The organism is Streptomyces parvus (assembly GCF_032121415.1).
Classification (GTDB): domain Bacteria; phylum Actinomycetota; class Actinomycetes; order Streptomycetales; family Streptomycetaceae; genus Streptomyces; species Streptomyces globisporus_A.
Genome location: NZ_CP135079.1, coordinates 2,899,268 through 2,956,743 on the forward strand (window position 1 = coordinate 2,899,268; position 57,476 = coordinate 2,956,743).

General features: G+C 70.0%; 50 protein-coding genes and 3 rRNA genes (2 of these 53 running past the window's edge). 18 read left to right on the plus strand and 35 right to left on the minus strand.

Annotated elements, in window-relative coordinates:
* A protein-coding gene (locus tag RNL97_RS13870; RefSeq protein ID WP_030588616.1) for a menaquinone biosynthesis decarboxylase crosses the window boundary here: on the minus strand, positions 1-793 show its 5' portion. It extends 665 nt beyond the left edge of the window; 793 of the gene's 1,458 nt are visible here — the first part of the coding sequence; its start codon is at positions 791-793; the stop codon falls past the left edge of the window.
* 154 nt (positions 794-947) lie between these two features.
* Between RNL97_RS13870 and RNL97_RS13875 the strand changes: the two genes are divergently transcribed.
* Positions 948-1,310, plus strand: coding sequence for a PLD nuclease N-terminal domain-containing protein (locus RNL97_RS13875; RefSeq protein ID WP_030588613.1), 363 nt, complete (start codon positions 948-950; stop codon positions 1,308-1,310).
* Between the two features lie 79 nt (positions 1,311-1,389).
* Here RNL97_RS13875 and ccsB read toward each other — a convergent pair whose 3' ends face one another.
* The 7 genes from ccsB to hemL all read right to left on the minus strand — a co-directional run bounded on the left by ccsB (position 1,390) and on the right by hemL (position 9,340).
* Positions 1,390-2,472 (minus strand): c-type cytochrome biogenesis protein CcsB, encoded by a 1,083-nt coding sequence (gene ccsB, locus RNL97_RS13880; protein ID WP_030588610.1) that lies wholly within the window; start codon positions 2,470-2,472, stop codon positions 1,390-1,392.
* Positions 2,469-4,256, minus strand: a complete 1,788-nt coding sequence (gene resB / locus RNL97_RS13885; protein ID WP_313750747.1) for a cytochrome c biogenesis protein ResB — start codon at positions 4,254-4,256, stop codon at positions 2,469-2,471. The genes ccsB and resB overlap by 4 nt, the downstream gene beginning before the upstream one ends.
* A gap of 5 nt (positions 4,257-4,261) precedes the next feature.
* A complete protein-coding gene (locus tag RNL97_RS13890; RefSeq protein WP_243314255.1) occupies positions 4,262-5,044 on the minus strand; it encodes a cytochrome c biogenesis CcdA family protein in 783 nt (260 codons plus the stop codon).
* A 4-nt stretch (positions 5,045-5,048) separates the two neighbouring features.
* Positions 5,049-5,651 carry a TlpA family protein disulfide reductase gene (locus tag RNL97_RS13895; protein ID WP_030588602.1) on the minus strand — a complete coding sequence of 201 codons (603 nt, stop codon included), beginning with the start codon at positions 5,649-5,651 and terminating at the stop codon, positions 5,049-5,051.
* Between the two features lie 67 nt (positions 5,652-5,718).
* Positions 5,719-6,975: a polysaccharide deacetylase family protein gene (locus tag RNL97_RS13900; RefSeq protein WP_030588599.1), complete on the minus strand. Its 1,257-nt coding sequence runs from the start codon at positions 6,973-6,975 to the stop codon at positions 5,719-5,721.
* Between the two features lie 338 nt (positions 6,976-7,313).
* Positions 7,314-8,072, minus strand: coding sequence for a histidine phosphatase family protein (locus RNL97_RS13905; RefSeq protein WP_234313471.1), 759 nt, complete (start codon positions 8,070-8,072; stop codon positions 7,314-7,316).
* Positions 8,069-9,340, minus strand: a complete 1,272-nt coding sequence (hemL, locus tag RNL97_RS13910; protein WP_078652132.1) for a glutamate-1-semialdehyde 2,1-aminomutase — start codon at positions 9,338-9,340, stop codon at positions 8,069-8,071. The genes RNL97_RS13905 and hemL overlap by 4 nt, the downstream gene beginning before the upstream one ends.
* A gap of 332 nt (positions 9,341-9,672) precedes the next feature.
* Here hemL and RNL97_RS13915 point away from each other — a divergent pair, with 332 nt between their 5' ends.
* Positions 9,673-10,257: a hypothetical protein gene (locus RNL97_RS13915; RefSeq protein WP_073780093.1), complete on the plus strand. Its 585-nt coding sequence runs from the start codon at positions 9,673-9,675 to the stop codon at positions 10,255-10,257.
* A gap of 182 nt (positions 10,258-10,439) precedes the next feature.
* The gene (locus tag RNL97_RS13920) at positions 10,440-10,775 is read left to right on the plus strand and encodes a hypothetical protein (protein WP_030588582.1); all 336 of its coding nucleotides are present in this window, start codon (positions 10,440-10,442) and stop codon (positions 10,773-10,775) included.
* On the opposite strand, the gene RNL97_RS13925 is transcribed toward RNL97_RS13920, so the two are convergent.
* Positions 10,699-11,283, minus strand: coding sequence for a TIGR03086 family metal-binding protein (locus RNL97_RS13925; protein ID WP_243314257.1), 585 nt, complete (start codon positions 11,281-11,283; stop codon positions 10,699-10,701). The genes RNL97_RS13920 and RNL97_RS13925 overlap by 77 nt on opposite strands.
* 107 nt (positions 11,284-11,390) lie before the next feature.
* Between RNL97_RS13925 and RNL97_RS13930 the strand changes: the two genes are divergently transcribed.
* The 3 genes from RNL97_RS13930 to RNL97_RS13940 all read left to right on the plus strand — a co-directional run bounded on the left by RNL97_RS13930 (position 11,391) and on the right by RNL97_RS13940 (position 14,012).
* Positions 11,391-12,212, plus strand: coding sequence for an AraC family transcriptional regulator (locus RNL97_RS13930; RefSeq protein ID WP_030588576.1), 822 nt, complete (start codon positions 11,391-11,393; stop codon positions 12,210-12,212).
* A 167-nt stretch (positions 12,213-12,379) separates the two neighbouring features.
* Positions 12,380-13,114 carry a Mut7-C RNAse domain-containing protein gene (locus RNL97_RS13935; RefSeq protein ID WP_030588573.1) on the plus strand — a complete coding sequence of 245 codons (735 nt, stop codon included), beginning with the start codon at positions 12,380-12,382 and terminating at the stop codon, positions 13,112-13,114.
* A gap of 139 nt (positions 13,115-13,253) precedes the next feature.
* Entirely contained in the window at positions 13,254-14,012 is a 759-nt protein-coding gene (locus tag RNL97_RS13940) for an SDR family NAD(P)-dependent oxidoreductase (RefSeq protein ID WP_006125430.1), read from the plus strand.
* 148 nt (positions 14,013-14,160) lie between these two features.
* Here RNL97_RS13940 and RNL97_RS13945 read toward each other — a convergent pair whose 3' ends face one another.
* Positions 14,161-15,354 (minus strand): RtcB family protein, encoded by a 1,194-nt coding sequence (locus RNL97_RS13945; RefSeq protein WP_243314259.1) that lies wholly within the window; start codon positions 15,352-15,354, stop codon positions 14,161-14,163.
* A 172-nt stretch (positions 15,355-15,526) separates the two neighbouring features.
* Between RNL97_RS13945 and RNL97_RS13950 the strand changes: the two genes are divergently transcribed.
* The 3 genes from RNL97_RS13950 to RNL97_RS13960 all read left to right on the plus strand — a co-directional run bounded on the left by RNL97_RS13950 (position 15,527) and on the right by RNL97_RS13960 (position 19,041).
* Positions 15,527-16,357, plus strand: coding sequence for a hypothetical protein (locus tag RNL97_RS13950; RefSeq protein ID WP_030588565.1), 831 nt, complete (start codon positions 15,527-15,529; stop codon positions 16,355-16,357).
* A gap of 195 nt (positions 16,358-16,552) precedes the next feature.
* Entirely contained in the window at positions 16,553-17,401 is an 849-nt protein-coding gene (locus RNL97_RS13955) for a hypothetical protein (protein WP_030588563.1), read from the plus strand.
* A 224-nt stretch (positions 17,402-17,625) separates the two neighbouring features.
* Complete coding sequence (locus RNL97_RS13960; RefSeq protein ID WP_313750749.1) at positions 17,626-19,041, plus strand: DUF2637 domain-containing protein; 1,416 nt, start codon at positions 17,626-17,628, stop codon at positions 19,039-19,041.
* A 112-nt stretch (positions 19,042-19,153) separates the two neighbouring features.
* Here the strand turns inward: RNL97_RS13960 and lysS are convergent, their stop codons facing one another.
* Complete coding sequence (gene lysS / locus RNL97_RS13965) at positions 19,154-20,920, minus strand: lysine--tRNA ligase (protein WP_030593445.1); 1,767 nt, start codon at positions 20,918-20,920, stop codon at positions 19,154-19,156.
* Positions 20,921-21,055: 135 nt separating this feature from the next.
* On the opposite strand from lysS, the gene argS reads away from it, so the two are divergent.
* Positions 21,056-22,828 carry an arginine--tRNA ligase gene (gene argS / locus RNL97_RS13970; protein WP_313750750.1) on the plus strand — a complete coding sequence of 591 codons (1,773 nt, stop codon included), beginning with the start codon at positions 21,056-21,058 and terminating at the stop codon, positions 22,826-22,828.
* Positions 22,829-22,898: 70 nt separating this feature from the next.
* Here argS and RNL97_RS13975 read toward each other — a convergent pair whose 3' ends face one another.
* From RNL97_RS13975 to RNL97_RS13985, 3 genes are all read right to left on the minus strand, one after another.
* Positions 22,899-23,339 (minus strand): hypothetical protein, encoded by a 441-nt coding sequence (locus RNL97_RS13975; RefSeq protein ID WP_313750751.1) that lies wholly within the window; start codon positions 23,337-23,339, stop codon positions 22,899-22,901.
* A gap of 85 nt (positions 23,340-23,424) precedes the next feature.
* On the minus strand, positions 23,425-24,636 hold the full coding sequence (locus RNL97_RS13980; protein ID WP_030593436.1) for a phospholipase D-like domain-containing protein: 1,212 nt from the start codon (positions 24,634-24,636) through the stop codon (positions 23,425-23,427).
* Positions 24,637-24,779: 143 nt separating this feature from the next.
* The gene (locus RNL97_RS13985; RefSeq protein WP_313750752.1) at positions 24,780-26,183 is read right to left on the minus strand and encodes a helix-turn-helix domain-containing protein; all 1,404 of its coding nucleotides are present in this window, start codon (positions 26,181-26,183) and stop codon (positions 24,780-24,782) included.
* A gap of 220 nt (positions 26,184-26,403) precedes the next feature.
* Between RNL97_RS13985 and RNL97_RS13990 the strand changes: the two genes are divergently transcribed.
* Positions 26,404-27,117 (plus strand): DUF4232 domain-containing protein, encoded by a 714-nt coding sequence (locus RNL97_RS13990; RefSeq protein WP_030593431.1) that lies wholly within the window; start codon positions 26,404-26,406, stop codon positions 27,115-27,117.
* A gap of 48 nt (positions 27,118-27,165) precedes the next feature.
* Here the strand turns inward: RNL97_RS13990 and RNL97_RS13995 are convergent, their stop codons facing one another.
* Positions 27,166-27,735: a dihydrofolate reductase family protein gene (locus tag RNL97_RS13995; RefSeq protein WP_030593428.1), complete on the minus strand. Its 570-nt coding sequence runs from the start codon at positions 27,733-27,735 to the stop codon at positions 27,166-27,168.
* A gap of 285 nt (positions 27,736-28,020) precedes the next feature.
* Here RNL97_RS13995 and RNL97_RS14000 point away from each other — a divergent pair, with 285 nt between their 5' ends.
* The 4 genes from RNL97_RS14000 to RNL97_RS14015 are packed head-to-tail and all read left to right on the plus strand — an operon-like array spanning position 28,021 to position 31,886.
* On the plus strand, positions 28,021-28,854 hold the full coding sequence (locus RNL97_RS14000) for a DUF4253 domain-containing protein (RefSeq protein ID WP_313750753.1): 834 nt from the start codon (positions 28,021-28,023) through the stop codon (positions 28,852-28,854).
* A gap of 50 nt (positions 28,855-28,904) precedes the next feature.
* Entirely contained in the window at positions 28,905-30,950 is a 2,046-nt protein-coding gene (locus tag RNL97_RS14005; RefSeq protein WP_313750754.1) for a hypothetical protein, read from the plus strand.
* 48 nt (positions 30,951-30,998) lie between these two features.
* The gene (locus RNL97_RS14010) at positions 30,999-31,388 is read left to right on the plus strand and encodes a hypothetical protein (protein ID WP_030593420.1); all 390 of its coding nucleotides are present in this window, start codon (positions 30,999-31,001) and stop codon (positions 31,386-31,388) included.
* Positions 31,389-31,406: 18 nt separating this feature from the next.
* Positions 31,407-31,886: a hypothetical protein gene (locus tag RNL97_RS14015; RefSeq protein ID WP_030593417.1), complete on the plus strand. Its 480-nt coding sequence runs from the start codon at positions 31,407-31,409 to the stop codon at positions 31,884-31,886.
* A gap of 13 nt (positions 31,887-31,899) precedes the next feature.
* Here RNL97_RS14015 and hemB read toward each other — a convergent pair whose 3' ends face one another.
* From hemB to RNL97_RS14045, 6 genes are all read right to left on the minus strand, one after another.
* A complete protein-coding gene (gene hemB, locus RNL97_RS14020) occupies positions 31,900-32,913 on the minus strand; it encodes a porphobilinogen synthase (protein ID WP_030593414.1) in 1,014 nt (337 codons plus the stop codon).
* 153 nt (positions 32,914-33,066) lie between these two features.
* Positions 33,067-34,737 (minus strand): bifunctional uroporphyrinogen-III C-methyltransferase/uroporphyrinogen-III synthase, encoded by a 1,671-nt coding sequence (locus RNL97_RS14025; protein ID WP_313750755.1) that lies wholly within the window; start codon positions 34,735-34,737, stop codon positions 33,067-33,069.
* On the minus strand, positions 34,734-35,720 hold the full coding sequence (gene hemC, locus RNL97_RS14030) for a hydroxymethylbilane synthase (protein WP_030593407.1): 987 nt from the start codon (positions 35,718-35,720) through the stop codon (positions 34,734-34,736). The genes RNL97_RS14025 and hemC overlap by 4 nt, the downstream gene beginning before the upstream one ends.
* Positions 35,717-37,228 (minus strand): glutamyl-tRNA reductase, encoded by a 1,512-nt coding sequence (locus RNL97_RS14035; RefSeq protein WP_313750756.1) that lies wholly within the window; start codon positions 37,226-37,228, stop codon positions 35,717-35,719. Before RNL97_RS14035 ends, hemC begins: the two co-directional genes overlap by 4 nt.
* Positions 37,225-37,986 (minus strand): redox-sensing transcriptional repressor Rex, encoded by a 762-nt coding sequence (locus tag RNL97_RS14040; protein ID WP_030593403.1) that lies wholly within the window; start codon positions 37,984-37,986, stop codon positions 37,225-37,227. The genes RNL97_RS14035 and RNL97_RS14040 overlap by 4 nt, the downstream gene beginning before the upstream one ends.
* Before the next feature lie 257 nt (positions 37,987-38,243).
* Positions 38,244-38,534 (minus strand): glutaredoxin family protein, encoded by a 291-nt coding sequence (locus RNL97_RS14045; protein ID WP_030593401.1) that lies wholly within the window; start codon positions 38,532-38,534, stop codon positions 38,244-38,246.
* 157 nt (positions 38,535-38,691) lie between these two features.
* On the opposite strand from RNL97_RS14045, the gene RNL97_RS14050 reads away from it, so the two are divergent.
* The 3 genes from RNL97_RS14050 to RNL97_RS14060 all read left to right on the plus strand — a co-directional run bounded on the left by RNL97_RS14050 (position 38,692) and on the right by RNL97_RS14060 (position 42,225).
* On the plus strand, positions 38,692-39,639 hold the full coding sequence (locus RNL97_RS14050; RefSeq protein WP_030593398.1) for an HAD family hydrolase: 948 nt from the start codon (positions 38,692-38,694) through the stop codon (positions 39,637-39,639).
* 382 nt (positions 39,640-40,021) lie between these two features.
* Complete coding sequence (locus RNL97_RS14055) at positions 40,022-40,801, plus strand: ECF subfamily RNA polymerase sigma factor, BldN family (RefSeq protein ID WP_030593395.1); 780 nt, start codon at positions 40,022-40,024, stop codon at positions 40,799-40,801.
* Between the two features lie 209 nt (positions 40,802-41,010).
* Positions 41,011-42,225: a DUF5667 domain-containing protein gene (locus tag RNL97_RS14060; RefSeq protein WP_030593391.1), complete on the plus strand. Its 1,215-nt coding sequence runs from the start codon at positions 41,011-41,013 to the stop codon at positions 42,223-42,225.
* Positions 42,226-42,284: 59 nt separating this feature from the next.
* On the opposite strand, the gene RNL97_RS14065 is transcribed toward RNL97_RS14060, so the two are convergent.
* The 14 genes from RNL97_RS14065 to RNL97_RS14130 all read right to left on the minus strand — a co-directional run.
* Positions 42,285-43,376 (minus strand): lysophospholipid acyltransferase family protein, encoded by a 1,092-nt coding sequence (locus RNL97_RS14065; protein WP_030593387.1) that lies wholly within the window; start codon positions 43,374-43,376, stop codon positions 42,285-42,287.
* A 15-nt stretch (positions 43,377-43,391) separates the two neighbouring features.
* Positions 43,392-44,480 (minus strand): NAD-dependent epimerase/dehydratase family protein, encoded by a 1,089-nt coding sequence (locus tag RNL97_RS14070; RefSeq protein WP_030593383.1) that lies wholly within the window; start codon positions 44,478-44,480, stop codon positions 43,392-43,394.
* A 162-nt stretch (positions 44,481-44,642) separates the two neighbouring features.
* Positions 44,643-44,741 (minus strand): 30S ribosomal protein bS22, encoded by a 99-nt coding sequence (locus RNL97_RS14075; protein WP_003948845.1) that lies wholly within the window; start codon positions 44,739-44,741, stop codon positions 44,643-44,645.
* 120 nt (positions 44,742-44,861) lie between these two features.
* On the minus strand, positions 44,862-45,074 hold the full coding sequence (locus tag RNL97_RS14080; protein WP_029182680.1) for a helix-turn-helix domain-containing protein: 213 nt from the start codon (positions 45,072-45,074) through the stop codon (positions 44,862-44,864).
* 127 nt (positions 45,075-45,201) lie between these two features.
* The gene (locus RNL97_RS14085) at positions 45,202-46,017 is read right to left on the minus strand and encodes a phosphatase (RefSeq protein WP_030593379.1); all 816 of its coding nucleotides are present in this window, start codon (positions 46,015-46,017) and stop codon (positions 45,202-45,204) included.
* A 144-nt stretch (positions 46,018-46,161) separates the two neighbouring features.
* Positions 46,162-47,331: an acetoin utilization protein AcuC gene (locus RNL97_RS14090; RefSeq protein ID WP_030593376.1), complete on the minus strand. Its 1,170-nt coding sequence runs from the start codon at positions 47,329-47,331 to the stop codon at positions 46,162-46,164.
* Positions 47,300-48,505 (minus strand): MFS transporter, encoded by a 1,206-nt coding sequence (locus RNL97_RS14095; protein WP_313750757.1) that lies wholly within the window; start codon positions 48,503-48,505, stop codon positions 47,300-47,302. The genes RNL97_RS14090 and RNL97_RS14095 overlap by 32 nt, the downstream gene beginning before the upstream one ends.
* 86 nt (positions 48,506-48,591) lie before the next feature.
* On the minus strand, positions 48,592-49,236 hold the full coding sequence (locus RNL97_RS14100; protein ID WP_243314269.1) for an HAD family hydrolase: 645 nt from the start codon (positions 49,234-49,236) through the stop codon (positions 48,592-48,594).
* A gap of 71 nt (positions 49,237-49,307) precedes the next feature.
* Positions 49,308-49,424, minus strand: a 5S ribosomal RNA gene (gene rrf / locus RNL97_RS14105).
* Positions 49,425-49,502: 78 nt separating this feature from the next.
* A 23S ribosomal RNA gene (locus RNL97_RS14110) occupies positions 49,503-52,626 on the minus strand.
* A 303-nt stretch (positions 52,627-52,929) separates the two neighbouring features.
* A 16S ribosomal RNA gene (locus RNL97_RS14115) occupies positions 52,930-54,457 on the minus strand.
* The 16S, 23S and 5S rRNA genes sit together here, the layout of an rRNA operon.
* Before the next feature lie 688 nt (positions 54,458-55,145).
* Entirely contained in the window at positions 55,146-55,955 is an 810-nt protein-coding gene (gene proC / locus RNL97_RS14120) for a pyrroline-5-carboxylate reductase (RefSeq protein WP_030581634.1), read from the minus strand.
* An 84-nt stretch (positions 55,956-56,039) separates the two neighbouring features.
* Positions 56,040-56,762: an ABC transporter permease gene (locus RNL97_RS14125; RefSeq protein ID WP_030581637.1), complete on the minus strand. Its 723-nt coding sequence runs from the start codon at positions 56,760-56,762 to the stop codon at positions 56,040-56,042.
* A protein-coding gene (locus tag RNL97_RS14130) for an ABC transporter ATP-binding protein (RefSeq protein WP_313750758.1) crosses the window boundary here: on the minus strand, positions 56,759-57,476 show its 3' portion. 155 nt of this gene lie beyond the right edge of the window; only the last 718 of its 873 coding nucleotides appear in the window; its start codon lies beyond the right edge, outside the window; its stop codon occupies positions 56,759-56,761. The genes RNL97_RS14125 and RNL97_RS14130 overlap by 4 nt, the downstream gene beginning before the upstream one ends.

Below are 57,476 nucleotides of genomic sequence, written 5' to 3' on the forward strand. Positions count from 1 at the left end.
CCTCCGCCTGCGCGGGGACCTGGAGCGGCACGGTCTTGCAGTCGACCATCTCGATCCGCTTGCCCTGGATGAACCCGGCGAAGAGGTACTCGTCGATGTCCCCGGGCAGCGGCGCGGTGGAGGCGTACGTGACGGCGGGCGGGCAGCCGAAGGCGATGGCGACGGGCAGCCGCTCCCCGCGCCGGGCGGCGACCTGGTAGTGGTTGGCGCTGTCCTTGTGGATCTGCCAGTGCATCCCGATGGTGCGCTTGTCGTGGCGCTGGAGCCGGTAGAGGCCCAGGTTCCGGACACCGTTCTCGGGGTGCTTGGTGTGGGTGAGGCCGAGGTTGAAGAACGAGCCGCCGTCCTCGGGCCAGGTGAACAGCGCGGGCAGCTTGTCCAGGTCGACGTCGTCGCCGGTCAGCACCACTTCCTGGACGGGCGCGTCACCGGACTTCACCTTCTTCGGCGGCACGTGCACCATCGAGCCGAGCTTCCCGAAGGCTTCCCGTACGCCGACGAAGCCCTGCGGCAGCTCCGGCTTGAGGAGCCCGCCGATCTTGTCGCTGATGTCGCTGTACGACGTCAGCCCGAGGGCCTTGAGCAGGCGCCGGTCGGTGCCGAAGACGTTCATGGCCAGGGGCATCGAGGACCCCTTGACGTTCTCGAACAGCAGGGCCGGACCGCCCGCCTTGTTGACCCGGTCGACGATCTCGCCGACCTCCAGGTGGGGGTCGACCTCGACCTTGACGCGCTTGAGATCACCATCGCGCTCAAGAGCCCGGAGCAGGGAGCGAAGATCGTCGTAAGCCATGCGGTCCAGTTTGTCATCCCCGCCCCCGCGGGCCCGCCGGGGCTCCCCCGTCCCGCGCCCGGGATCCTTCATGACGAGCCGGTACCCTGGCCGCGATACGGGGCAATCGTCCCGCCCGCCGCCACTTCCTGGGGGACGCACCATGAGAGCCCTGATGTTCATCGTCCCGCTGGCTCTGACGATCTACGCGTTCATCGACTGCCTGAACACCACGGAGGAGGACACCAAGCATCTGCCGAAGATCGCCTGGGTCTTCATCATCCTGCTGTTCTGGATCGTCGGCCCGGTCGTCTGGCTCGCCGCCGGCAAGAACCGCCGCCACAGGGCCGCAGGCGCCGGGCCCTCCCCGTGGCAGCGGAACCGGCGGCAGCAGTGGGTGGCGCCGGACGACAACCCGGACTTCCTGAAGTCCCTCAAGGACGACCGGAAGCCCGAGGCGGAGGCCGAGGCCGAGGAGGAGCCGGGCCGTCGCGACGGCGGCACGAGCCCCGACGACAAGACCCCGCCCACGTCCTGACGGCGCACCACCGGACACGCGACGGCTCCCCGGACGAGGAATCCGTCCGGGGAGCCGTCGCGTGTCCGGTGCGGCCTGCTCAGACCCCCGCGTAGGAGTGCAGGCCGGAGACGAAGATGTTCACGCCGTAGTAGTTGAACAGCCAGCAGGCGAAGGCGACGAGCGCCAGGTAGGCGGCCTTGCGGCCCTTCCAGCCGGCGGTGGCGCGGGCGTGCAGATAGGCGGCGTAGGCGACCCAGGTGATGAAGGACCAGACCTCCTTGGGGTCCCAGCCCCAGTACCGGCCCCAGGCGTCGCCCGCCCAGATCGCCCCGGCGATGATCGTGAACGTCCACAGCGGGAAGACGGCCGCGTTGATCCGGTACGAGAACTTGTCCAGGGAGGCGGCCGAGGGCAGCCGCTCCATGACCGAGGACGCGAACTTCCCGGGCGTGCCGCCGGAGGCGAGCTTGTTCTCGTAGCTGTCGCGGAAGAGGTAGAGGATCGTGCCGACCGCGCCGAGGTAGAACACGGCGCCGCAGAGGATCGCGGTCGAGACGTGGATCCACAGCCAGTACGAGTGCAGGGCGGGCACCAGCTGGTCGCTGTCGGTGTAGAGCGTGGTGACCGCGATGCCGAGGTCCAGCAGGACGGTGGTGACCAGCGGGAGACCGATCCAGCGGACGTTCTTCCTCAGCGCGAGCAGCACCAGGTAGGACCCGACCGCCACCGTGGAGAAGGTGATGGAGAACTCGTACATGTTGGCCCAGGGAGCCCGCTGCACGGACAGGGCACGGGTGATCACCCCGCCCGCCTCGACGAGGAAGGCCACCACGGTCAGCGAGACCGCGATCCGGCCGTACAGGTCGCCCTTGAACGTGCCGCCCGCCGCCCCCGGGCCGTCGGGCACGTCACGCGTACCGGCGGCGGAGCGGGTGACGACCTCGGGCCGCTCCAGCACGGCCGTGCCACCGGCCTGCGCCTTCACCGCGGGGGCGGCGGCGGAGGCTCCGGCCGAGGAGGCGGACAGCGCGGCGGCCGTCCGGCCCACCTTGCTGCGGCTGCCGAAGACCCACTCCGCGATGTGCGCGAAGAACGCCAGGGTGTAGACGGCCATGGACGAATAGATCAGCACGTTGCTGGCTTCGGCCAGGCTTTCGTTGGTTGCGGCGGCGAGATTCACTTCTCAGCCCCTTCGGCAGGTGCTTCGGCAGGATGTACGGGCCGGCTCCCGGCCTCGTTGGTGTCATCGGGTCCGTCCACCTCCGTGGACGTGGACACCGTGGGTTCCTCAGGCGCGACGGGCGCCGTCGTGACGAGAGCGGCCGCCAGGTCGCCCAGTTCCTCGGGGAGCTTCGCCGACTCGCTGCGGCCGAGGCCCGCCATCTCCACGACCGTGACGCCGTCGGCTCCCCGGACCGCCCGCACCCAGACCCGGCGGCGCTGGATGAACAGCGACGCGGCGAGTCCGGCGATGGCCGCGACCGCTCCGCCGAGCGCCCAGCCGGTGCCCGGCTGCTGCGAGATCTGGAAGCTGGCCCACTCCTCGACGCCGTCGAAGGTGATGGAACCGGCTCCGTCGGGCAGGTCGAGCTTCTCGCCGGGCATCAGCATCTTCTTGAGCAGCTCGCCGTCCTTGTCCTTGAACTCCTTCATCTTGGACGTGTCGAGCTGGTAGACGTTCTGCGCGAGTCCGGAGTCGACACCGAGCGAACCCTGGTAGGCGCTGAGCGCCAGCACGGGGAAGTCCAGCGCCGGGAACTGCGAGAACATCTGGCCCTTGCCGTGGCCGGCGAAGGTCGGCACGAAGAACGCCTTGAAGCCCAGCTGGGTCTTGATGCCCTTCTTGTCCTTGTAGCCGTCCATCACCTTGATCGCGCCGGACGAGGTGATGTTGTTGTCGATCGGCAGGAGCGGCACGGCGGACTTCGAGACGACCTTGCCCCTGCCGTCCCGGACGGTGACGACGGGCGCGTAGCCGTGGGCGATCAGATAGACCTTGGTGCCGTCCACGACGAGCGGTTCGTTGACCTTGATGACGCCCTTGCGCTCCGCGCCCTCGGCCCCCTCGGTGTACGTCACGCGGGCCTCGAAGGTCCGCGGGGTGCCGCGCTGCGGGCCGCTCTTCTCGTACGTACCGACGAAGTCGTCGAGGACGAAGCTGAACGGGGCCAGCGAGTCGGAGTCGTAGAGCGAGCCCGACGTGAAGTCGTCGTACTGGGTGAGCGTGTTGGAGAAGCCGTCGCCCTCGACGACCAGCTTGCCGCCCTCGGACTTGAAGAGCTGCCCGGAGGCGAAGGCGATCAGCATCACGATCAGGGCGATGTGGAAGACCAGGTTCCCGGCCTCGCGGAGGTAGCCCTTCTCGGCGGCGACCGCGTCGCCCACCTCGTGGCCGCGGAAGCGGCGCCCCCGCAGGACCGCGAGGGCCTGGGCGCGGACCTCCTCGGGCTCGGCCTTTGTGCGCCACGTGGTGTACGCGGGCAGCCGGGTCAGCCGCTTCGGCGCGCCCGGCGGGCGGCTGCGCAGCTGGCCGACGAACTGGCCGGTGCGTGGCACGATGCAGCCGATGAGCGAGACGAACAGCAGGATGTAGATCGCGGAGAACCACACCGAGCTGTAGACGTCGAAGAGCTGGAGCGCCTCGTAGACCGGGGTGAGGGTGGTGTGCCGCTCCTTGAACGCCTGCACCTTCATGTCGTCGACGCTGGTCTGCGGGATCAGCGATCCCGGGATCGCCCCGAGGGAGAGCAGGAAGAGCAGGATCAGCGCCACCCGCATCGAGGTCAGCTGACGCCAGAACCAGCGCACCCAGCCGATCACGCTCATCGCGGGCACACCCGCCCCGGTGTCGGGACGCTCCTCGCGGGGCGCGGTGGAGAGCTGCTCCCCCGCCGCGCCGTGGGCGGAGCCGTGCTCGTGCTCCTCCTCGCGCCGGCGCGTCCCTGTGCTGTTCGCCTTGCTCATTGGACTCAGATCCCTACAACGAAGCCGCTGGACCAGCTCTGCATCTGCTGCATGAGCGTGGCCCACACGCCGGTCAGCAGCAGGATTCCGGTCACGATCATCATGCCGCCGCCGATCCGCATCACCCATGCGTAGTGACGCTTGACCCAGCCGAACGCGCCGAGCGCCTTGCGGAAGGCGACCGCGGCCAGGACGAACGGGACACCGAGTCCGAGACAGTACGCGACGGTCAGTATCGCGCCACGTCCGGCGGTGGCGCTCTGGGTCGAGAGCGCCAGCACGGAGGAGAGCGTCGGGCCGATGCACGGGGTCCAGCCGATCCCGAACAGGGCGCCGAGCAGCGGCGCTCCGGCCAGACCGGTCACCGGCCGCTTGTGGAAGCGGAACTCCCGCTGCGTCACGCCCGGCAGGAGCCCCATGAAGAAGACTCCCATGAGGATCATCAGCACGCCGAGAACCTTGTTGAGCACCTCGGCGTGCATCTGGAGCTCTTGGCCGAAGTAGCCGAAGAGCGCGCCGGTGGAGGCGAACACCACCGTGAAGCCGAGGACGAACAGCGAGGCGCCGGCCACCACCCGGCCCCGGCGCGCGTCGGCCAGGTCGGTGCCGCTGATTCCGGTGACGTAACTCAGATAGCCGGGGACCAACGGCAGGACACAGGGGGAGAAGAAGGAGATGAGACCGGCCAGCAGGGCGAGGGGCAGGGCGACCAGCAGCGCCCCGGACAGGACGGTGCTGTTGGTCGCGGCGAGCGTGGCGGTCTCGTGGTGGGCGGCGAGGGGGATCACCGGATCACTTCTCCGCGATGATCGGGTCGATCATCTCGCGCAGCTCGTCCCCGTTCAGCGCCTGGAGCGTGCGGGCCGCGATCTTCCCGTCCCGGTCGAGGACCACGGTGGACGGGATGGCCTGCGGGTTCAGGGTGCCCTTGGGGAAGCGGAGGATGAGCTTGCCGATCGGGTCGTAGAAGCTGGGGTACTCGACCCCGTAGTCCTTCTCGAAGTTGATCGCCTTGTCCCGCTCGGGGTCCCGGGTGTTTATCCCGACGAACTGGACGCCCTGGTCCTTCGTCTCCTCGGAGACCTTCGCGAAGTACTTCGCCTCCAGCCGGCAGGGGCCGCACCAGGAGCCCCAGACGTTGAGCACGACGACCTTGCCCCGGTAGTCGGCGAGGTCGAGCGGCTTGCCCTCCAGGGTGTTGCCGTCGAGCTTCGGCGCGGCCACCCGGTCCGCCTTCGCGACGGTGGAGACGCCCCCGCTGCCGGTGATGAAGTTGGTGTTGCCGCCGCCCCCGGCCTTGTTGCCGTCGCCGCACGCGGACAGCGTGAGGGCACCGGCCACGGCAGTGGCGGCGAGCAGGGTGAAGCGGCGTCGGGACGCGCGGCCAAAGCTCATGTGAAAAGTTTCGCATGGCAGTTTCCGGGGATCTGCGCGCCCCCCTCGGTGCCCGTAAAGCCCCTTGTCAAGCCTGTTTAAAGAAGGAGTTCCAGCCGCCCGCGGGCGCCTGTCCGACGTCCAGCGTCCGGAGCTTGGCGAGTACGGCGGGATCCTGGGCGTCGAGCCAGTCGACGTACTGCCGGAACGAGACGAGACGTACGTCGTCCTTGTCCGCGACCTTCTTGATCACTTCTTCCACGGCGTCCATATAGATGCCGCCGTTCCACTCCTCGAAGTGGTTGCCGATGTAGAAGGGCGCGCGATTCGACTCGTAGGCGCGCCGGAATCCGGCGAGATAGGCGTCGGTCGCCTGCTGCCGCCAGCCGGGATAACGGGCGGGCATGCCCTTGGTGGAATTCTGCGACTGGTTGGCGAGGATGTTGTAGTCCATCGAGAGCACCTCGAAGGAGTGGCCGGGGAACGGCATCGCCTGCAGCGGCAGATCCCAGACGCCGCCGCGCTTCACGGGCCAGGTCTGGCGGCCGCCGGGCGAGCTGGCGTCGTAGCGCCAGCCCAGCTTGCGCGCGGTCGGCAGGAGATTGTCCTGGCCGAGCAGACAGGGGGTGCGGCCGCCGACCAGTTCCTTGCGGTAGTCGAACGGAAGCGGTTCCTCGTTCTCCCAGCCGGTGTTGGTCCGCCATTCCGTGACGAACGACACAGCCTGATTGATCTCGCTGTGCCATTGGGCCGGGGTCCAGCGCTCCACGGATCCGGAACCACCGCAGAAATGCCCGTTGAAGTGGGTGCCGATCTCATGGCCGTCCAGCCACGCCCGGCGTACGTACTTCAGCGTGTCCTTGACGTGATCATCGGTGAGATAGCCGATGTCGGAGGCGCCGCGGGGGTTGTTCGGCGGACGGTAGAGGGACTTCTTCGACTCGGGAAGCAGATAGATCCCGGAGAGGAAGAACGTCATCGCCGCGTCGTGTTCTTTGGCGAGTTCGAGAAAACGCGGGAAGAGCCCGTTGCCGACCTCGCCCGCACCGTCCCAGGAAAAGATCACGAACTGCGGCGGCTTCTGGCCGGGTTCGAGCGGGACGGGGGCCTCGGGCTGATGAGGCTGCTTGCCGGTGTCGGCCGTCGAGCCGTCACCGATCAGCCGGACCTTGTTCTTCGGCGAACCGTTTCCGCTGCCGTTGCCTCCGGTGCCGGAATCGCCCGTGCCACCCCGGCCGGCTCCTCCGTCACCGGAGGAGCCCGAGGCGCCACAGCCGGCGAGTCCGATCGCGGCTGCGGCCCCGAGCCCCGCGCCGAGCAGGCCCCTTCGATCGATGTCGCGCATACCGTCCCCATCTGCGGTCGTTTTATCTCAAGCTCATACAAACTGCTGAGAGGTTAGATGGGGCGCTCAACACGTCGGTTCCGTGCATTTGGGGACTTTCTTTACGCTTTACCTTCCGGTCGCGACGAGACACCCGTACGGCTCTCGCACACGCGCCCTGGCGCCCTCAAGGGGGACGCGGGGACGGCCCTCCGCAGTTCGGCCACCGGCCGACGGATCGGGAACGCGGATCGAGCGGGCGGCGGCTCGACGGGAAAAGGGACGGGACCGCCCGCCGCGGTGCGCGGCAGCCGGTCCCGTACGTCCGTCTCGTCCTGTCGTCGTCCCGTGGTGTCGGACTACGCCCCGAACGCCTTCGACTGGCCCTTCGCGGCCTTCCCCTTCACCGGCTTGGCCCCGGCCAGCAGATGCACGGGCACCAGGTCCCGGGCCGGCTCCGAGTAGCCGACCGAGACGATCTTGTCGCCCCGGTAGGTGAAGCTGGTCAGCGAGGCCAGCGTGCACTGCCGCTTGCGCGGGTCGTGCCACAGGCGGCGGCGCTCCACGAAGGACCGCAGGATCCAGATCGGCAGCTGGTGGCCGACGCAGACCGCCTCGTGCCCGCGCGCCGCGTCCCGAGCCGTGTCGATCGCGCCCATCATCCGGACGACCTGCTCGATGTACGGCTCACCCCAGGACGGCTTGAACGGGTTGGTGAGGTGCTTCCAGTTGTCCGGCTTGCGCAGCGCGCCGTCGCCGACGCCGAAGGTCTTGCCCTCGAAGACGTTGGCGGCCTCGATCAGCCGGGCGTCGGTGGCCAGGTCCAGGCCGTGCGCCCGGGCGATGGGGTCGGCGGTCTCCTGGGCGCGCTCCAGCGGGGAGGCGACGACATGCGTGATGTCGCGCTTCTCCAGGTGCTCGGCGACCCGGTCGGCCATCTTCCGGCCCAGGTCGGAGAGGTGGTAGCCGGCGCGGCGGCCGTAGAGCACGCCGTCCGGGTTGTGCACCTCGCCGTGGCGGACCACGTGCACCACGGTCAACTGCTCGTCGCGGTTCACGCCTTCGTCCTTCGCGTTCCCGTCCTTCGCGTTCCCGCTGTTCGGGTTCTTCGCGCTCATGCGGTGGCCTCCGATGCGGCACGGGCGGCCGCGGGCAGGGCGGCGGCGATGCGCTCGACCGCCCGCTCGTCGTGGGCCGTGGAGACGAACCAGGACTCGAACGCCGAGGGCGGCAGGTAGACGCCCTGCGCCAGCATGGAGTGGAAGAACGCGGTGAAGCGGAAGACGTCCTGCTTCTTGGCGTCGTCGTAGTCGCGCACCGGCTGGTCGGTGAAGAAGACGGAGAACATGTTGCTCGCGGCCGACACCGTGTGGGCGACGCCCTCCTTGGTGAGCGCGTCGCCCACCAGGGAGCGCAGCTCGGCGGAGACCGCGTCGATCTTCGCGTACGCCGCGTCGTCCAGCAGCCGCAGCTGGGCGAGGCCGGCGGCGGTGGCGACCGGGTTCCCGGAGAGGGTGCCCGCCTGGTAGACCGGGCCGACCGGGGCCAGGTGCGCCATCACGTCGCCGCGACCGCCGAAGGCCGCCGCGGGGAAGCCGCCGCCCATCACCTTGCCGAAGGTCATCAGGTCGGGGCGGACGCCGTCGACGCCGTACCAGCCGGCCTTCGACGTACGGAAGCCCGTCATGACCTCGTCGGAGATGTACAGCGCGCCGTTGGCCGCGCACAGCTCCTTGAGCCCGGCGTTGAAGCCGTCCGCCGGCGGGACGACGCCCATGTTGCCGGGCGATGCCTCGGTGATCACGCAGGCGATCTCGCCCGGGTGCGCGGCGAAGGCGGCGCGGACCGCGTCCAGGTCGTTGTAGGGCAGCACGACGGTGTCCCCGGCCGTGGCGCCCGTGACACCGGGGGTGTCGGGCAGCCCGAAGGTGGCCACGCCCGAGCCGGCGGCGGCCAGCAGCGCGTCCACGTGGCCGTGGTAGCAGCCGGCGAACTTCACGACCTTGGCCCGGCCCGTGAAGCCGCGGGCCAGCCGGATCGCCGACATGGTCGCCTCGGTGCCGGAGGAGACCAGGCGCACCTGCTCGACGGGGTCGATCCGCGCCACGATCTCCTCGGCGAGCGCGACCTCGCCCTCACCCGGCGTACCGAAGGAGGTACCGCGGGAGACCGCCTCCTGGACGGCGGCGATCACCTCGGGGTGAGAGTGGCCGAGAATCATCGGCCCCCACGAGCAGACGAGGTCGACGTACTCACGGCCGTCGGCATCGGTGAGGTACGGACCGGTGCCGGACACCATGAACCGGGGCGTACCGCCCACGGCCCGGAAGGCACGCACGGGAGAGTTCACGCCGCCGGGCGTCACGACGGACGCCCGGTCGAACAGCGACTGCGAAACTGGGGCTTCGTATGAATACGCCACTTTGGTCCTGATCTGCGATTCGGAGGTCGGGGGGCCGGGCCGGGAAATCCCTAACAATCTCGGCCACCGGTGAGCAGGGAGGGCGCTCCCCTCGTATCACGAAAGAGCGTCAGCGCTCTCGCGTCTGCGAAACTGGGGCGTCACAGGGAAAGCTCACACATGCCATGGTGTCAGAGGCACGGACGGTCTTTGCGGACAGGTGTTTCACCGCACGCCCGCGGGGGAGGTCACTGACACGATGATCGGGTTGCGCGGCGGGGGCTGTGTCTCCTAAGAAGTAGTCGGGTGGATGAGATATGCATCGCGGTGGCGGAGTGGGCGAAGGGACCGACGACCTGGGGCCCGAGCCTGCCCGACGAGGGCGGCACCGGCGCAGGGCCGAGCGCGCCCAGAGCAGGGGCGCGGAGAGCACGCCGCCCCCCGGGACCAGGAGCGGGGGCGGGATGGGGGTGACGTACAAGTATTTCGGCGCGCCGGACGGGGCCACCGCCGCACGGGTGCCCATCTCGATGCGCCCGGAGGAGCTCGGCGGTGACGAGCTGGGCATGGGCGGCATGTTCACCAAGATCAAGCCGGAGACCGTGGCCGCCATGGTCCTCACCGGCATCCAGGGCATACCCCTGCACAAGGTCCCCCCGCTGGAACTGGTCGTCCTCCACCCCGACTACGCCGTGGTGAAACTCCCGATGACCGTCGTCGACCCGCTGCGCGGCGTCGGCGAGGAGTCGGTCGGCGCGGCGGCCTTCATCTGGTCCACGGTCCCCGACCGCGGCGGCCCGCGCGACGCGTTCAACGTCTACCAACTGCTCCACGAGTGGCAGGACTTCTCCCACCGCCTGCACGACGCGGGACATCAGGCGTACTGCCTGGTCTGGCCCTGATCCCGGCTCTTCTCGACCGGCCCGGCCGCACAGCCGGTCGAACCGTTCAAACAGACGCGCCCACGCGCGCACATCCGGTCAAATTCCAGCCAGACCTTAGGGATATTTGGCCGACCGCAGGGCTTCAGCCGACCCGCCCGGCACGCCGATGGACAGGACACCGACCATCGAGGAGATCCGCCGTGGGCGACGTTCTGCTGGCCCTGTCCATCCCCGTGCTCGTCTTCGGCGGCGGCATCTACGCCGCCTGCGACTGCTGGTGGCGCCGCAGGCATCCTGCGCCACCGTCCCCGTACACCCACCGCGCGGCCCGGCTGGCGGAGCAGGAGATGCTGCTCCTGGCCGAGGAGATCGTCAACGACGCGCACGCCGCGCTCGGCCCCCTCTACGACGTCCCGCCCGCTCCACCCGCCCCGGGCCCCGCCGACCCGCCCGCCGGGCTCAGCCCCCGGCCGTCCCGCCCGGCGTCCACCCCGGATCGCGCCCCGTCACCGCCAGCAGCCGTTCGAAAGCCGTAGCGCTCTCCGGTACCGGGAACGGCTCGCCGAACACCTTCATCTCCCGGGCCTGCGGAGCCATCGCCGCCAGCCCCGGGCCCACCTCGTCCAGCACGCTCGGCTCCGGCACGAAGTCCGTGCCCGTCGCCCGCGCCAGGTCCCAGGCGTGCACGGTCAGATCGCCGAGCACCATGAGCCCCACCGTCCGGGCCGGCAGCCCCATCTGCCCCGTCGTGCCCTCCTCGACGCCCGGCACGCTCCAGGCCTCCACCAGCCGGGCCGTCTCGTCGCCGAACCGGCCCCGCCAGTCGCCCGTCACGAACTCCGGCTCCCGGCCGAAATCCACGTCCTCGCGGGCCGCGAGGGCCTGGAAGTTCACGACCACCAGGAACAGGTGGTTCAGCAGCGCCCGTACGTCGTACTCGGCGCAGGGCGTACGGGCGGCCAGTTGCCCGTCGTCGATCCCCCGTACCACGGGCAGGGCCCGGCCCGCGGCGGTCTCCAGCAGTTCACCGATCGTCTGAGTCATGCCCCCACCCTGCGCCGACCGACCGGCCCGCGTCTTGAAGAAACACGACAGGCACGCGACAGCCCCACGGCAGGCATGCGCGGGAACCCGCGGCCTACCATCGGGGCATGGCCGCCGGACCTCGCCGCGACACCCGGGGCATCGTCGACGCCCCGGACCTCTTCGCGCATGTCCGCTTCCGCCGCCGCGAGCCCGCCGCCGCGCTGCGCCCGTACCTGGAGCACTACTGGCTGATCGACTGGGATCTCGCCGAGCCGTACGCCGCCCATGTCGTCCCGCACCCGTCGGTGAACCTGGTCTGCCAGCGGTACGAAGCCGGGGACAGTCCCCGGGAGCGGTCCGGGTACGCCGAGGTGGCGGGCGTCGACCCCGGGCTCTTCACCCGGAAACTGGCCGGGCGCGGCCGGGTCTGCGGGGTGCAGTTCCGGCCGGGCGGCTTCCGCCCGTTCGCCCCCGGGCGCCCGGTCTCCGCCTGGACCGGGCGGCGGGCCGACGCCGCCGAGGTGCTGCGGCTGCCGCCGCCCGTCGACGCGGTCCTCGGCCCGGACGACGAGGACGCGCGCGTCGCGGCGCTGGACTCCTTCCTGCTGGCGCTGGAGCCGGGTCCCGATCCCCGGGCGGCTCTCGCGATGGCCGCCGTCGACCGGGTGCGCACGGACCGCACGGTCCGCCGGGTGGACGGGCTCGCCCGGGACACCGGGCTCTCCGCCCGCTCCCTGCAACGGCTGTTCTCGGCGTACGTCGGCGTCGGCCCCAAGTGGGTCATCCTCCGCTACCGCATCCACGAGGCGCTGGAGGCCGCCGAATCCGGCCCGGAGGTCGACTGGGCGCGGCTCGCCGCCGACCTCGGCTACAGCGACCAGGCCCACCTGGCCCGGGACTTCACCGCGACGGTGGGCGTACCCCCGACGGCGTTCGCCCCGCAATGAACCGGGCGAGGACCGTCAGGGGCGCCCCCGCCGGTATCGGACACCCGAAAGGCCGGTATCGGACACCCGACAGGCCGGCCACGGCCGCCCGGAAGGCCGCTCACGCACACCCGCGCGCCCCGCCCCATCCCTGGCAGGCCGTCCCGCCCCGGTGGCATCCTGACCGGGTGAACGGACCCGAGATCACCCTCGAAGTAGCCCCTGAGCTGCGACTCTTCGTCCCGCACGACCGCCGCGGCGGACCCGCGCCCCTCGTCACGGACGGCTCCTCGACCCTGGGCCATGTCATCGAGTCCCTCGGTGTCCCGCTCACCGAGGCCGGAACGCTGCTGGTGAACGGCGCCCCGGTGGCCCGCTCGCACGTGCCGGGAGCCGGCGAACACGTCGACGTACGCGCCGTGGAACGCCCGCAGCGGGTCCCCGGCGCACCCCTGCGCTTCCTCCTCGACGTCCATCTGGGCACGCTGGCCCGCCGGCTGCGGCTCCTGGGCGTCGACGCCGCGTACGAGAGCGAGGACATCGGCGACCCCGCCCTGGCCGCCCTCTCCGCGCGCGAGCGGCGCGTCCTGCTCTCCCGGGACCGCGGGCTGCTGCGGCGCCGCGAGATCTGGGCGGGGGCGTACGTCTACAGCGACCGCCCCAAGGAGCAGCTGCGCGACGTCCTCGGCCGCTTCGCTCCGGCTCTGGATCCGTGGTCCCGCTGCACCGCGTGCAACGGGACCCTGGCCGGGGCCACCAAGGACTCCGTGAGCGGACTGCTGGAGCACGGCACGCAGGAGGCGTACGACGTGTTCGCCCAGTGCACGGAGTGCTCCCGGGTGTACTGGCGCGGCGCCCACCACGGCCACCTGGAGACGATCGTGTCCGAGGCGGTCCGCGAGTTCGGGGGCACGCCGGCGTAGCCGCGCGCACCGCACCCGCCCGGCCCGCACACCGCTTGCGCCCGGGGGTGCGGGCGCACGCGGGGCGGTCCGCGACGCTGCCTATCCTTGGCCCGTACCCGCTCAGCAGTCCCCATCAGCAGTCCGAGGAGAGTTCGCCATGGCCGCCACCCCCATCGCCGTCGTCACCGGCGCGAGCAGCGGCATCGGCGCCGCGACCGCCCGTACCCTGGCCGCCGAGGGCTTCCGGGTCGTGCTGACCGCCCGCCGCAAGGACCGCATCGAGGCGCTGGCAGCCGAGCTCACGGAGGCGGGCCACCAGGCGACGGCGTACGCGCTGGACGTCACCGACCGTGCGGCGGTCGACGAGTTCGCCACCGCGTTCCGCTCCCTCGCCGTCCTCGTCAACAACGCGGGCGGAGCGCTCGGGGCCGACCCGGTGGCGACCGGCGACCCCGCCGACTGGCGTCAGATGTACGAGACGAACGTGATCGGCACGCTCAACGTCACCCAGGCCCTGCTGCCCGCCCTCACCGCGAGCGGCGACGGCACGATCGTGATCCTCTCCTCGACCGCGGCGCTCTCCTCGTACGAGGGCGGCGGCGGTTACGTGGCGGCCAAGCACGGCGAACACGTCCTGGCCGAGACCCTGCGCCTGGAGATCGTCGGCACCCCCGTCCGCGTCATCGAGGTGGCCCCCGGCATGGTCAGGACCGAGGAGTTCGCCACCACGCGCTTCCGCGGCGACACCGAGAAGGCCGCCAAGGTCTACGCGGGGGTCGACGCCCCGCTGACCGCCGAGGACGTCGCCGACACGATCGGCTGGGCCGTCACCCGGCCCAGCCACGTCAACATCGACCTCCTGGTGGTCCGCCCGCGCGCCCAGGCCTCCAACACGAAGGTGCACCGCACGCTCTGATCCCGCGTCACTCCCGGGCGGGCACGACACCGGCGGGCGTCTCCGGCGCCGCTCAGGCCGGGTGAGGCTCATGACCGGCCGGCGAAGCTGAGCCAGGGCCCGGACCGCGAGCAGTCCGGGCCCTGGCGGCCTCGGGGCGTTCGACTCCTCAGCCCTTCACGCACACCACCTGCTTGAGCTTCGCGACGACCTCGACCAGATCCCGCTGCTGATCGATGACCTGCTCGATCGGCTTGTACGCACCCGGGATCTCGTCCACGACGCCGGAGTCCTTACGGCACTCCACCCCCTGCGTCTGCTCCTCCAGGTCCTTGGTCGAGAAGCGCTTCTTCGCCGCGTTCCGGCTCATCCGGCGGCCCGCGCCGTGCGACGCCGAGTTGAACGACTTCTCGTTGCCGAGGCCCTTCACGATGTACGAGCCGGTGCCCATGGACCCCGGGATGATCCCGTAGTCCCCGGAGCCCGCCCGGATCGCGCCCTTGCGGGTGACCAGCAGGTCCATCCCCTCGTACCGCTCCTCCGCCACGTAGTTGTGGTGGCAGGAGATGACCGGCTCGAAGGTCACCCGGGCCTTCTTGAACTCCTTGCGGACCACGTCCTGGAAGAGCCCCATCATGATCGCCCGGTTGAACTTCGCGTACTCCTGCGCCCAGAAGAGGTCGTTGCGGTAGGCGGCCATCTGCGGAGTGTCCGCGACGAACACCGCCAGGTCGCGATCGACCAGCCCCTGGTTGTGCGGCAGCTTCTGCGCCTGACCGATGTGGAAGTCGGCCAGTTCCTTGCCGATGTTCCGCGAACCGGAGTGCAGCATCAGCCAGACAGAACCGGTCTCATCGAGACAGAACTCAATAAAGTGATTACCCGATCCGAGCGTTCCCATCTGCTTCGTGGCGCGCTCCTGACGGAACTTGACCGCATCCGCGATCCCCCCGAACCGCCCCCAGAAGTCGTCCCAGCCCGCCGTCGGGAACCCGTGGAGCCTCCCCGGATCCACCGCCTCGCCGTGCATCCCCCGGCCGACCGGGATCGCCTGCTCGATCTTGGAGCGCAGCCGTGACAGGTCGCCGGGGAGGTCGTTCGCGGTGAGCGACGTCTTGACGGCGGACATCCCGCAGCCGATGTCCACCCCCACCGCGGCCGGGCACACCGCGCCCTGCATCGCGATCACCGAGCCGACCGTCGCCCCCTTGCCGAAGTGGACGTCGGGCATGACGGCCAGCCCCTTGATCCACGGCAGCGTCGAGACGTTGCGCAGCTGCTGCATCGCGACGTCCTCGACCGACGCGGGGTCCGTCCACATCCGGATGGGAACCTTCGCCCCCGGCACCTCTACGTACGACATAACTCCTCGATTCCCCCGAAAAGACTGAAAGCGCAAAACCGGTGCCAAGATCGGCAAACCCGTCGGCCGACCGGCATTCACAGCAGCGCGTGCGATACACATTGTGTCCATCGGCCGCCTTCGCGCGGCAACTCGTTTTCCGTACCGAAGGGAGCCTGGGACGGTGCGACACATGGCGTACGTACCCGGCGTCGCGCTTCTCGCAGCGCTCGTCGTCGGCTGCAGCGCCGGCGCCGACAGCAACGCGAACGGCGCCGACAGCAAGGCGGGCAGCCCGACGGTCACCCCCGCCCCCCCGGGCAAGTACCTGACTCTGCCCGCCCCGTGCCGGGCCGTGCCGCGCTCCACGCTGAAGGACCTGCTGCCCGGCGCCGCGGCACTGCCCGGGGACCAGCAGGACAAGGTGTTCCGGGGCTCGGCGGCCGTCACGTACGACACGGACCGCAAGGTCGGCTGCAGTTGGAAGGCCGACGCGCCGAACGCCACGCGGAGCCTCTCCGTCGACTTCGAGCGCGTCGTCTCGTACGACCCCGCCGTCAGCGACGACGACCGCGCCGACACCGTGTACACGAAGAAGGAGAAGGCCGCCGGCCTGTCCTCGTCGGCGACCCCCGGGGCGGCCGACGAGAAGGGCGAGGAGAGCGGGAAGGCGAAGGACCCGGCCGACGCCGACGCCACGGATTCCGCCGACCCCTCGCCCTCCGAAGGCAGCGGAGAAGGCACCGACGGGGCCCCCGGAAGCGGCAGCAACCCGGAGGAAGCCCTCCCCTCACGCATCCTGGACAACCTCGGAGATGCCGCATTCCTTCAGGATCTGCCCAAACAGGCAGGTTCCACCGCACAGCACCACACGGTGAGCGTGGTGTTCCGCACATCGAACGTGGTCGTGACCGTCCGGTACGCCGAGCAGCCGGCCCTCATCACCCAGATGCCCGACGGCAAGGAACTCCAGGAGAAGGCCCAGGCACTGGCCCGGAAGCTGGCCGAGGCGCTCAGCGAGTAGCCCCCCTCCGACGGGCCCCCACCGGCCGGATTTCCGGTCTCGGGGGGCTCTCGGCGGCGGCGCGGCACATCGGCCGCCCGTCGTACCGTGGCTGTCCGGAAGACGTACCGACCCGCTACCGAGCCCGCCCGTACACCGCACGAACCGAGACCTCCAGCACCGAGACCTCCCCCGTGCCATCCGAGTGAAGGAACCATGCACCGATCTGCCCCGCGCCTGTCCCGCATCCTCGCCTGCGCCGCCGTACCGGTGATGCTCGTAGCCGTCGGCTGCTCGTCGGACTCCGGCTCCGACGGCAAGAAGAACGCGGGCTCCTCGTCGTCCGGCACGGCCAGCGCCAAACCCTCGGAGCCCACCGTCGAACCGGCGAAGTTCACCGATCTGCCCGACCCGTGCACCTCGATCGGGAAGAAGACGATCGAGGACCTGGTGCCCGAGGCCAAGAAGAAGGGCGGCACGCCGGGCGGTTCCTCCGACCTGTCGGTCCGCGGCAGCTGCTCCTGGAACGGTCTGGACGACCAGGGCGTCAAGGGCTCGCAGTACCGCTGGATGGACGTCGGCTTCACCCGGTTCGACTCGGACCAGTCACTGGGCAGCGGCGCCGAGCGCGCCACCGAGGACTACGCGAAGCAGGTCGCCAAGACGAAGGCCTCCGAGGGCGCCGAGAAGGTCGCCGCAGAGCCCGCGGCCGGGATCGGCGACCAGGCGACCCTCGTCACGTACGGCCTCAGCAAGACGGACGAGGACTTCGTGTACGCCACCGTCGTGGCGCGTACGGGCAACGTCGTCGTCACCCTGACCTACAACGGCGCGGGCTACGCCGGAGCGAAGACCCCGTCCTCCGCGGACATCGTCAAGGGCGCCCAGAAGGCGGCCGAGGAAGCGATCGCCAAGGTCGAGGAATTCGCCGGCTCCGAGGACTCCTCCCCGGCGAAGGGCGGCTCCGGGGAGACCGAGAAGGACACGAAGAAGGACCGGGCCGACGCGAAGGGTGACGCCGAGGGCGGGGACAGCCCCAAGTCCAAGGCGACGCCCAAGTCGTGACCTGACGGCCCCGCGGATCGCCAATCCGCAGGTCCAGTGCGTGCGTTGGAAAGCCCGGACCTCCTCGGAGGCCGGGCTTTCCCTCTCCCCGCGCAACGAAACTCGTACACATGTGCCAGGCTGTGCCATCGCTGGACGTGGGTCGTCCGGTTGAACGCCGAAGGTGAACAACGAAGCCGGGTGCGGAAGTCGGTTCGGGTACGAGGTCGGGGAGGGGATCGCTGGTGGCCGCGATGCAGCTGACACGCACGCACCGCATACTCATCGGGGTCGTCGTCGCGGGTGCGGTGGTCATCGCCGCGATCGGGTTCGCGGGTTCCTACGCCGCCGTGCGCGAACTCGCGGAGGAGAAGGGCTTCGGGTCGTTCTCCCTGGTCTTTCCGATCGGCATCGACGCGGGCATCTGCGTCCTGCTCGCCCTGGACCTCCTGCTGACCTGGATGCGGATCCCGTTCCCGATGCTGCGCCAGACGGCGTGGCTGCTGACGGCCGCGACGATCGCGTTCAACGGCGCCGCCTCCTGGCCCGATCCGCTGGGCACCGCGATGCACGCGGTCATCCCGGTGCTGTTCGTCGTCTCCGTCGAGGCCGCCCGGCACGCGGTGGGCCGGATCGCGGACATCACGGCCGACAAGCACATGGAGGGCGTCCGCCTCACCCGCTGGCTGCTCTCGCCGATCCCCACGTTCAAGCTGTGGCGGCGGATGAAGCTGTGGGAGCTGCGCAGTTACGAGCAGGTCATCAAGCTCGAACAGGACCGGCTGATCTACCAGGCCCGCCTCCAGGCCCGCTTCGGCCGCAACTGGCGGCGCAAGGCGCCGATCGAGTCGATGATGCCGCTGCGCCTGGCGAAGTACGGCGTGCCGCTCGCCGAGACCGCCCCGGCCGGCCTCGCCGCCGCCGGCATCGAACCGGCCCTGCTGCCGCCGTCGCCCGTCGAGGCCGACCGCCCGAAGGGCGAGCTGGGCCCCGCCGGGCCGAACCAGGCCGAGCCGGTCCACGCCGAGCTGCCGTACGGCCCCCACCAGGAGCCGAGCCGGCAGCACGGGCAGCAGCACAATCAGCAGCACGGCCAGGCCCCGCACCAGGAGCACGGGCCCCGGCCCGAGCAGGCCCAGCCCCACCCCCAGCAGCAGCAGACCATGTCGCTCCAGAAGCAGGAGCCGGCCGTCCCGCCCACCCACGACAGCCCCTGGTTCGCCGCCCAGAAGCTGCCGGACAACGTCCACGAGAGCGCGTACGACCCGGAGTACGTCGAGGGCGTGGAGCGGACCCCGGTCCAGATCCCCGCGGGCCCCGGCCGCACCCGGCCGCTGGGTGACGTCGGCACCATCGGCGCGGTCCCGCACCCCCGCCAGGAGGAGCAGGCCCCCGAGCCGTCCGAGGTCCCCGACCCCGAAGAGGCACCGCAGGTGGAGCAGTGGCCCATGGAGGACACCGACTTCGCCCGCGAGGCGTACGAGGTGTTCAGTGAGTACACGGACGCGCAGGGGCAGTACCCGTCCGTGGAGGTCCTGGACATCCACCTCGCCGACACGCGCAACGTCCGCCACCCGCGCTCGACAGAGCTGCTCCAGCAGCTGATGCCGCAGTTCAGGCAGGCCTACGCGCAGCGGCCTACCGCCGAGCAGCCCGCCTGACCCGGCGCCCTCACCCGTACACGGGGAAAGCCCCCGCACGGCGGAAGGGCCGCCGCCCGGGAGAAACCCTCCCGGGCGGCGGCCCTTCCGGTACGTCGGCCGTCGTACGCCGTTACGCGCCCAGCAGCCTGCGCACCCGGTCCGCCCCCACCGCGAGCAGCAGCGTGGGCAGGCGCGGGCCCGTGTCGCGGCTGACGAGGAGGCGGTAGAGCAGCGCGAAGAAGGACCGTTGCGCGGCCTTCAGCTCGGGCGTCGGCTCGGCGTCCGGCTCCAGCCCGGCCAGCACCTTCGGCACGCCGTAGACCAGCGTGGTGAGGCCGTCCAGTGACCAGTGCGTGTCCAGGCCCTCCAGGAGGAGGCGCAGGGACGCGCGGCCCTGGTCGTCGAGCGAGCCCAGCAGCTCCTTGTCGGGCTCGTCCCGGACGATGGTGCGGGCCTCGGCCGGGACCTGGGTGGTGATCCAGTTCTCGGCCCGGTCGAGGCGCGGGCGCGCCTCGTCCAGCGAGGTCAGCGGGTTCTCCGGGTCCAGCTCGCTGAGGATGCGCAGCGTCTGGTCCTCGGCGCCGGCGGTGATGTCGGCGACCGAGGCGAGCGTCCGGTACGGCAGGGGGCGCGGGGTGCTCGGAAGCTCCCCGGCGGCCGTGCGGACGGCCCGGGAGTACGCGGCGGCGTCGGCGGGCAGCACCGTGCCCTCGACGACCTTGCGGCCCAGCGAGTCCCACTCGTCGTACAGCCGCTGGATCTCCTGGTCGAAGGCGATCTTGAACGACTGGTTGGGCTTGCGGCGGGCGTAGAGCCAGCGCAGGAGCGGCGCTTCCATGATCTTCAGCGCGTCGGCCGGGGTGGGGACCCCGCCCTTGCTGCTGGACATCTTGGCCATGCCGGAGATGCCGACGAAGGCGTACATCGGCCCGATGGGCTGCACGCCGTCGAAGACCTCGCGGACGATCTGGCCGCCGACGACGAAGGACGAGCCGGGCGAGGAGTGGTCGACGCCGCTGGGCTCGAAGATCACGCCTTCGTACGCCCAGCGCATCGGCCAGTCGACCTTCCAGACGAGCTTGCCGCGGTTGAACTCGCTGAGGCGGACCGTCTCGGCGAAGCCGCACGCCGAGCAGGTGTAGTTCAGCTCGGTGGTGTCGTCGTCGTAGGAGGTGACGACGGTGAGGTCCTTCTCGCAGTTGCCGCAGTAGGGCTTGTACGGGAAGTAGCCGGCGCTGTTGCCGCTGCCGTCGTCCTCCCCGGCGGCGCCGGAGCCCTCGGCGGCCTCCAGCTCGGCCTCGTCGACCTTCTTCTGCTGCTGCGGCTTCTTGCCGCCCTTGCCCTGAGCCGCCGCCGGGTCCTTCTTGGTCCGGTAGCGGTCGAGAACGGCGTCGATGTCGGCGCGGTGCTTCATCGCGTGCAGGATCTGCTCGCGGTAGGCCCCGGCGGTGTACTGCTCCGTCTGGCTGATTCCGTCGTACTCGACGCCCAGCTCGTCCAGGGCCGCCGTCATGGCGGCCTTGAAGTGCTCGGCCCAGTTCGCGTACGCCGAGCCGGCCGGGGCGGGCACCGAGGTCAGCGGCTTGCCGATGTGCTCGGCCCAGGACGCGTCGACGCCGGGGACGCCGTTCGGGACCTTGCGGTAGCGGTCGTAGTCGTCCCAGGAGATCAGGTGGCGCACGGTGTACCCGCGGCGGCGGATCTCGTCGGCGACCAGGTGCGGGGTCATGACCTCGCGGAGGTTGCCGAGGTGGATCGGGCCCGACGGGGACAGACCGGAGGCGACGACGACCGGTTTGCCAGGCGCACGACGCTCCGATTCGGCGATGACATCGTCCGCGAAGCGGGAGACCCAGTCGGTCTCGGTGCTGGTCTGACTCTCGGCCACGGTCGGCACGTCCTTCTCTCGTTCTGGCGGTCCCAGTGGGTTGCCGACCATTCTCCCAGCTACCCCCCGCAGCGCGAAAACGGCTTTACGCCCCGTGGGATACTGGACCGATCCCTTGTACCCCTACGGAAACGGCAGCCAGCCATGGCCTCGGTCCCTTCCCTCGCTTCCACGCTCCAGCAGCAGCTGGCGGACGCCCTGACGGCAGCCCTGCCGGATGCCGGCACCGCGGACCCGCTGCTGCGCCGAAGCGACCGGGCCGACTTCCAGGCCAACGGCATCCTGGCGCTCGCCAAGAAGCTCAAGGGCAACCCCCGGGAGCTGGCCGGCCAGGTCACCGCCGCCCTCCCGGCGGGCGAGCTGATCAAGGACATCGAGGTCTCCGGCCCCGGCTTCCTCAACATCACCCTCGCGGACAGGGCGATCGTCGAGACGCTGGCCGCCCGGGCCGCCGACCCCGAGGGCCGCCTCGGCGTGCCGGTGGCCGCGGACGCCGGAAAGACGGTCATCGACTACGCCCAGCCCAACGTGGCCAAGGAGATGCACGTCGGCCATCTGCGGTCGGCGGTCATCGGCGACGCGATGGTCAGGATCCTGGAGTTCACCGGCGAGGACGTCGTCAGGCGGCACCACATCGGCGACTGGGGCACCCAGTTCGGGATGCTCATCCAGTATCTGATCGAGCACCCGGGCGCCCTGAAGCACGAGGGCGACGCGAGCGACGGCGAGGCGGCGATGTCGACGCTGAACCGCGTCTACAAGGCGTCCCGGGCCCTGTTCGACTCGGACGAGGCGTTCAAGGCCCGGTCCCGGGACCGGGTGGTGGCCCTCCAGGCCGGTGACCCCGAGACGCTGGAGCTGTGGCAGGGCTTCGTCGACGAGTCGAAGATCTACTTCCACTCGGTCTTCGACAAGCTCGACATGGAGGTCCGCGACCCCGACATCGTCGGCGAGTCCGGCTACAACGACATGCTGGAGGAGACCTGCCGGATCCTGGAGGAGACGGGTGTCGCCGTCCGCTCCGAGGGTGCGCTGTGCGTGTTCTTCGACGATGTGAAGGGCCCGGACGGCAACAAGGTCCCGCTCATCGTGAAGAAGACGAACGGCGGTTACGGCTACGCGGCGACCGACCTCTCCGCGATCCGCAACCGGGTCCAGGACCTCAAGGCCGACACCCTGCTGTACGTGGTGGACGCCCGGCAGTCGCTGCACTTCAAGATGGTCTTCGAGACGGCCCGGCGGGCCGGCTGGCTGGGCGACGGCGTCAAGGCCGTGCAGCTGGCCTTCGGCACGGTCCTCGGCAAGGACGGCAAGCCGTTCAAGACCCGTGAGGGCGAGACGGTCCGGCTGGAGGACCTGCTCGACGAGGCGGTCGAGCGGGCCACCGCGGTCGTCCGGGAGAAGGCCGGGAAGGTCGGCCTGTCCGAGGCGGAGATCGTCGAGAACGGCCGGTACGTCGGCATCGGGGCCGTGAAGTACGCGGACCTGTCGACCTCCGCCGTACGGGACTACAAGTTCGACCTCGACCAGATGGTGTCGCTGAACGGCGACACGTCGGTGTACCTCCAGTACGCGTACGCGCGTATCCAGTCGATCCTGCGCAAGGCCGGGGACGCGGTTCCGGCCGCCCACCCGGAGCTGGCGCTGGCCCCGGCGGAGCGGGCGCTCGGCCTGCACCTGGACCAGTTCGGCGAGGTGCTCTCCGAGGTGGCCGCGGGCTACGAGCCGCACAAGCTGGCCGCGTATCTCTACCAGCTGGCGTCGCACCTGACCACGTTCTACGACCAGTGCCAGGTGCTCAGCCCGGACAACGCCCCGGAGGTCGTCGAGAACCGGCTCTTCCTGGTCGAGCTGACCGCCCGGACCCTGCACCGGGGGATGGCGCTGCTGGGCATCCGGACGCCCGAGCGCCTCTGACCGCCGCCGTACGTACGTCGGCCCCGGCACCCGCGGAACGGGCGCCGGGGCCGATCGCGTCCCTACGAGGTCACTGCGGGCGGCCCAGCGCCCACCCCGACACGTCGGAGAGGCGTCCGCGCCACAGCGGCAGGGAGACCGGGGTCATGGCCCCGGCGACGAGGGTGACGTCCCGCAGATGGATCCAGCGGGGCAGCCGGGCCGTCCCCGGCGCTTCCTCCTCCGCGCGCAGCTCCCGTACGCCCTGGTCGACCGTCTCGGGGAACTCGGCGAGCAGGTTGGCCCCCTCGCCCTCGACCTGGCGCAGGCTCCTGGCCCACTCGGCCTTCCACTGCTCGTGCCCGATGACGTCGCCGTGCAGGAGGCCGCCGGGGTGCGTGAGGGTGAGGGGCAGACTGGAGCGGGGGTCCTCGTCGAGGAGCTGGATGAGCAGTTGGAGCTGAAGATCCGGCAGGGGTTCGGTGATCACCGCTGCGGACGGTGCCGGTGAGGTGTCGGCGATGACGCTCATGGGCCCTGCCCTTCACATGGCGGACGACGGTCGTCCTCCCCGCCTGCCCGGTGACGGCGCGGGCACGCCCCCGAGGCCCCAGTTCTCAGAGGAAGCGGCGGATCGGCACGACGGCCGCTTCCTTGGCCCGCTGGACGAGGTCGCGGCGCTTCCATCGGCCGCGCTCGATCAGGATGCTCTTCTCGCGGTCCTCCTCGAAGTGGCTGTCAAGGGTCGCGGTGAAGTCCTGGTCGAGGACGGCGAGCATGACTTCCTCGTCGTGGTCGAGGGAGCGGCGGTTGAAGTTGGTGGAGCCGATGAGCGAGGCGACCCGGTCGATGGTGAGGGTCTTGGTGTGCATCATCGTCGGCTGGTACTGGTAGATCTTCACACCGCAGTCGGTCAGGTCCTCGTAGTAGCGCTGCCCGGCGAGCTGGCAGACCCGCTTGTCGGTGTGCGGTCCCGGCAGCAGGATCTCGACCTCCACCCCGCGCGCGGCGGCGGCGCACAGCAGCCCGGTGAAGTAGGCGTCGGGGGCGAAGTAGGCGGTGGTGAGGCGGATGCGTTCCTCGGCGGACTCCAGGACGACCCGGATCAGGGTCTGCATGTCCTGCCAGCCGAAGGAGGCGGAGCCGCGGACGACCTGGACGACGGAGTCGCCGTGGTGCTCCTCGCTGATGAACCGGTCGCGGTCGTCGAACAGCTCGTCGTGGCACTCGGCCCAGTTCTGGGCGAAGGCGGCGGCCAGTCCGTCGACGGCGGGCCCGGTGACCTGGACGTGGGTGTCCCGCCACTCGTGCTCGTTGCGGGCGTCACCGCACCACTCCTCGGCTATCCCGACGCCGCCGGTGAACGCGGTGCGCTCGTCGACGACGAGGACCTTGCGGTGGCAGCGGTGGTTCTGCTTGAGCGGTGAGAGGTGGAGGGGCTTGCGGAACCAGGTCACGGTGACCCCGGCCTCGTCCATGAGGGCCAGCTGGTCCTTCTCGATGAGCCGCGATCCGAACCCGTCGAGCATGAGCCGCACCCGGACCCCGGCGCGGGCGCGGTCGGCCAGGGCCTCGGCGAACTGGAGAGCGATGTCACCCCGCCAGTAGACGAACGTCATCAGGTCGACGGTGTGCTCCGCGCCCCGGATCGCCTCCAGCATCGCACCGAAGATCGCGTCTCCGTTACGGAGCGGGACGAGGGCGTTGCCCTCGGTGGCGGCGATGCCGATCAGCCGCTCCAGCCTGCGTCTGAGCCGCAGGGACCGCTTCTCGCAGGTGCGGTCGTCCAGGGCCGGTCGGTCGGTGGCTTCTGCAGCAATGGCGGACATGGGTCACCTTGTGAGGACGGGGACGGGGACGGGGCGGCCGTACGCCGACACACGGCGCGGCGGCTGCCGGGGCCCCGCAGACTGTACTCCCGAGTTCCGCACACGTGTACGGCCACTGCCGGTCAGGAGGCGGAGACGGGGCCTCAGGGCTGGCCGGCGCGCTCCCAGCCGTAACCGGGGCCCCCGTGCACGTACTCCGGGCGCCCCTTCATCCCGCTCAGCCGGAACGGCTTCCCGCGGTCGTCGATCCGCAGCGTCCCTTCCTTGCCGCCGCTGCTCCACTCCAGCTCCAGGTACCAGGTGACGTCGTAGCCGACGGCCTTCATGTCGAGGTTGAAGACCTCCACGTCCTCGGACGACACCTTGTACGGGAAGTCCACCGCCGGCACCTCGATGTCCCCCTGCGTCCCCGGAACCGCCCGGAGGGTGGGATGCCCGGCGTCGAGGTTGGCGGCGAAGGTCTGCGGCGTGATCCCGCTGCCGCAGCCGTTGCCCATCAGGTACGCCGACCAGGGCAGCGGTGCCTTGCGGGACACGACGCGGACGTTCATCCCCTTCAGGACGACCGCCTCGCGCGAGGTCCCCTGGACGGTGAGCTGGAGCAGCATGTTCCCGGCGTCGACCCCGCCGTACGACTCCGCCCAGCCGCGCCGGTCCTGCGGCGCGGGCGGCGGGTCGAGCTCGTCGGGCCCCCGGTTCACCAGGTAGTGCTGGCCGCAGGGTTCTTCCCAGTTGTACGAGGAGATGCTGACGGTCGGCGGAGCGCCGAGGCCCGTACCGCCCCCGCCATCGCCGCCCCCGCTCTGGGACTGCCCGGGGCCCGAGCCCGCCGAGGGCCTCCCGGACGGCTGCCCGGACGGGGACGCGGAGGCGCTCGCCGAAGGACGGGCCGAACTCGGACTCCCGGAGGGCCGGGGCGTGGCCGGGGCGGAGCCCTCCGGCGCGGCGGCGAGGTCCCCGCCCGCGTCCTCCACCCGGTCCGCGGCGCTCCCGCCGCTCTCCTTGCCCGACCCGGCGAGATCGACGGCGACGACGGTGGGGACGAGGAGCGCGGCGACCCCGGCGGCGGCGATGAGCACCCGCGTACGCCGGGAGAGCCGGGACCAACGGGAGCCCGGGCCCGACCGATCGCCACCCGAGGTGACGGCCGGCGCAGCCGGCCTGGGCAGCTCGGTCGACCCCGGCGGCTCACTCGCCTCCACCCCACCAGGAACAGCGGCAGGCGCGGCATCAGACGTGGCGTCAGGCACAGCAGCAGACACAGCCGCAGTCGCAGTCGCAGTCGCCGCAGGAGGCCGCCGCCGGGCCGCATCCGCCACGATCCACCGCCGGTGCACCTCCACCAGCTCGTCGCCCGACGCCCCGCACACCCGCGCGAACCGCTCCACCGGGGCGAACTCGTTCGGCACGGCGTCCCCGTTGCAGTACCGGTGGAGGGTCGACGTACTGACGTGCAGCTTCCCCGCCAGTACGCCGTAGCTGCGCCCCGAACGGTCCTTCAGATCCTTCAGCAGAGCCGCGAACTCCACGGCCTCCGGCGTCGCCACGACGGCGTTCCCCTTCCTCGTGCGTCCCGGAACGGCATTCCAGGGACGCGGAATTCCCGCAGGTCACCGTACGCGTAGACGTTCCAGCGTCCCCAATGGTTCGGCAGGCGTTGCGGCAGGAATCCGCCGTCCCACAAGCTCGGACCAGACCACAGCAGCACCGCCGCCGGACCGGCGTTCAACCGGACCGACACATCAACCGAGTACGGGGAGTACCACCATGCGCACCAACCGCACCCGCACCATCGCCCTCGCCGCCAGCGTCGTCGCCGCCGCTCTCTCACTCACCGCATGCGGCGGCGAGGACAAGGCCATGGGGACCAAGCCGGCCGGCGCTGCCGAGACGGCGACACCCGCGGCGACGAGCACCGGCGCCACGGCGCAGCCGGACGCACCGGAAGGCGGAAGGCCCGAGACGCAGACCGTCCCCGCCGAGGGGAAGCACGCGGGCGGCAACGGCAACGGCGACACCCGGGGCAAGAAGCCGGCGGCCGGGCCGAACGAAAAGATCGCGGCAGCGAGCCCGGCCTGCACGCCCAAGAACTCCACGGTCAAGGTCTCCTCGGTGAGCCGCCCGATCAACCACCTGCTGCTCACGGTGACCAACACCGGCTCCACCAACTGCTCCGCCTACTACGCGCCGTTCCTCCGCTTCGACGGCGCCCAGGCGGTGTACCCGGTCCTCGACGACAGCAAGCCGCAGGCGGTCGTCACGCTCGCCCCGGGCGAGGAGGCGTACGCGGGCATCGCGCTGCTCGGAGAGCCCGGCGAGAACGAGCCGGTCAAGAGCGACAACCTCGGCGTGATCATGGTCGACCGGGGCAACAAGCCGAAGGGCGAGGCCATGCTGAAGCTCCCGGCGGGGACTTCCACGGACGGCCTCGGCTTCGTCACCTACTGGCAGTCGGACCTCGAGAACGCCCTGATGTACTGACCGGACGGGCGGCCCGCCCGTGGGCAGGTCCCTGACCCGTCGCCGCCGTCATCCCGCCCGGACCGTCTCGTAACGGAGCATCGCGACCCCGTTGCCGAAGGTCCGGGTCTCCACCAGCCGGAGCATCTGCCGCTCCTCCGTGTCCCGGAAGAAGCGGCGGCCCCGGCCGAGGATGACGGGGTGGACGTAGATCCGGTACTCGTCGATCAGATCGGCCCGCCGGAACGACTCCAGCAGATCCGCCCCGCCGACCGCCAGGTCCCCCGACGCGGCGTCCCGCAGACCGCGCACCTGCTCGGGGTCGACCTCGTGCAGCAGCGTCGCGTTGGGCCCCACGCTCTCCAGCGTCCGCGAGAAGACGAACTTCGGCATGCCCCGCCAGATGCCCGCGAACTCGGCCATCGGGCCCTCGTTGGCCGGGTCCTGATCGGCGGTCGGCCAGAAATCCTCCATCAGCTCGTAGGTGACGCGTCCTTCGACGAAGCCGCCCATGGTCCGGAAATAGTCGTTGAAGTGCTGGTGCACCTCCTCGTCGACGGTGTGCCAGTCGATGTCGTGGTCGGGCCCTTCGAAGAATCCGTCGAGGGAGAGCGAGATGGACGTGACGATCTTGTTCACGGCGGCTCCTGCCGGATCGGCCCGGTCGACGGGGACCGGGGCGGCGCGCAACGGGGCCTTGACGATACGTCTCCCCCAGCCGGTACACCGGGAGATGAGCCCTCCCGTGCCAGGCGTCGGCGCGTGGGAAGCGGCCTGGCCGGCACATGATCACCTGCGTCGTGCGGCGGCACGCACGGCTTCAGCCCCCGAGTTCACCGGCTCCCGGGGCCGCGCGGCTCCGGGCCCCCGGCCTCCGGGACCACCGCCGACTCCTTGTCAGTGCCGCCGCCTAGGCTCCCCGTCATGGCGACGCTCCCGAATCCTCTGCCCGATCCGGCCTCCTCCGGCCTGGTCCTCCCGCCCGGCTCCCTGGTGGACGCCACGCTGGACGGCCCCTGGCCCGAACCGCTGCTCTGGCACGCGGACGGCCCGGCGGCCCCGCGCGACTGGCCGGACCTGCGGGCGGCCGGGAGGCGGGTCGGGCTGTTGCCGGTGCTGGTCACGGGCGGCCGGCGCGACCAGTGGCCCGAGGACTGGGACCTCTGCCCGGACGCCACGTCGTATCCCGGTGACCACGACGCCGAGGAGGTCCTCGCGGGGTACTGGGCGGACCACGTCGACCACGCGGACGACGAGACCGGCGACGGCACGGCAGCCGACGAGGACGCCCCGGGCCGCGGCTCGTCCTGGCCCGGTCTCGCGCCCGTTCCCGTCCGGGAGGCGGCCGAGGACGCGGACAGCGTGGCCGCGGGCCTCGCGGGCGTCATCGCCGCCGACGCCGACGCGTGGCTCGGCGGAGCCCGGATGGCCCTCGTCCCGGCCCGCCGCAGCGCCGACATACCGGCGGCGATCGGCTGGTCGGGCCCGATGAACCACGAGAACGACGTGGCCCGGCTCTGCGCGGTGCTCCGTTCCTGGGAGGACCGCTTCGACGCCCGGGTCGTGGTGCTCGGCTTCGACACGATGATCGTCTCCGTGGGCCGCCCGCCCGCGACCGGCGAGGAGGCCCGTGCCCTGGCCGCCGAGCACTACGCGTTCTGCCCGGACACCATCGACCAGGCCCCGCCGCACGATCTCGACGCCTACGCCGAGAAGGCCGTGCTCAACCAGGAAGCGTGGTCGTTCTGGTGGGACTGAACACGGCGGGACGGCAGACGGCGGGACGGCAGACGAAGGGAGGGCGGACGATGGGACCGGACACGGACCGTCCGGCCGGGCAGCGGTCGGACCTGGCCCGGATCAAGGCCTGGTGGCGCACGCTCGGTGGCGAGACGTTCGTCGCCCTGCCTCCCCCCACCCGCGGCCGCTACACGCAGTCCGACGGCCACGCGGACGCCGCCGAGCTGTTCGCGACCCGCGGCATCCCCGAGACCGCCTCCTTCGCCTACTGGCACTGGCAGTCCCAGGACGCCTTCGACCGCTCCGGCGCCCTCGGGAAGGTGCTGTACCTGCACTGGGGCGGCGACCACACCACCGTCGCCACAGGCCTCGGCGACGGCCCTCCCGGCTACCGGATCGTCAACGGCGGCCCTCAGGGCGCCTTCCAGCTGGACCGGGTCACGGCGACTGACGCCGACGGGCTGCCCGACCCTCAGGACACCGCGGGCGTACGCCAGTTCCTCGACCGGCTCGGTGTGAACCGCCACCGCGGCCATGCCCCGCTGGCCCCCGCCGAGGAGCACTGGCTGCACGACCGGCTGGCCGGTCCGGTGGAGCTGTCCGGCGCCGCCGGGTTCGTGACCGTACTGGAGGCGCGCCGGGCGCTGACCCCGGAGGAAACCTCACGGCTGCTGCCCGCCTGGCGGGAGGAGTACGCCGGGCGGCTCACCGAGTGGCGAGCCTGGGCGGACCTGCTGAACGCGCTGCTGCGCCACGGCCACGAGGAGGCCGACGACGTCCGGGAGGTCGTGGAGGACATCGGGCCCCGGGCGTCCGACTGCCTGCGCGCCTTCCCCTCCCCCCGTTCCCTGGACGTCCTGCGCCGCTGGTCGCTCGCCGGCCACGCCACCGCCATCCCCGCATGGCTCGACGTACACCGGGCCATCCACGAGCCCGACCCGGTGCGGTCCGCCCATGCGCTCGCCGGAGAGCTGACCGCACACGACGCCCCCGAGGCGTCCCTGACCAGACTGTTCACCGCGCTCACCACCGCCGTGACGGAGGACTGGCGCGCCACCCGGCCGGAGAAGGACCGGGACGCCGCCCAGGAGTTCTCCGCCCTCACCGCCGTCCGGTTCGCCACCGACGACCGCCTGCCGCGCCCCCTGCGCGTGGCAGCCGCCTCAACGGCGTACGACCGGGTCGCCCACGTACGGGAGCGGGCCGCCGGGTACCCCGGCGTCACCGAGGCCGAGGTCCTCGCCGCCGTCGACCGCTACGAGGCCGCCCGCGACGACCTCCTCGCGGCCACCGGACCCGACCTCGCCGGCTACGAAGGCGGCCTCGGCGACATCTACCACCGCTACCGCACCCTCTGCCCCGCCGACGTCCGGTGGTTGCGCGACCGGCTCGCCGACCCGGCCACCGGCGTCCAGGGCATCGCCTTCTGCCTGGAGTTGCTCCACGCCCACGGCGTGGCCACCGCACCGGACCTCCAAGCCCTCCTCCCCCGCTGGAAGAAGGAGCTGACCAAGCGGTACCGCACCACGTACACCGAGTGGCGCCACCCGCTGGTCACCCTGACCTGCCTCGCCCTCGACCTGGAACACCCGGCCGCCGACGACCTGCTGGCCTGGTGGGCGAAGCCCAAACCGCTCTGGAAGAACCCGGTCCGGCTGCTCACCCACCTCGGCGCCCCCGACGAGGCGAAGGCCGCCGAGCTGTGGGAGTTCATCGTCTCCGGCGGGGACGACAACGGGCACCTGATGACCTGGGTGCTGCTCCGCGCCCGCCTCGACGGCACGCACCCCCTGCACGTCGCGGAGCAGTTGATCGGAGAGCCGGGCGTCCGCGCGTACGTCCTGCACCGCGTGCTGATCGGAGTGGCCGACCCCGCCCAGCCGCTGTGGCACTACGCGATCGACCCGCGCAGCCGCGGCTGGTGGCGGCGCGCCCAGGAGGTGGCGGACCACCCCGGCCTGTCCGCCGAGGCCCGCGCGATCGGGCTGAAGGCGGCCCGCCGGCACTGCATCACCCGCCACCCGGACCAGGTCCGCCCGGCCCCCACGCAAGGCGAGGTGGACGCGGCCCGGGCCTGGCTGGAGGCCCGCGCCGACAGGGCCGCCGCCGACTGAGCCCTCGTACTCATGCGGGCGGCGGCCCCTCGCGGTTGACTCGACCACATGAGCGCGAACAGCCACGCCGGCGGCAACGGCAGCACCCCGGCGTCCGACCCCGCCCACGCCACCGACCGCCGCGCGTGGGCCGCCCCGCTGATCGCCACGGTCGTGACCCTGCCGATCGGGCTCATCGCCCTGTTCATCGGCGGACTCGCGCCGATGGCGTGCGACTCCTGCAACGGCGCGGCGGCCGACCGCTTCGACGCGAGCTTCACCACCGCCTGGACCGTCCTGTGGAGCGGCCTGCTCATCGCCCTGGCCGTGCTGATCGCCAGCTGGGCGGTCCCGCACCAGCTCCGCTACGCCGCCCGCCGCGTGGGCCTGGCCCTGGCCGCGCCTGCCACCGCCGTGGTCACTTTCGTAGCATTCATGGCACTGGTCGACTGGCCCTGACAGAAAGTGTCCACCCCCATGAACGACACGAACCTCACGACCACGACGGAAGCCGCTTCCGCGGCCGAAGCCGCAGAGCGCCTGATAGCCGAATTCCGTGCGCTGCCCGCCGGCAGCGACCGCAAGCGCGAGATCATCACCGAGCTGGACGCCAACACCCAGGCGCTGCCGTTCCTCGTCTCGGTCGTCGCGGACCCGGGCGAATACGACCTCGCGCGGGTCGAGAGCGCCACCGTCCTGCGCCTGTGGCCCCCGGCCGACCCCGCGCTGCGCCACGAAGCGGGCCGCGCCCTGCTCACCGCGCTGCGCGACCCGGCGGAGGACCTGGTCCGGCAGTACGCGGCGATGTCCCTGGCGCCCTACACCGGCGACCCGGTCGTCGCCACGGCCCTGGACACCACCGCGCGGGCCGACGAGGACCCGCTCGTACGGGACAGCGCCCGCTTCTCCATCAAGGAGGCCCACCGGCTCCAGGAGACCGGAGCGGGTGGGCCGTGATCGCGCGGGGGGCTCAGCCCCGCCCGGCGTTCCGTCCTCCGAGCCACCCGGCGGCCTCGGTCGCCCAGTAGGTGAGGATCATCTGCGCCCCGGCCCGCCGGATCCCGGTCAGGCTCTCCAGGATCGCCTTGTCCCGGTCGATCCAGCCCTTCTCGGCGGCGGCCTCGATCATCGCGTACTCGCCGCTGATCTGGTACGCCGCGACCGGCACGTCCGCGGAGTCCGCGACCTTGGCGAGGATGTCCAGATACGGTCCGGCGGGCTTCACCATGACCATGTCCGCCCCCTCCGCCAGGTCCAGCGCCAGCTCCCGCAGCGACTCGCGGGCGTTGGCCGGATCCTGCTGGTAGGTCTTGCGGTCACCGGTCAGCGAGGAGCCGACGGCCTCGCGGAACGGGCCGTAGAAGGCGGAGCTGTACTTCGCGGTGTAGGCGAGGATCGACACGTCCTCGTACCCGGTCTGGTCCAGGGCGTCCCGGATCACGCCGACCTGACCGTCCATCATCCCGCTGGGGCCCACCACATGGGCCCCGGCGTCCGCCTGGACCTGGGCCATCTCCGCGTACCGCTCCAGGGTCGCGTCGTTGTCCACCCGGCCGTCGGCCGTCAGGACCCCGCAGTGGCCGTGGTCGGTGTACTCGTCCAGGCACAGGTCCGACATGATGACCAGGCCGTCGCCGACCTCCTCGCGGACCGCGCGCAGGCCGAGCTGGAGGATCCCGTCGGGGTCGGTGCCCGCCGTGCCCCGGGCGTCCTTCTTCCCGTCCTCCGGCACCCCGAAGAGCATGATTCCCGAGACCCCGGCCGAGACCGCCTCGACGGCAGCCTTCCGCAGGGTGTCCAGGGTGTGCTGGTGCACGCCGGGCATGGCCGAGATGGCGACCGGGGCGTCGATGCCCTCCCGGACGAACGCGGGGAGGATCAGGTTCGCGGGGTCGAGCCGTGTCTCGGCGACCATCCGCCGCATCGCCGGGGTCGTCCGCAGCCGCCGGGGGCGGGAGCCGGGGAAGTTTCCGTACGCAGTCATCCTTCGACGATAGACCCGTACGTCCCGCGGTCTTACCGACACCGACGCCGGAAAGAACCGCGACCGGGCCGGCCGACAGCCCCGGCGGCCGGCCCCGGAGAAGACGGGTGGGCCCGGCCGCCGAAGCGACCGGGCCCACCCGTCCACGTACACCTACGTCGTCGTCCGGCGCCTGCGCGCACCCGGGCGCCGCTCGCTCGGCCGGGTGACCGGGTCGCCGGCCTCCTTCGCCGCGTCCCGCCGCTGCGCGCCGAAGGCGGCGAGCGCCTCGGCGAGCTTGTGCACCGACGGCTCGGGGGACAGCACGTCCACCCGCAGACCGTGCTCCTCGGCGGTCTTCGCGGTGGCCGGGCCGATACACGCGATGACGGTCACGTTGTGCGGCTTGCCCGCGATGCCGACCAGGTTGCGCACCGTCGAGGACGAGGTGAACAGGACCGCGTCGAAGCCGCCCCCCTTGATCGCCTCGCGGGTGTCGGCCGGCGGCGGCGAGGCGCGGACCGTGCGGTACGCGGTCACGTCGTCGACCTCCCAGCCCAGCTCGATGAGCCCGGCCACCAGGGTCTCGGTGGCGATGTCGGCGCGCGGCAGGAACACCCGGTCGATCGGGTCGAAGACCGGGTCGTAGGGGGGCCAGTCCTCCAGCAGCCCGGCGGCGGACTGCTCGCCGGAGGGCACCAGGTCCGGCTTGACGCCGAAGTCGACCAGCGCGGCGGCGGTCTGCTCGCCGACGGCCGCGACCTTGATCCCGGCGAAGGCCCGGGCGTCGAGACCGTACTCCTCGAACTTCTCCCGGACCGCCTTGACGGCGTTGACGCTGGTGAAGGCGATCCACTCGTAGCGTCCGGTGACCAGGCCCTTGACCGCGCGCTCCATCTGCTGGGGCGTACGCGGCGGCTCGACGGCGATCGTCGGGACCTCGTGCGGCACCGCACCGTAGGAACGCAGCTGGTCGGAGAGCGACGCGGCCTGCTCCTTGGTCCGCGGGACGAGCACCCGCCAGCCGAACAGCGGCTTGGACTCGAACCACGCGAGCTGGTCGCGCTGGGCGGCGGAGCTGCGCTCTCCGACCACGGCTATGACCGGCCGGTGGCCCTCGGGCGAGGGGAGCACCTTGGCCTGCTTGAGGGTCTGGGCGATCGTCCCGAGGGTCGCCGTCCAGGTGCGCTGGCGGGTGGTGGTGCCCGCGATCGTCACGGTGAGCGGGGTGTCGGGCTTGCGGCCCGCCGAGACGAGCTCGCCGGCGGCGGCCGCGACCGCGTCCAGCGTGGTGGAGACGACAGCGGTGGCGTCGCTCGCGCCGACCTCGCTCCAGCACCGGTCGGAGGCCGTGCGGGCGTCGACGAAGCGGACGTCCGCGCCCTGCGCGTCCCGGAGCGGCACCCCGGCGTACGCGGGCACGCCGACGGCGTTCGCGATGCCCGGGACCACCTCGAAGGGCACCCCGGCGGCGACGCAGGCGAGCATCTCCGCGCCCGCGTCGCCGTCCAGACCCGGATCGCCCGCGACGGCACGGACCACCCGCCTGCCGCCCTTCGCGGCCTCCATGACAAGATTGGCCGCATCCCTGAGAACGGGTACCCCGGCGCTTGCTGACGAGACGTCAACAAGCGTCAGCTCAGGCGTGCTCACGCCTTCCCGCGCATGGCTGCGAACGACGTCGAGCACATCGGGCTCGGCGACAAGGACGTCCGCGCTCGCGAGCGCTTCGACAGCGCGCAGAGTCAGCAGTCCCGGGTCGCCGGGACCGGCGCCGAGGAAGGTGACCTGGCCTTGGGCGGACAGGACCGGAAAGTCGGATGCGGCGGGGCCGGTGGGGCTCAAAGTGCTCGCTCCCCCATAAGACCGGCCGCACCCTTGGCGAGCATCTCGGACGCGAGTTCGCGACCGAGGGCCGCCGCGTCGTCGTGCGACGTGGGGACGGGACCGGTGGTGGACAGCTGTACGAGCGAGGAACCGTCGGTGGAACCGACGACTCCGCGCAGGCGCAGTTCGTTGACAACCTGCCCGTCGGCCAGGACGTCGGCCAGCGCACCCACAGGTGCGGAGCAGCCGGCCTCCAGGGCGGCGAGCAGGGCGCGCTCGGCGGTCACGGCGACCCGGGTGTACGGGTCGTCGAGCTCGGCGAGCGCGGCGGCGAGGTCGGCGCTGGACGCGGCGCACTCGATCGCCAGTGCTCCCTGGCCGGGAGCGGGCAGGACGGTGTCGACCGGCAGGAAGTCGGTCACCTCACCGCTCCGGCCGAGACGGCTGAGCCCGGCGGCGGCGAGGACCACCGCGTCGAGCTTGCCCTCACGCACGAACCCGATCCGCGTGTCGACGTTGCCCCGGATGGGGACGGTCTCGATCCGCAGTCCGTGGGAACGGGCGTACGCGTTGAGCTGCGCCATGCGGCGCGGCGAACCGGTGCCGATGCGGGCACCGTCGGGCAGCTGCTCGAAGGTCAGCCCGTCCCGGGCGACGAGCGCGTCGCGCGGGTCCTCGCGCTGCGGCACGGCGGCCAGCACGAGGTCGTCGGGCTGGCTGGTCGGCAGGTCCTTGAGGGAGTGGACGGCGAAGTCCACCTCGCCCCGCGCCAGCGCCTCGCGCAGGGCGGCGACGAAGACGCCGGTGCCGCCGATCTGCGCCAGGTGCTCGCGGGAGGTGTCCCCGTACGTGGTGATCTCGACGAGCTCGACGGCGCGCCCGGTCACCTCGCGGACCGCCTCGGCGACGAGCCCGGACTGGGCCATGGCGAGTTTGGAGCGCCGGGTGCCCAGCCGGAGCGGCGCGGCGCCCCGCGCGTCCGGCGATGAGTTGTCGGTCATGACCGCCCTCTATTCGGGTCGTTCAGGTCGGCCCGGGAGACGGCGGCCACCGTCTGCGGGTCGAGGTCGAAGAGTTCTCGCAGCGCGTCCGCGTACCCGGCGCCGCCGGGCTCGCTGGCGAGCTGCTTGACCCGCACGGTGGGCGCGTGCAGGAGCTTGTCGACGACGCGGCGCACGGTCTGGGTGATCTCGGCGCGCTGCTTCTCGTCCAGGTCGGGGAGGCGGCCGTCCAGCCGGGCGATCTCGCCGGCGACCACGTCGGCGGCCATGGTGCGCAGGGCGACCACGGTCGGGGCGACGTGCGCGGCGCGCTGGGCGGCGCCGAAGGCGGCCACCTCGTCGGAGACGATCGTGCGGACCCGGTCCACGTCGGCGGCCATCGGGGCGTCGGCGGACGCCTCGGCGAGCGACTCGATGTCGACGAGGCGCACCCCGTCGATGCGGTGGGCGGCTCCGTCGATGTCGCGCGGCATGGCGAGGTCGAGCAGGGCGAGCCGCACCGGACCGGTGGACTGGGCGGGCACGCTGGCCCGGCGCGGCGCGGCCGCCGGACCGGCGTGCGCGGCGGAGGCGGCGGAACCGTTCCCCACCCAGGCGGCGTGCTGGTCGACGTCGTCCGGGGCGGGGGCGTGGGCGGTGACCGCAGGTGCCTCGGGCGCGGCGTCCAGGGTCACGCCCAGGGCGTCGGCGAGGGCGTCGGCGGTGAGCACGAGTCCGGTGGAGCCGGTGCAGGAGACGACGATGTCGGCACGTGTCAGTTCGTCGCCCACCGCGGACATCTCGACGGCGCGGGCGCGCACGGCGGTGTCGTCGCCCTGCTGGAGGATCTCCACCAGGCGGTCCGCGCGGGCGCGGGTCCGGTTGGCGACGACGATCTCGGCGACACCGGTCCGGGCGAGGGTGGCGGCGGCCAGCGAGGACATGGAGCCGGCGCCGATGACCAGGGCGCGCTTGCCCCCGGCCCACAGGGCGGGGTCGGCCCCGGCGGCGAGCTGCTGGAGCCCGAAGGTGACGAGCGACTGCCCGGCCCGGTCGATCCCGGTCTCGCTGTGGGCGCGCTTGCCGACCCGCAGGGCCTGCTGGAAGAGGTCGTTCAGCAGCCGTCCGGCCGTGTGCAGCTCCTGGCCGCGCGCGAGCGCGTCCTTGATCTGGCCGAGGATCTGGCCCTCGCCGACGACCATCGAGTCGAGCCCGCAGGCCACCGAGAACAGGTGGTGGACGGCCCGGTCCTCGTAGTGCACATAGAGATACGGAGTGAGCTCGTCGAGACCGACGCCGCTGTGCTGGGCGAGCAGGGTGGAGAGCTCGGCGACACCGGCGTGGAACTTGTCCACGTCCGCGTACAGCTCGATGCGGTTGCAGGTGGCCAGCACGGCGGCCTCGGTCGCGGGTTCCGCGGCGAGGGTGTCCTGGAGCAGCTTGGCCTGGGTGTCGGCAGCGAGGGACGCCCGCTCCAGTACGGAGACGGGGGCGCTGCGGTGGCTCAGTCCGACGACGAGGAGGCTCATGCGGGCATCACGGCGGGCATGTCCCCGTCGGGTCCTTTTCGGCCGGGGGGCGTGGCACGCATCGGGGGCGCGCCCTCGTCCTCGGCGGTGGTGTCCTCGCCCGCCTTGCGCTGCTCGTGGAACGCGAGGATCTGGAGCTCGATGGAGAGGTCGACCTTGCGTACGTCGACGCCCTCGGGCACCGAGAGAACCGTCGGCGCGAAGTTCAGGATGGAGGTCACACCGGCGGCCACGAGCCGGTCGCAGACCTGCTGGGCCGCGCCGGGCGGGGTGGTGATCACACCGATGGACACACCGTTCTCGCTGATGATCCGGTCGAGGTCGTCCGTGTGCTGGACGGCGATCCCGGCCACCGGCGTACCGGCCATGGCGGGGTCGGCGTCGATCAGCGCCGCGACGCGGAAGCCGCGGGAGGCGAACCCGCCGTAGTTGGCCAGGGCCGCGCCGAGGTTACCGATACCGACGATCGCGACCGGCCAGTCCTGGGTGAGCCCGAGCTCACGGGAGATCTGGTAGACGAGATACTCGACGTCGTATCCGACACCCCGGGTGCCGTAGGAGCCCAGGTAGCTGAAGTCCTTGCGCAGCTTCGCCGAGTTGACGCCGGCCGCCGTGGCCAGCTCCTCGGAGGAGACCGTGGGGACCGATCGCTCGGAGAGCGCGGTCAGGGCGCGCAGATACAACGGAAGTCGGGCGACGGTGGCCTCGGGAATTCCTCGGCTACGGGTCGCCGGTCGGTGTGTTCGGCCAGTTGCCACGGTGCTCCTGCGGGATGAGCGGGGCTGCAGGCGGCCGTATGTCCCAAGACCGCCCCGTCGAATGCAGGCTATGTCTTTGTGAACGCGTGCACAAAGATTGTGTCCGTTTTGTCCGGTCAAAGTGACCGGGGTCACGCACATTTCCCGCGCGATCCCGGAACCAGGGACCGCAACGGCCCGTTGCAGCCTCGAAGGGGGCAAAGCAGTACACACTCCTCACAACTAAGCCCCCGAGGCCACTCAAAACGCCCGCAATGTTAACCGGGTTTCGCGTCCGCACCCAGCGCCCTGCGCAGCCTCGCGGGGTCCACGCGCCAGAACGTGTGCTGTTCGCCATCGATCAGCACCACCGGAATCTGCTCCCAGTACTCCTTGTACAGCTCCTCGTCCTCGGTGATGTCCTTCTCCACCCACGCCGCACCGGTCTCCGCGCAGACCGCGCCCACCACCGCCCGCGCGTCCTCGCACAGATGGCAGCCCGGCTTACCGACCAGCGTGACCACCCGCTCGGCGGGCTTCTTCTTCGTACGGCGCAGCAGAGGACTCATGCCTACATTCTGCGCTCGCCGCGCCTCCTTTCCAGGCCCGGGCGGCCCATCCCCCGTCCGTCCGGAATCAACCGATTCACCATTCCGCCCCGAAGCGTTCACGCCACCGCATCACGGCAGGTCGGGCAGGTACGGACCGACTGGCTATGCTCACCGCATGGCCGCTCTTGGATGGCTCACCCCCCGTAGGCGCTCCGCGACTGCGCGCAGCGTCCTGGCAGGCGAGGCCGCCGCCGAGGCCGCGCGCAAGACCTCGGCCGCCGACGACGACGCCGCCCTCCTGACCGGAACCTCCGAAGAGGCGCCCGAGGAGCTCGTGTTCCCCGTCGCCGGGGACGTCCGCGCCGCCGCCTTCTTCGACCTCGACAACACCGTGATGCAGGGCGCCGCGATCTTCCACTTCGGCCGCGGCCTCTACAAGCGCAAGTTCTTCGAACGCCGCGAACTCACCCGGTTCGCCTGGCAGCAGGCGTGGTTCCGGCTGGCCGGCGTCGAGGACCCCGAGCACATGCAGGACGCCCGCGACAGCGCCCTGTCCATCGTCAAGGGCCACCGCGTCTCCGAGCTGATGTCCATCGGCGAGGAGATCTACGACGAGTACATGGCCGACCGCATCTGGCCCGGCACCCGTGCCCTGGCCCAGGCCCACCTGGACGCCGGGCAGAAGGTCTGGCTGGTCACCGCCGCGCCCGTGGAGACCGCCACCATCATCGCCCGCCGCCTCGGCCTGACCGGCGCGCTCGGCACCGTCGCCGAATCGGTCGACGGCGTGTACACCGGCCGCCTGGTCGGCGAACCGCTGCACGGCCCCGCCAAGGCCGAGGCCGTCCGCGCCCTGGCCGCCGCCGAGGACCTCGACCTGGACCGCTGCGCCGCCTACAGCGACTCGCACAACGACATCCCGATGCTCTCGCTGGTCGGCCACCCCTACGCGATCAACCCGGACACCAAGCTCCGCAAGTACGCCCGCGCCCGCGACTGGCGGCTGCGCGACTACCGCACCGGCCGCAAGGCGGCCAAGGTCGGCATCCCGGCCGCCGCCGGGGTCGGCGCGCTCGCGGGCGGCACGGCCGCCGCGCTCGCCCTGCACCGCCGCCGCCGCTGACCCGCCGCCTTCACCGCGCCCCGCGCCCGCCCCGTCCGGTCACGGGGCGCAGCCACGCCCGAGGCGGCGCGGCCGATCGAAAGCCGTTTCGCCGCAACCGCCGACGCCCCTCCGGCCAGCCGGATCGCCGACGCCCGACCACAACACGTCGCCCCCATAGGCAGATCACGAAGTAATCCGATCAATAAACGGTCACCATGTGCTACTGGATGCGTCACTTAGCGATAAGAGAAGCGACGGAACCGGCGATTTAGACAACTGGGTGTAGCGCTGCCTGCACGAAGCGTTATTCTCCTCAGACGCATCACGGAGACCGCCACTCGCTACCACGGGTGACGATTTTCGAACTGCTCGTGATGGAAGCTCTGCCTCTGGGAGTCCCGTGTACCCACACGTCGGGGTTGACGCCTCGGGCCTGGCTACGCTGCGTGCATCGGTCGTTGACCGCTTGCGCGGCTTCGTCCCCACCGCGTACGCCGTCCCCGCATTTGCCGCCCCTGCACCTGCCGGCCCTTGCTACGCCCTGGCCGAACGCAGTGCGGCGGTCGGAAGACGCAGCACCCGCGCCGCCTCGACCGCCACGTCGACCGTCCGCCGTCCCACGGCCGACAGCGACAGCGCGCGCATGATGGATCTCGTCGAGCGCGCACAGGCCGGTGAGGCGGACGCCTTCGGCCGCCTGTACGACCAGTACAGCGACACCGTGTACCGCTACATCTACTACCGCGTGGGCGGCAAGGCGACCGCGGAGGACCTCACCAGCGAGACCTTCCTCCGCGCGCTGCGCCGTATCTCCACGTTCACCTGGCAGGGCCGCGACTTCGGCGCCTGGCTGGTCACGATCGCTCGCAACCTGGTCGCCGACCACTTCAAATCCAGTCGTTTCCGACTGGAAGTGACCACCGGTGAAATGCTCGACGCCAATGAGGTGGCGCGCAGCCCCGAGGACTCCGTCCTGGAGTCCCTCTCCAACGCCGCGCTGCTCCAGGCCGTCCGGCGACTCAACCCCCAGCAGCAGGAGTGCGTCACCCTGCGGTTCCTCCAGGGCCTCTCGGTCGCCGAGACCGCCCGCGTGATGGGCAAGAACGAGGGCGCGATCAAGACCCTCCAGTACCGAGCCGTGCGGACGCTCGCCCGACTCCTGCCGGACGACGCCCGCTGACGACCTCTGCGTGACCGTCCCGTCACGCACTGGTCCGATCATCTTTCGCGCGTAACCCAAGTGCCGCGCACGTCGTTGTGCCGGTTGCAGGCCCCCTGTCGTCACCACCTGTCCGTCTCCGCTCACTCCATCGAGTGGAATCGCTCAAGGTGGGCAACCTTCCGGACCGCCAGGGGAGTCGACCGTCATGACGAGAGGAGGTGCCGCCAGTGATCGCAAACGTTTCGGCACACCGGCGGGCGAACGCCTTCGCCCAGGCCCTGGAGGAGCAGACCCCCCAGGGTGCGGCGGCCGCAGAGCCCGCTGAGCCGGCCGACCAGGCCGACCGCGGACCGCTGTTGGCCCTGGCGAACGGCCTCGGTGAGCTACCGAAGCCGCAGTTGGACCCCGAGGTCAAAGTGGTGCAGCGAGCCCAGCTCGTCGCCGCCATGGAGGCCATGTTCGCCGAGGGCGGCGCGTCCACGGGCCCTACGGTGCCCGTGCAACGGGGCAAGGGGGCCCACCGGGCCTCACCACTGCGGAAACTGCGACCCCGCTCCCGCTGGGCGAAGGGGCTCACCGCCGGCGGGCTCACCGTCGGCGTGGCCGCGGGAGCCTTCGGCGGAGTGGCCGCCGCCAGCTCCGACGCCCTCCCCGGTGATTCGCTGTACGGGCTCAAGCGCGGGATGGAGGACATCAGCCTCGGCATGGCCAAGGGCGACGCCGACCGCGGCGAGGCCTATCTCGACCAGGCCTCCACCCGGCTCAGCGAGGCCCGCAGACTCATGGAGCGCGGCCGCTCCGGCACCCTGGACCACGAATCCCTCGGCGCCGTCAGACGCGCACTCAACGGCATGTCCCACGACGCCTCCGAGGGCCACCGCCTGCTCCGCTCCGCCTACCAGCGCGACGGAGCGATCGGCCCCATCCAGACCCTGGACACCTTCTCCCGCTCGCACCGCGACACCTGGAGCAGCCTCCGCGACCGGCTGCCCGTCCAGCTCACCGACGTCCGCGACGAGGTCACCTCCGTCTTCGACGCCATGGACGAGGAAGTCGCGCCGCTCCAGTCCCTCCTTCCCCGCCCCCCCGGCGAGGACAAGGGCACCGGACGCTCCGACACCACCACCGCCCCGGGCAAGGGCTCCCCCCGCACCGACGCCACCGCACCTCCGGCCTCCCCCGAGAAGCCCGGAGACCGCACCGACGGCAGCACGGACCCCCAGCCCCCCGGCTCGCCGGACTCCTCCGACGCCACCCCGGACGACGGCCTCCTCGGCGGCGGCACGGACGGCCTGCTGGACGAGCTCCCCACGGACGAGCTCACCCCGCCGCCCTCCGAGAACCGTCCGAGCGCACCCGCCGCCCCGGACGTCACGTTGCCCCCGCTCCTCCCGGGGCTCCTCCCGGGCCTCGGCATCGACGGCGAGAACCTCCGGCCGTAAGGCCGAAACGGAAGGGGCCGGCACGCGATCCGCGTACCGGCCCCTTGCTCGTCAGAGGGTCAGAAGAAGACCGACCGCCGCTGCACCAGCAGCTTGTACAGCGTGTGCTGGATCTGCTCCCGCACCTGGTCCGTCAGGTTGAACATCAGCATCGGATCCTCCGCCGCCTCCGGCGGATAGCCGTCCGTCGGGATCGGCTCACCGAACTGGATCGTCCATTTCGTCGGCAGCGGCAGCGCACCCAGCGGCCCCAGCCACGGGAACGTCGGCGTGATCGGGAAGTACGGGAAGCCCAGCAGCCTGGCCAGCGTCTTCGCGTTGCCGATCATCGGGTAGATCTCCTCCGCCCCCACGATCGAGCACGGCACGATCGGCGCACCCGCCCGCAGAGCCGTCGACACGAACCCGCCCCGCCCGAAGCGCTGCAGCTTGTAGCGCTCGCCGAACGGCTTGCCGATGCCCTTGAACCCCTCGGGCATCACCCCGACGATCTCGCCCCTCTCCAGCAGCCGCTGCGCGTCCTCCGCACAGGCCAGCGTGTGACCGGCCTTGCGCGCCAGCTCGTTGACGACCGGCAGATGGAAGACCAGATCGGCGGCGAGCAACCGCAGATGCCGCTCGGCCGGATGGTTGTCGTGCACCGCGACCTGGAGCATCAGCCCGTCCAGCGGCAGCGTCCCGGAGTGGTTGGCCACGATGAGCGCCCCGCCGTCCGACGGGATGTTCTCGATGCCCTTCACCTCGACCCGGAAGTACTTGTCCGCCAGCGGACGCAGCGCCGACATCAGGACCTGATCGGTGAGCTCCCGGTCGTACCCGAACTCGTCGACGTCGTAATCACCGGTGACCCGCCGCCGCAGGAACGCGAGCCCGCCCGCGATCCGCCGCTCCCAGCCCCCGGCCGACGAGCGGCCCGCGTCCGGACCGGACTCCCCGGGCCCGCCGTCCGTCTCCTCGGCCTCCGGGGACCCGTCGGGCAGGAGGCCGGGCTGGTCGGGCACCTGCGCCCCCGGCAGGGCGCTCACCGGAGCGGCGGAGCCGTCGCCCCGACCGCTGCCACCGCCGGCCCCGGTCCTGCGCCGCGCGGGACGCGCACCGCCACCGGACCGCGAACGGTCGTCGTCGAACGGAATGACCTTGGCATCCGCCATCGTGGGTGCGCTCCTCTACCTGGCGCCGTGAGTCGTCTGTGCCGCACCGGACCCGCGCTCCCGCGGTCCGGCGCCCTTCGGCAGCGGCAACGCCGCCAGCCGGTCCACCGCCCTGCCCACCGTCTCCGGCGGCAGCAGCCCGGGCCCCCGGCTCCGCGCGAACTCCGCGAAGGTCTCCGCCGTGGTGAACTCCGGCCGGAAACCGAGGGTCTCGCGCATCTGCACCGTCGAGACCACCCGGCCGTGGGTGAGAAGCCGGATCTGTTCCGGCGAGAAGTCGGTCATGCCGATCGTACGGAGCGCCGAGCCGACCCACGTGACGGCCGGCAGCAGCACGGGAACGGTGGGCTTCCCCAGCCTCCGCGAGCACTGCGACAGCAGCAGCACCCCGTCACCGGCGATGTTGAACGTGCCGCTGTTCAGCGTTCCGCGCCGGGGCTCGCTCGCCGCGATCCCGAGGACGTCGATCACATCGTCCTCGTGCACGAACTGGAGCCGCGGGTCGTAGCCGAAGACGGTCGGCAGGACGGGCAGCGACAGATAGTCGGCGAGCGGTGAGTCCGGGTGCGGCCCCAGGATGTTGGCGAACCGCAGCACGCACACCGCCACGTCCGGCCTGCGGCGGGCGAAGCCCCGTACGTACCCCTCGACCTCCACCGCGTCCTTCGCGAAGCCGCCGCTCGGCAGCGACTTGGGCGGGGTGGTCTCGGTGAACACGGCGGGGTCGCGGGGCGCCGACCCGTACACGCTCGTGCTGGACTTCACCACGAGCCGCTGCACCGTCGGCGACTTCTGGCAGGCGCCGAGCAGCTGCATGGTGCCGATGACGTTGGTCTCCTTGATCGCCGTCCGGCCGCCGGCGCCGAGCGCCTTGCCGGAGACGTCCAGGTGGACCACCGTGTCGACGGCGTACTCGGCCAGGATCCGCGCTATGGCCGACTGCCGGATGTCGGCGCGGACGAACTCCGCGTCGCCCAACTGGTGCGGGGGCGCAACCGCGTCGACCGCGATCACCCGGTCGACCCCGGGATCGCGCTGGACGCGCCGGACGAAGCGGCCCCCCAGCTGCCGGGCCACTCCTGTGACGAGGACGACCTTCCCCAAGACCAGTGCCTTCCGTCGGCCCGGAAAGCCTGACCCGGCTCCCCTGCTTCCCGCGGTAACTTCCCTGGCGGTCACCGTAGCGGGTGGACGGTTCCCTGTAACGCACCGCAGCCCCTCCACCGGAACGGCGGAGGGGCTGCGGATCTCACGAACTGCGTTCGCTTACTTCTTGTTGCGACGCTGAACGCGCGTGCGCTTGAGCAGCTTGCGGTGCTTCTTCTTGGCCATCCGCTTGCGCCGCTTCTTGATAACAGAGCCCACGACTACCCTCGCTCACTTCTTCTTCACTGGTGCGGGGCGTCTGGGCCCACACGACCTACGTCGGCCTAGCCTACCCGCCACTGTCCGAGGGACGTAATCCGCGGGCCACCCGAGGCTGACTCAGGCTGATTCCACCCCCACAAAGGACTCGCGGAGATACGCGTGAACCGCTTGCTCCGGCACCCGGAAGGACCTGCCCACCCGGATCGCCGGCAGATGACCGCTGTGCACCAGGCGGTACACCGTCATCTTCGACACTCGCATGACCGAGGCGACTTCCGCCACGGTCAGAAACTTGACCTCGTTGAGAGGCCTCTCGTTGTCAGCAGCCATGATCCACCTGTCCCTCCGCACCGGACGCGCACCGGCTTCCCCTCCGGTGACTCTTCGTCGTTGTGCGCTCACTCCCCAGATTAGGGGCGGGTGGTGCGAGTGGGGAAGAGGGGAGGCGATCGACGGCTTACTGTGACAGACAGGCCCGATTGAGCACATAGCGCGTCAACGGCCGGTAGAACGGCGCCCGTACGCCGTCGTCGAGCGGAACGACCACGGACACCCGCCCCTCCGCCTCCCCCACGAACAGCGCCGGGTCGTCCGTGTCCGCCGGACCGATCGCCTCGATCCCCAGCTGACCTGCACCGCAGACCCAGCCGTGGTCCCCGATCACCAGCTCGGGCAGCACCCCGAGCCGCTCCGCCGCGTCCTGCAGCGCGAGCCGCACGGGAAGCGGCGAATGGGTGTGCGCGCCGGTCTCGCCCCCGGTGGGCCGCCCCCCGGGTTCGCGTACCAGGGCGACACCCCGTACGTAGTCGAGACGGTACGGACGTACGCCAAACCGGGTCGTTATGTCGACACATCTCCCCTGCGCGGGGGTGAGAACAGGACAGCCCGCCGCCGACAGAGCGTCTGCCAGCCCGGCGTAGAAACCGAGCAGCCGGTCCGGATGCCCGGTCCCCAGCAGCACCGGAGCCCGCCGCTCGGCCACCAGCGCCAACCGCTCGGCGAACGCGTCCAGCGCCGCCACCGTCCGATCCGGATCGATCGCATCGGGGCCGCTCACATGCGCGGGGTCGCCCGAGACCCCGCACCGGTCCGCCATCAGCCGCAACAGCTCACCCTCGCTCCAGGCACGCTCGGGCGCCAGCCCCAGCATCACCCGCGGATCCCGGGCGGCGAACAGCCGGTAGCTGCGCAGACTGGTCTCGCGCGACGTGGCCACGGGCCCGGCCAGCCGGGCCGCCAGCAGATGGGCGCGCAGCGCCCCGGTGCTCAACACCCCTGGGATGCTGCCGTACGGCAGCGCCGGAACGGGCCGGAATGCCGTTACGCCCCACCGTTGGCGTAACGCACGGCACAATGCCCCGCGCGACGCCCGGACCGCGTACGTACGCACATGCGGACCGGCAGCGCCCGCCGCACCTCAGGTCAGCAGCCCCCGCAGCGGGAAGGCGGCCTTCCGGGACGCGAGCACCGCCTGGTCCAGCCGGTCCGCCGGGTCGTACCCGTCCTCCCACGCCTTCCACGACGGCGTACGCCCGTCCGTCATCCGGCCGGGCCCCAGCTGCCGCGTACGGGCGTAGACGAGATCGCGCCAGGACGGCGGCACCACCGACTCCGGATCGACGGGAGCGTGCGCCGCGATCCCCACGAGGTGCGTCCACGACCGGGGCACCACGTCCACCACCGCGTACCCACCGCCGCCGAGCGCCACCCAGCGCCCGTCGGCGTGGTCGTGGGCCAGCCGGTGGCAGGACTCCATGACCGCCCGCTGCGCGTCCAGCGACACCGCGAGGTGGGCGAGCGGGTCCTCGAAGTGGGTGTCGGCCCCGTGCTGGGTGACGAGCACCTGGGGCCGGAAGTCGGCCAGCAGCTCGGGCACCACCGCGTGGAAGGCCCGCAGCCACCCCTCGTCCCCGGTCCCCGCGGGCAGCGCCACGTTCACCGCGGATCCCTCGCCGTCACCGGCCCCGGTCTCCTCCGGCCACCCGGTCTGCGGGAAGAGCGTCCTCGGGTGCTCGTGCAGCGAGATCGTCAGGACGCGCGGGTCCTCCCAGAACGCGGCCTGCACCCCGTCCCCGTGGTGGACGTCCACATCGACGTACGCGACCCGCTCAGCGCCCAGCTCCAGCAGCCGGGCGATGGCGAGCGCCGGGTCGTTGTAGACGCAGAACCCGGCGGCCGAACCCGGCATGGCGTGATGCAGTCCTCCGGTGAAGTTCACCGCGTGCTCGGTCTCGCCCCGCCACACGGCCTCCGCCGCCCCGACGGACAGCCCGGCGATCAAGGCGGATGCCTCGTGCATCCCGGTGAACGCCGGATCGTCCACGGTCCCGAGCCCGTAGTTCTGGTCAGCGGCCCGCGGATCCACGGAGGCGGCCCGCACCGCCGCCACGTAGTCCTGCCGGTGCACGAGCCGCAGGGTGGAGTCCCCCACCGGCTTCGCCGACCGCAGATCCACCGCCGTATCGAGCCCGAACGCCCGCACCAGCCCCATCGTCAGGGCCAGTCGGACCGGGTCCATGGGGTGGGTGTCCCCGAAGTCGTATCCCGTAACTGCGTCATCCCACATCAGCTGTGCGCGGCCGCTCATGCCCGCCACCGTATCGGGCGGGCTCCGGCCCGAACGCGCGGGCATACACGAGCGTCGCCAGCACCAGAACCATCGGTACGAGCATGGCCCCGCGATGGCTCCACGCATCACCCAGAGCGCCCACGAGCGGCGAACCGACCAAGAATCCGACATAGTTGAAGATATTCAGCCGGGCCACGGCCGCATCGCTGTTCTCCGGGAACATCCGCCCGGCGGCGGCGAAGGTCTGCGGCACGATCACGCAGAGCCCGAACCCGAGCATCGTGAACCCGAGCATCCCCACCCGGGCCCCGGGCGCGACCGCCACGACCGCGAACCCGCCGGCCGCCAGCAGGCTCCCGCCCCGCACCACGGCGACCGCCCCGAACCGCCGCACCCCGAGGTCCCCCACAGCCCGCCCCAGTAGGGTCGTCACCATGTAGACGTTGTACGGGACGGTCGCGAGCTGCTCCGAACCGCCCAGCACGTCCTGGAGGTACTTGGCACTCCAGTTGGAGACGGTCGAGTCCCCGATGTAGGCAAAGGTCATGATGAGGCAGAGCGGCAGCAACAGCTTGAACGAGAGCGCCCCGCCGGCACCGCCCCCGACACCGCCCTTCGTGCCGTCCGGCGCCTTGCCTTCCGTGTACCACCGGCTCCCGATCAGCGCGGTGGGCAGCAGCACGGCGACGACGGGCAGGTAGGACGCGAGCAACGACAACTCCCACCGCGCCCCGGCCCATGCCAGGGAGGCCCCCGCGATCCCGCCGAGACTGTAAACGGCGTGAAAGCCGGTCATGATGCTGCGTCCGTACGCGCGTTGGAGGCTGACGCCCAGCATGTTCATGGAGGCGTCGAGCGCCCCGACGGCCAGCCCGAACACCCCGAGGGCGACGGCGGCGTGCCACATCTCCCGCCCCGCGCCCACTCCGAGCAGAGCCAGGAGGACGAGGGGCTGGACCCATCTCAGGACGACGCTCGGCCGCACCCGCGCGACCACCCTCTCGGTGGCCACGCTGCCGGCCCCCGCCAGGATCGGGACAGCGGCGAGGAAGACGGGCAGCAGCCCGTCGGATATCCCGTACCGGTCCTGGATGGCGGGGATACGCGTCACCAGAAGAGCGAAGGCCACGCCTTGAACACCGAAGCTCAGCCCCAGGGAGGCCCTGCCGTGCCGCAAGCCCGCATCAGTCATGGCCGCGAGCGTAGAGCCAGGCTCTACCCGTGGGTAGATGGATCAGCCGAGCAGTTTCCGGAGGGGCGATGTCCTCAGGAGGGGCTTCAGGCAAGCAGTTGGGGCAGCTGGGCCATGTCCGAGAAGTGTCCGGTCACTCCGACGAGCCGTTCGGCGGGCACCATCGAGGTGAACCCGTACACGTCCATGCCGGCCGCCCGGGCCGCTTCGACGCCGAGCGGGCTGTCCTCGATGACGACGCACCGCCCGGGGGCGACGCCCATGCGCTCGGCGGCGTACAGGAACAGGTCCGGCGCCGGCTTGCCCCGCCCGACATCCTCCGAGCTGAAGATCCACTCCTCCTCGAACCACTGGTCGATCCCGGTCTTGCGGTGCCCGACCCGGATCCGCTCATGACTCCCGGAGGAGGCGACGCAGTAGTCCACTCCGTCCGCGACGAGCTTCCCGAGCAGTTCCTCGGCTCCGTCGACCGCCACCAGCTCCTGCTGGAAAGCGGCGAACGTACGGGCGCTGAGCGTGGAGTCGAAGTCTTCGGGCAGCTTCTGCCCGGTCCTCTCCAGGACGAGGTCGTGGACGCGGTGCACGGCGGACCCCATGTAGTCACGGAGCGATTCCTCGTACGAGGTGAAGTGACCGAGTTCGGTCAGGTAGCCGGAGAGGACGGTGTTGGCGAGCGGCTCGCTGTCGACGAGCACACCGTCGTTGTCGAAGATGACCAGTTCGTAGCGCATGGTCCGACCCTAGACGTTCAGAACGCAGAAAAGCCCCGTGCCACAAGGGCACGGGGCTTTCCACAAAGATTGTTCGGCGGTGTCCTACTCTCCCACAGGGTCCCCCCTGCAGTACCATCGGCGCTGAAAGGCTTAGCTTCCGGGTTCGGAATGTAACCGGGCGTTTCCCTAACGCAATGACCACCGAAACACTATGAAAATTTGAACACCGGGCAACAACACGGCTGTTCGTTATTTCAGAACTAACACAGTGGACGCGAGCAACTGAGGACAAGCCCTCGGCCTATTAGTACCAGTCAGCTCCACCCGTTACCGGGCTTCCACATCTGGCCTATCAACCCAGTCGTCTACTGGGAGCCTTAACCCCTCAAGAGGGTGGGAATACTCATCTCGAAGCAGGCTTCCCGCTTAGATGCTTTCAGCGGTTATCCTTTCCGAACGTAGCCAACCAGCCATGCCCTTGGCAGGACAACTGGCACACCAGAGGTTCGTCCGTCCCGGTCCTCTCGTACTAGGGACAGCCCTTCTCAATATTCCTACGCGCACAGCGGATAGGGACCGAACTGTCTCACGACGTTCTAAACCCAGCTCGCGTACCGCTTTAATGGGCGAACAGCCCAACCCTTGGGACCGACTCCAGCCCCAGGATGCGACGAGCCGACATCGAGGTGCCAAACCATCCCGTCGATATGGACTCTTGGGGAAGATCAGCCTGTTATCCCCGGGGTACCTTTTATCCGTTGAGCGACAGCGCTTCCACAAGCCACTGCCGGATCACTAGTCCCGACTTTCGTCCCTGCTCGACCCGTCGGTCTCACAGTCAAGCTCCCTTGTGCACTTACACTCAACACCTGATTACCAACCAGGCTGAGGGAACCTTTGGGCGCCTCCGTTACTCTTTAGGAGGCAACCGCCCCAGTTAAACTACCCATCAGACACTGTCCCTGATCCGGATCACGGACCCAGGTTAGACATCCAGCACGACCAGAGTGGTATTTCAACGGCGACTCCACAACCACTGGCGTGGCCGCTTCACAGTCTCCCACCTATCCTACACAAGCCGAACCGAACACCAATATCAAACTATAGTAAAGGTCCCGGGGTCTTTCCGTCCTGCTGCGCGAAACGAGCATCTTTACTCGTAGTGCAATTTCACCGGGCCTATGGTTGAGACAGTCGAGAAGTCGTTACGCCATTCGTGCAGGTCGGAACTTACCCGACAAGGAATTTCGCTACCTTAGGATGGTTATAGTTACCACCGCCGTTTACTGGCGCTTAAGTTCTCAGCTTCGCCACCCCGAAGAGCAGCTAACCGGTCCCCTTAACGTTCCAGCACCGGGCAGGCGTCAGTCCGTATACATCGCCTTACGGCTTCGCACGGACCTGTGTTTTTAGTAAACAGTCGCTTCTCGCTGGTCTCTGCGGCCACCCCCAGCTCACCGAGTAAATCGGATCACCAAGAATGGCCCCCCTTCTCCCGAAGTTACGGGGGCATTTTGCCGAGTTCCTTAACCATAGTTCACCCGAACGCCTCGGTATTCTCTACCTGACCACCTGAGTCGGTTTAGGGTACGGGCCGCCATGAAACTCGCTAGAGGCTTTTCTCGACAGCATAGGATCATCCACTTCACCACAATCGGCTCGGCATCAGGTCTCAGACTCATGCACGACGGATTTACCTACCGTGCGTCCTACACCCTTACCCCGGGACAACCACCGCCCGGGCTGGACTACCTTCCTGCGTCACCCCATCGCTTACCTACTACAAGTCTGGTTCATCGGCTCCACCACTACCCTCAACTCCGAAGAGATCGGGCCGGCTTCACGGACTTAGCATCGCCTGATTCAGTACTGGGCGTTTCAAAGCGGGTACCGGAATATCAACCGGTTGTCCATCGACTACGCCTGTCGGCCTCGCCTTAGGTCCCGACTTACCCTGGGCAGATCAGCTTGACCCAGGAACCCTTAGTCAATCGGCGCACACGTTTCTCACGTGTGTATCGCTACTCATGCCTGCATTCTCACTCGTGAACCGTCCACAACTCGCTTCCGCGGCTGCTTCACCCGGCACACGACGCTCCCCTACCCATCCACACAGGCGTTGGCCCTATATGTGTGAATGACACGACTTCGGCGGTACGCTTGAGCCCCGCTACATTGTCGGCGCGGAATCACTTGACCAGTGAGCTATTACGCACTCTTTCAAGGGTGGCTGCTTCTAAGCCAACCTCCTGGTTGTCTCTGCGACTCCACATCCTTTCCCACTTAGCGTACGCTTAGGGGCCTTAGTCGATGCTCTGGGCTGTTTCCCTCTCGACCATGGAGCTTATCCCCCACAGTCTCACTGCCGCGCTCTCACTTACCGGCATTCGGAGTTTGGCTAAGGTCAGTAACCCGGTAGGGCCCATCGCCTATCCAGTGCTCTACCTCCGGCAAGAAACACACGACGCTGCACCTAAATGCATTTCGGGGAGAACCAGCTATCACGGAGTTTGATTGGCCTTTCACCCCTAACCACAGGTCATCCCCCAGGTTTTCAACCCTGGTGGGTTCGGTCCTCCACGAAGTCTTACCTCCGCTTCAACCTGCCCATGGCTAGATCACTCCGCTTCGGGTCTAGAGCGTGCAACTCAAACGCCCTATTCGGACTCGCTTTCGCTACGGCTTCCCCACACGGGTTAACCTCGCTACACACCGCTAACTCGCAGGCTCATTCTTCAAAAGGCACGCAGTCACGACTGCATGTGCAAGCACACACAGCGACGCTCCCACGGCTTGTAGGCACACGGTTTCAGGTACTATTTCACTCCGCTCCCGCGGTACTTTTCACCATTCCCTCACGGTACTATCCGCTATCGGTCACCAGGGAATATTTAGGCTTAGCGGGTGGTCCCGCCAGATTCACACGGGATTTCTCGGGCCCCGTGCTACTTGGGTGTCTCTCAAACAAGCCGCTGATGTTTCAGCTACGGGGGTCTTACCCTCTACGCCGGACCTTTCGCATGTCCTTCGCCTACATCAACGGTTTCTGACTCGTCTCACAGCCGGCAGACCGTAAAAGAGAGATCCCACAACCCCGCATGCGCAACCCCTGCCGGGTATCACACGCATACGGTTTGGCCTCATCCAGTTTCGCTCGCCACTACTCCCGGAATCACGGTTGTTTTCTCTTCCTGAGGGTACTGAGATGTTTCACTTCCCCTCGTTCCCTCCACACTGCCTATGTGTTCAGCAGCGGGTGACAGCCCATGACGACTGCCGGGTTTCCCCATTCGGAAACCCCCGGATCAAAGCTTGGTTGACAGCTCCCCGGGGACTATCGTGGCCTCCCACGTCCTTCATCGGTTCCTGGTGCCAAGGCATCCACCGTGCGCCCTTAAAAACTTGGCCACAGATGCTCGCGTCCACTGTGCAGTTCTCAAACAACGACCAGCCACCCACCACCCCACCCGCAACGGATGAGTTCACTGGGGCCGGATCAGAAGGAACAACCATAACGGCCGCACCCTCAGACACCCAACAACGTGCCCGACACAATCAACCCGTTCCCGTTTTCCACGCCGAAGCAGTACTCACGAAACCGTGCTCATCGTGCCGAATAGTCAACGTTCCACCCATGAGCAACCAGCACCGGACATTCGCCGATGTACTGGCCTCTGACCAAACCGAAGCCTGGTAAGAAATGCTCCTTAGAAAGGAGGTGATCCAGCCGCACCTTCCGGTACGGCTACCTTGTTACGACTTCGTCCCAATCGCCAGTCCCACCTTCGACAGCTCCCTCCCACAAGGGGTTGGGCCACCGGCTTCGGGTGTTACCGACTTTCGTGACGTGACGGGCGGTGTGTACAAGGCCCGGGAACGTATTCACCGCAGCAATGCTGATCTGCGATTACTAGCAACTCCGACTTCATGGGGTCGAGTTGCAGACCCCAATCCGAACTGAGACCGGCTTTTTGAGATTCGCTCCGCCTCACGGCATCGCAGCTCATTGTACCGGCCATTGTAGCACGTGTGCAGCCCAAGACATAAGGGGCATGATGACTTGACGTCGTCCCCACCTTCCTCCGAGTTGACCCCGGCAGTCTCCTGTGAGTCCCCATCACCCCGAAGGGCATGCTGGCAACACAGAACAAGGGTTGCGCTCGTTGCGGGACTTAACCCAACATCTCACGACACGAGCTGACGACAGCCATGCACCACCTGTATACCGACCACAAGGGGGGCACCATCTCTGATGCTTTCCGGTATATGTCAAGCCTTGGTAAGGTTCTTCGCGTTGCGTCGAATTAAGCCACATGCTCCGCTGCTTGTGCGGGCCCCCGTCAATTCCTTTGAGTTTTAGCCTTGCGGCCGTACTCCCCAGGCGGGGAACTTAATGCGTTAGCTGCGGCACCGACGACGTGGAATGTCGCCAACACCTAGTTCCCAACGTTTACGGCGTGGACTACCAGGGTATCTAATCCTGTTCGCTCCCCACGCTTTCGCTCCTCAGCGTCAGTAATGGCCCAGAGATCCGCCTTCGCCACCGGTGTTCCTCCTGATATCTGCGCATTTCACCGCTACACCAGGAATTCCGATCTCCCCTACCACACTCTAGCTAGCCCGTATCGAATGCAGACCCGGGGTTAAGCCCCGGGCTTTCACATCCGACGTGACAAGCCGCCTACGAGCTCTTTACGCCCAATAATTCCGGACAACGCTTGCGCCCTACGTATTACCGCGGCTGCTGGCACGTAGTTAGCCGGCGCTTCTTCTGCAGGTACCGTCACTTTCGCTTCTTCCCTGCTGAAAGAGGTTTACAACCCGAAGGCCGTCATCCCTCACGCGGCGTCGCTGCATCAGGCTTTCGCCCATTGTGCAATATTCCCCACTGCTGCCTCCCGTAGGAGTCTGGGCCGTGTCTCAGTCCCAGTGTGGCCGGTCGCCCTCTCAGGCCGGCTACCCGTCGTCGCCTTGGTAGGCCATTACCCCACCAACAAGCTGATAGGCCGCGGGCTCATCCTTCACCGCCGGAGCTTTCAACCCCGTCCCATGCGGGACAGAGTGTTATCCGGTATTAGACCCCGTTTCCAGGGCTTGTCCCAGAGTGAAGGGCAGATTGCCCACGTGTTACTCACCCGTTCGCCACTAATCCACCACCGAAGCGGCTTCATCGTTCGACTTGCATGTGTTAAGCACGCCGCCAGCGTTCGTCCTGAGCCAGGATCAAACTCTCCGTGAATGTTTACCCGTAATCGGGTGCACACACACGAGAGCGGAACAACCGGTCGGAATAAGACCCGTTGTTCACAGCGTCCTCGCTGTGTTATCGCCTACCACCACCACATGGTGGCCGTAGGACTTTCAAAGGAACCACCAACCTGCCGAAGCAGGCCGGGGTATCAACATATCTGGCGTTGACTTTTGGCACGCTGTTGAGTTCTCAAGGAACGGACGCTTCCTTCGGTCCCGTATCACCGGGGCCCTCCGGGCGCTTCCCTTCGTTCTTGCGTTTCCGACTCTATCAGACTCTTTCGTGTCCGATTCCCGGTCGAAGCGGGCCGTACAGTTTCGCTTTCCAGGTTCTCCGCTTTCGCGCTTTCCCTTTCCGGCGAGTCCGACTCTATCAGATCCTTTCGGGCCTGATTCCCAGTCAGTGGGGCTTGTCTTCCCGGCTGTTGGGCCGTTCCGACGAGTGAGACTTTAGCGGAGTCCTGGGCCCCGACGCTAATCGGGGGCGTTCCTTCGAACGCGGATTCCTCATTTCGCGCAGGCACGCGAAAAGGCATACGACGTGATGTCGCGTGTCTTCTCGTGGTTACTGCGGAAAGGCTGTCCGGGGACCGACCGGGGTCGGCGCTCACGTCGGACAACTCGGAGCACACTACGGACCTGCCGGGGGCGTGTCAACCCCCGGCCGGACCGCTGGGTCAGCCGTTGCCGGAGGCCAGTTCGCGGCTGCGGTCGCGTGCTGCCTCCAGGGCGGCGATGAGGGCCGCCCGCACCCCGTGGTTCTCCAGCTCGCGGATCGCGCTGATCGTGGTGCCGGCCGGGCTGGTGACGGCCTCGCGGAGCTTGACCGGGTGTTCGCCGCTGTCCCGGAGCATGACCGCGGCGCCGATGGCGGCCTGGACGATGAGGTCGTGGGCCTGGGCGCGGGGCAGGCCGAGCAGGATGCCCGCGTCGGTCATGGCCTCGACCAGGAAGTAGAAGTAGGCGGGGCCGGAGCCGGAGAGGGCGGTGGCCGCGTCCTGCTGGGACTCCGGGACGCGCAGGGTCTTGCCTACGCCCCCGAAGATCTCCTCGGCGGTGGCGAGGTGCGCGCCGGTGGCGTGGCTGCCCGCCGAGATGACGGACATCCCCTCGTCGACGAGGACCGGGGTGTTGGGCATGACCCGGACGACCGGGGTGTCCGGGGTGAGCCGCTCCTCGATGAACGTGGTGGTGATGCCGGCCGCCGCGCTGATGACCAGACGGTCGGCGGTGACGTGCGGGGCGAGTTCGTCCAGGAGCTTGCCCATGTCCTGCGGCTTGACCGCGAGGATGAGGATGTCGGCGTTCTTGGCCGCCTCCGCGTTGGTGACGGACCCGACCCCGTACCGCGTGTGCAGTTCCTGGGCCCGGTCGCCGCGGCGGGTGGTCACCAGGAGGTCGGCCGGCCGCCAGCCCGCCCGGATCATCCCGCTGAGCAGGGCCTCGCCGATCTTGCCGGTGCCGAGGACTGCGACTGTCTGGGTCATGCGTTCACCCTCCGGGCGGTGCTGGGCTGTGCGGTGCTGAGGACCGGGCTGTTGCTGCTGCCCGTTATCCTCGCACCGGGGTTCTCACGGCGTACGGCGGCGGAGGGTGATCGCGCCGAGGCAGAGGACCAGCAGGGCGCTTCCCGCGACCACGGCGGTGTCGCGGACGAAGTCGCCGGTGATGTCGGGGTGCTGGAGGACCTGGTTCATGCCGTCGACGGCGTACGACATCGGCAGGACGTCGGAGATCGCCTCCAGGACGGGGTGCATCGCCTCGCGCGGGGTGAACAGGCCGCACAGCAGGAGCTGGGGGAAGATCACCGCCGGCATGAACTGGACCGCCTGGAACTCGGATGCGGCGAACGCGGAGACGAACAGGCCGAGCGCCGTGCCGAGCAGGGCGTCGAGCAGGGCGACCAGGAGCAGCAGCCAGGGGGAGCCGACGACGTCCAGGCCCAGCAGCCAGACGGAGACGGCCGTCGCGAGTGCCGACTGGACGACCGCGACCGCGCCGAACGCGAGGGCGTACCCCGCGATCAGCCCGCCCTTGCCGAGCGGGAGGGCGAGGAGGCGTTCCAGGGTGCCTGTGGTGCGTTCGCGCAGGGTGGCGATCGAGGTCACCAGGAACATCGTGATCAGCGGGAAGATGCCGAGGAGGGAGGCTCCGGTCGCGTCGAAGGTGCCGGGCGCGCCGTCGAATACGTAACGGAGCAGGGTGATCAGCAGCACCGGGACGATCACCAGGAGCGCGATCGTGCGGGGGTCGTGGGTCAGCTGGCGCAGGACGCGGCCCGCGGTGGCGGTCATCGGGGTGCCTCCTCGGTGAGGGGTGCGGCTTCGTCGGCGGGGCGCTCGTCCGCCCGGTGCGCGTCGGACCGGTCTGCGTCGACCAGGTGGAGGAACGCTTCCTCGACGGTGGCCGTGCCGGTGCGGTGGCGGAGGGAGTCGGGGGTGTCCTCGGCGAGGATGCGGCCGTCGCGCATCAGGAGCAGGCGGTGGCAGCGTTCGGCCTCGTCCATGACGTGGGACGAGATGAGGAGCGTGGTGCCGCGGTCGGCCAGGCGGTGGAAGAGGTTCCAGAGGTCCCGGCGGAGTACGGGGTCGAGCCCGACGGTCGGTTCGTCCAGGACCAGGAGGTCCGGGGTGCCGAGCAGGGCGACGGCCAGCGAGACACGGCTGCGCTGGCCACCGGAGAGCGCACCGGCGAGGGCGTCGGCGCGGCTCGTGAGGTCGACGTCGTCGATGGCGCGGGTGACGGCCTCGCGGCGGGCGTCCCGGTGGGTGCGTCCGGGGTGCAGGACGGCGGCGAAGTAGTCGAGGTTCTGCCGGACGGTGAGGTCGGTGTAGACGGAGGGCGCCTGGGTGACGTAGCCGATGCGGGGGCGCAGGGCCGGGTCTCCGGCGGGGCGGCCCAGAACGTCGAGGACGCCGGTGGCCTTGGCCTGGGTGCCGACCACCGCACGCATGAGGGTGGTCTTGCCGCAGCCCGAGGGGCCGAGGAGGCCGGTGATGCTGCCGGAG

Bases quoted from the DNA above. Each gene is read 5' to 3' on its own strand.
- RNL97_RS13875 (WP_030588613.1), top strand. From the start codon at position 948: ATGTTCATCGTCCCGCTGGCTCTGACGATCTACGCGTTCATCGACTGC.
- resB (WP_313750747.1), bottom strand. From the start codon at position 4,256: ATGAGCAAGGCGAACAGCACAGGGACGCGCCGGCGCGAGGAGGAGCAC.
- RNL97_RS13895 (WP_030588602.1), bottom strand. From the start codon at position 5,651: ATGAGCTTTGGCCGCGCGTCCCGACGCCGCTTCACCCTGCTCGCCGCC.
- RNL97_RS13900 (WP_030588599.1), bottom strand. From the start codon at position 6,975: ATGCGCGACATCGATCGAAGGGGCCTGCTCGGCGCGGGGCTCGGGGCC.
- RNL97_RS13905 (WP_234313471.1), bottom strand. From the start codon at position 8,072: ATGAGCGCGAAGAACCCGAACAGCGGGAACGCGAAGGACGGGAACGCG.
- RNL97_RS13915 (WP_073780093.1), top strand. From the start codon at position 9,673: ATGCATCGCGGTGGCGGAGTGGGCGAAGGGACCGACGACCTGGGGCCC.
- RNL97_RS13925 (WP_243314257.1), bottom strand. From the start codon at position 11,283: ATGACTCAGACGATCGGTGAACTGCTGGAGACCGCCGCGGGCCGGGCC.
- RNL97_RS13930 (WP_030588576.1), top strand. From the start codon at position 11,391: ATGGCCGCCGGACCTCGCCGCGACACCCGGGGCATCGTCGACGCCCCG.
- RNL97_RS13940 (WP_006125430.1), top strand. From the start codon at position 13,254: ATGGCCGCCACCCCCATCGCCGTCGTCACCGGCGCGAGCAGCGGCATC.
- RNL97_RS13945 (WP_243314259.1), bottom strand. From the start codon at position 15,354: ATGTCGTACGTAGAGGTGCCGGGGGCGAAGGTTCCCATCCGGATGTGG.
- RNL97_RS13950 (WP_030588565.1), top strand. From the start codon at position 15,527: ATGGCGTACGTACCCGGCGTCGCGCTTCTCGCAGCGCTCGTCGTCGGC.
- RNL97_RS13955 (WP_030588563.1), top strand. From the start codon at position 16,553: ATGCACCGATCTGCCCCGCGCCTGTCCCGCATCCTCGCCTGCGCCGCC.
- argS (WP_313750750.1), top strand. From the start codon at position 21,056: ATGGCCTCGGTCCCTTCCCTCGCTTCCACGCTCCAGCAGCAGCTGGCG.
- RNL97_RS13975 (WP_313750751.1), bottom strand. From the start codon at position 23,339: ATGAGCGTCATCGCCGACACCTCACCGGCACCGTCCGCAGCGGTGATC.
- RNL97_RS13980 (WP_030593436.1), bottom strand. From the start codon at position 24,636: ATGTCCGCCATTGCTGCAGAAGCCACCGACCGACCGGCCCTGGACGAC.
- RNL97_RS13990 (WP_030593431.1), top strand. From the start codon at position 26,404: ATGCGCACCAACCGCACCCGCACCATCGCCCTCGCCGCCAGCGTCGTC.
- RNL97_RS14000 (WP_313750753.1), top strand. From the start codon at position 28,021: ATGGCGACGCTCCCGAATCCTCTGCCCGATCCGGCCTCCTCCGGCCTG.
- RNL97_RS14005 (WP_313750754.1), top strand. From the start codon at position 28,905: ATGGGACCGGACACGGACCGTCCGGCCGGGCAGCGGTCGGACCTGGCC.
- RNL97_RS14010 (WP_030593420.1), top strand. From the start codon at position 30,999: ATGAGCGCGAACAGCCACGCCGGCGGCAACGGCAGCACCCCGGCGTCC.
- RNL97_RS14015 (WP_030593417.1), top strand. From the start codon at position 31,407: ATGAACGACACGAACCTCACGACCACGACGGAAGCCGCTTCCGCGGCC.
- hemB (WP_030593414.1), bottom strand. From the start codon at position 32,913: ATGACTGCGTACGGAAACTTCCCCGGCTCCCGCCCCCGGCGGCTGCGG.
- hemC (WP_030593407.1), bottom strand. From the start codon at position 35,720: ATGACCGACAACTCATCGCCGGACGCGCGGGGCGCCGCGCCGCTCCGG.
- RNL97_RS14035 (WP_313750756.1), bottom strand. From the start codon at position 37,228: ATGAGCCTCCTCGTCGTCGGACTGAGCCACCGCAGCGCCCCCGTCTCC.
- RNL97_RS14045 (WP_030593401.1), bottom strand. From the start codon at position 38,534: ATGAGTCCTCTGCTGCGCCGTACGAAGAAGAAGCCCGCCGAGCGGGTG.
- RNL97_RS14050 (WP_030593398.1), top strand. From the start codon at position 38,692: ATGGCCGCTCTTGGATGGCTCACCCCCCGTAGGCGCTCCGCGACTGCG.
- RNL97_RS14065 (WP_030593387.1), bottom strand. From the start codon at position 43,376: ATGGCGGATGCCAAGGTCATTCCGTTCGACGACGACCGTTCGCGGTCC.
- RNL97_RS14080 (WP_029182680.1), bottom strand. From the start codon at position 45,074: ATGGCTGCTGACAACGAGAGGCCTCTCAACGAGGTCAAGTTTCTGACC.
- RNL97_RS14090 (WP_030593376.1), bottom strand. From the start codon at position 47,331: ATGAGCGGCCGCGCACAGCTGATGTGGGATGACGCAGTTACGGGATAC.
- RNL97_RS14095 (WP_313750757.1), bottom strand. From the start codon at position 48,505: ATGACTGATGCGGGCTTGCGGCACGGCAGGGCCTCCCTGGGGCTGAGC.
- RNL97_RS14100 (WP_243314269.1), bottom strand. From the start codon at position 49,236: ATGCGCTACGAACTGGTCATCTTCGACAACGACGGTGTGCTCGTCGAC.
- proC (WP_030581634.1), bottom strand. From the start codon at position 55,955: ATGACCCAGACAGTCGCAGTCCTCGGCACCGGCAAGATCGGCGAGGCC.
- RNL97_RS14125 (WP_030581637.1), bottom strand. From the start codon at position 56,762: ATGACCGCCACCGCGGGCCGCGTCCTGCGCCAGCTGACCCACGACCCC.